General features: G+C 42.7%; 52 protein-coding genes, 4 tRNA genes and 1 riboswitch (1 of these 57 running past the window's edge). Of the genes, 40 read left to right on the top strand and 16 right to left on the bottom strand.

What is annotated here, in order from left to right:
- On the bottom strand, nt 1-84 hold the start of the coding sequence (locus ACW689_RS08700; protein WP_476290380.1) for a DUF4144 family protein. Its footprint begins 219 nt before the window's first position; the window shows 84 of its 303 coding nt (coding positions 1-84); it begins with the start codon at nt 82-84; its stop codon lies off the left edge, out of view.
- Between the two features lie 77 nt (nt 85-161).
- Between ACW689_RS08700 and ACW689_RS08695 the strand changes: the two genes are divergently transcribed.
- The gene (locus tag ACW689_RS08695; protein ID WP_476290378.1) at nt 162-2,678 is read left to right on the top strand and encodes an EAL domain-containing protein; all 2,517 of its coding nucleotides are present in this window, start codon (nt 162-164) and stop codon (nt 2,676-2,678) included.
- Here the strand turns inward: ACW689_RS08695 and ACW689_RS08690 are convergent.
- Together ACW689_RS08690 and ACW689_RS08685 are read right to left on the bottom strand one after the other, a co-directional pair.
- Entirely contained in the window at nt 2,654-3,466 is an 813-nt protein-coding gene (locus tag ACW689_RS08690) for a DUF2797 domain-containing protein (RefSeq protein WP_476290376.1), read from the bottom strand. The genes ACW689_RS08695 and ACW689_RS08690 overlap by 25 nt on opposite strands.
- Before the next feature lie 125 nt (nt 3,467-3,591).
- Nucleotides 3,592-5,100, bottom strand: coding sequence for a S10 family peptidase (locus ACW689_RS08685; protein WP_476290374.1), 1,509 nt, complete (start codon nt 5,098-5,100; stop codon nt 3,592-3,594).
- Nucleotides 5,101-5,401: 301 nt separating this feature from the next.
- On the opposite strand from ACW689_RS08685, the gene ACW689_RS08680 reads away from it, so the two are divergent.
- From ACW689_RS08680 to mrcB, 3 genes are all read left to right on the top strand, one after another.
- The gene (locus ACW689_RS08680) at nt 5,402-5,740 is read left to right on the top strand and encodes a P-II family nitrogen regulator (protein ID WP_476290372.1); all 339 of its coding nucleotides are present in this window, start codon (nt 5,402-5,404) and stop codon (nt 5,738-5,740) included.
- A 10-nt stretch (nt 5,741-5,750) separates the two neighbouring features.
- Entirely contained in the window at nt 5,751-6,980 is a 1,230-nt protein-coding gene (locus ACW689_RS08675; protein ID WP_476290370.1) for an ammonium transporter, read from the top strand.
- 123 nt (nt 6,981-7,103) lie between these two features.
- Nucleotides 7,104-9,461 carry a penicillin-binding protein 1B gene (mrcB, locus tag ACW689_RS08670; protein ID WP_476290368.1) on the top strand — a complete coding sequence of 786 codons (2,358 nt, stop codon included), beginning with the start codon at nt 7,104-7,106 and terminating at the stop codon, nt 9,459-9,461.
- A gap of 143 nt (nt 9,462-9,604) precedes the next feature.
- On the opposite strand, the gene ACW689_RS08665 is transcribed toward mrcB, so the two are convergent.
- From ACW689_RS08665 to ACW689_RS08645, 5 genes are all read right to left on the bottom strand, one after another.
- Complete coding sequence (locus ACW689_RS08665) at nt 9,605-11,440, bottom strand: methyl-accepting chemotaxis protein (RefSeq protein WP_476290366.1); 1,836 nt, start codon at nt 11,438-11,440, stop codon at nt 9,605-9,607.
- Nucleotides 11,441-11,614: 174 nt separating this feature from the next.
- The gene (gene hemL / locus ACW689_RS08660) at nt 11,615-12,895 is read right to left on the bottom strand and encodes a glutamate-1-semialdehyde 2,1-aminomutase (protein ID WP_476290364.1); all 1,281 of its coding nucleotides are present in this window, start codon (nt 12,893-12,895) and stop codon (nt 11,615-11,617) included.
- 15 nt (nt 12,896-12,910) lie between these two features.
- Nucleotides 12,911-13,927, bottom strand: coding sequence for an aspartate carbamoyltransferase (locus tag ACW689_RS08655; RefSeq protein ID WP_476290362.1), 1,017 nt, complete (start codon nt 13,925-13,927; stop codon nt 12,911-12,913).
- Between the two features lie 108 nt (nt 13,928-14,035).
- Nucleotides 14,036-14,470 (bottom strand): CopD family protein, encoded by a 435-nt coding sequence (locus ACW689_RS08650; protein WP_476290360.1) that lies wholly within the window; start codon nt 14,468-14,470, stop codon nt 14,036-14,038.
- 10 nt (nt 14,471-14,480) lie between these two features.
- The gene (locus tag ACW689_RS08645) at nt 14,481-16,163 is read right to left on the bottom strand and encodes a chloride channel protein (RefSeq protein WP_476290687.1); all 1,683 of its coding nucleotides are present in this window, start codon (nt 16,161-16,163) and stop codon (nt 14,481-14,483) included.
- 184 nt (nt 16,164-16,347) lie between these two features.
- Between ACW689_RS08645 and erpA the strand changes: the two genes are divergently transcribed.
- Together erpA and ACW689_RS08635 are read left to right on the top strand one after the other, a co-directional pair.
- Entirely contained in the window at nt 16,348-16,686 is a 339-nt protein-coding gene (gene erpA, locus ACW689_RS08640) for an iron-sulfur cluster insertion protein ErpA (RefSeq protein ID WP_476290358.1), read from the top strand.
- Between the two features lie 696 nt (nt 16,687-17,382).
- Nucleotides 17,383-17,625 (top strand): helix-turn-helix domain-containing protein, encoded by a 243-nt coding sequence (locus ACW689_RS08635; protein WP_070983810.1) that lies wholly within the window; start codon nt 17,383-17,385, stop codon nt 17,623-17,625.
- A 76-nt stretch (nt 17,626-17,701) separates the two neighbouring features.
- Here the strand turns inward: ACW689_RS08635 and ACW689_RS08630 are convergent, their stop codons facing one another.
- The 4 genes from ACW689_RS08630 to ACW689_RS08615 are packed head-to-tail and all read right to left on the bottom strand — an operon-like array spanning nt 17,702 to nt 21,424.
- Nucleotides 17,702-19,087, bottom strand: coding sequence for an AmpG family muropeptide MFS transporter (locus tag ACW689_RS08630; RefSeq protein WP_476290356.1), 1,386 nt, complete (start codon nt 19,085-19,087; stop codon nt 17,702-17,704).
- 12 nt (nt 19,088-19,099) lie between these two features.
- Complete coding sequence (locus ACW689_RS08625; RefSeq protein WP_476290354.1) at nt 19,100-19,723, bottom strand: peptidylprolyl isomerase; 624 nt, start codon at nt 19,721-19,723, stop codon at nt 19,100-19,102.
- Between the two features lie 3 nt (nt 19,724-19,726).
- Nucleotides 19,727-20,275, bottom strand: coding sequence for a YajG family lipoprotein (locus tag ACW689_RS08620; protein ID WP_476290352.1), 549 nt, complete (start codon nt 20,273-20,275; stop codon nt 19,727-19,729).
- A 3-nt stretch (nt 20,276-20,278) separates the two neighbouring features.
- Complete coding sequence (locus ACW689_RS08615; protein ID WP_476290350.1) at nt 20,279-21,424, bottom strand: methyltransferase; 1,146 nt, start codon at nt 21,422-21,424, stop codon at nt 20,279-20,281.
- Between the two features lie 39 nt (nt 21,425-21,463).
- Here ACW689_RS08615 and ACW689_RS08610 point away from each other — a divergent pair, with 39 nt between their 5' ends.
- The 19 genes from ACW689_RS08610 to ung all read left to right on the top strand — a co-directional run bounded on the left by ACW689_RS08610 (nt 21,464) and on the right by ung (nt 39,191).
- On the top strand, nt 21,464-22,081 hold the full coding sequence (locus ACW689_RS08610) for an alpha-ketoglutarate-dependent dioxygenase AlkB family protein (RefSeq protein ID WP_476290348.1): 618 nt from the start codon (nt 21,464-21,466) through the stop codon (nt 22,079-22,081).
- Between the two features lie 23 nt (nt 22,082-22,104).
- Entirely contained in the window at nt 22,105-22,419 is a 315-nt protein-coding gene (locus ACW689_RS08605) for a BolA family protein (protein WP_476290346.1), read from the top strand.
- 70 nt (nt 22,420-22,489) lie between these two features.
- The gene (gene fabV, locus ACW689_RS08600) at nt 22,490-23,680 is read left to right on the top strand and encodes an enoyl-ACP reductase FabV (protein WP_476290344.1); all 1,191 of its coding nucleotides are present in this window, start codon (nt 22,490-22,492) and stop codon (nt 23,678-23,680) included.
- Nucleotides 23,681-23,828: 148 nt separating this feature from the next.
- Nucleotides 23,829-24,764 (top strand): AraC family transcriptional regulator, encoded by a 936-nt coding sequence (locus ACW689_RS08595; protein WP_476290342.1) that lies wholly within the window; start codon nt 23,829-23,831, stop codon nt 24,762-24,764.
- Between the two features lie 133 nt (nt 24,765-24,897).
- Nucleotides 24,898-25,749, top strand: coding sequence for an NAD-dependent epimerase/dehydratase family protein (locus ACW689_RS08590; RefSeq protein ID WP_476290340.1), 852 nt, complete (start codon nt 24,898-24,900; stop codon nt 25,747-25,749).
- 379 nt (nt 25,750-26,128) lie between these two features.
- Nucleotides 26,129-27,472, top strand: a complete 1,344-nt coding sequence (locus ACW689_RS08585; protein ID WP_476290338.1) for a Na(+)-translocating NADH-quinone reductase subunit A — start codon at nt 26,129-26,131, stop codon at nt 27,470-27,472.
- 2 nt (nt 27,473-27,474) lie between these two features.
- Nucleotides 27,475-28,674: an NADH:ubiquinone reductase (Na(+)-transporting) subunit B gene (locus tag ACW689_RS08580; protein WP_476290336.1), complete on the top strand. Its 1,200-nt coding sequence runs from the start codon at nt 27,475-27,477 to the stop codon at nt 28,672-28,674.
- Nucleotides 28,667-29,413, top strand: a complete 747-nt coding sequence (locus ACW689_RS08575) for a Na(+)-translocating NADH-quinone reductase subunit C (protein WP_476290334.1) — start codon at nt 28,667-28,669, stop codon at nt 29,411-29,413. Before ACW689_RS08580 ends, ACW689_RS08575 begins: the two co-directional genes overlap by 8 nt.
- Nucleotides 29,413-30,045: an NADH:ubiquinone reductase (Na(+)-transporting) subunit D gene (locus tag ACW689_RS08570; protein WP_476290332.1), complete on the top strand. Its 633-nt coding sequence runs from the start codon at nt 29,413-29,415 to the stop codon at nt 30,043-30,045. The genes ACW689_RS08575 and ACW689_RS08570 overlap by 1 nt, the downstream gene beginning before the upstream one ends.
- Before the next feature lie 10 nt (nt 30,046-30,055).
- Complete coding sequence (gene nqrE / locus ACW689_RS08565; protein WP_476290330.1) at nt 30,056-30,664, top strand: NADH:ubiquinone reductase (Na(+)-transporting) subunit E; 609 nt, start codon at nt 30,056-30,058, stop codon at nt 30,662-30,664.
- Nucleotides 30,665-30,683: 19 nt separating this feature from the next.
- Complete coding sequence (gene nqrF, locus ACW689_RS08560; RefSeq protein WP_476290328.1) at nt 30,684-31,910, top strand: NADH:ubiquinone reductase (Na(+)-transporting) subunit F; 1,227 nt, start codon at nt 30,684-30,686, stop codon at nt 31,908-31,910.
- A 184-nt stretch (nt 31,911-32,094) separates the two neighbouring features.
- Nucleotides 32,095-33,114: an FAD:protein FMN transferase gene (locus ACW689_RS08555; RefSeq protein WP_476290326.1), complete on the top strand. Its 1,020-nt coding sequence runs from the start codon at nt 32,095-32,097 to the stop codon at nt 33,112-33,114.
- Nucleotides 33,115-33,207: 93 nt separating this feature from the next.
- The gene (gene nqrM / locus ACW689_RS08550) at nt 33,208-33,420 is read left to right on the top strand and encodes a (Na+)-NQR maturation NqrM (protein ID WP_476290324.1); all 213 of its coding nucleotides are present in this window, start codon (nt 33,208-33,210) and stop codon (nt 33,418-33,420) included.
- Between the two features lie 101 nt (nt 33,421-33,521).
- Nucleotides 33,522-33,646: riboswitch (cobalamin riboswitch) on the top strand.
- Nucleotides 33,647-33,759: 113 nt separating this feature from the next.
- Entirely contained in the window at nt 33,760-34,575 is an 816-nt protein-coding gene (locus ACW689_RS08545; protein ID WP_476290322.1) for an ABC transporter ATP-binding protein, read from the top strand.
- The gene (locus ACW689_RS08540; protein WP_476290320.1) at nt 34,572-35,558 is read left to right on the top strand and encodes a FecCD family ABC transporter permease; all 987 of its coding nucleotides are present in this window, start codon (nt 34,572-34,574) and stop codon (nt 35,556-35,558) included. Before ACW689_RS08545 ends, ACW689_RS08540 begins: the two co-directional genes overlap by 4 nt.
- Nucleotides 35,559-35,571: 13 nt before the next feature.
- A complete protein-coding gene (locus ACW689_RS08535; protein ID WP_476290318.1) occupies nt 35,572-37,050 on the top strand; it encodes a cobyric acid synthase in 1,479 nt (492 codons plus the stop codon).
- A gap of 19 nt (nt 37,051-37,069) precedes the next feature.
- The gene (cobO, locus tag ACW689_RS08530) at nt 37,070-37,678 is read left to right on the top strand and encodes a cob(I)yrinic acid a,c-diamide adenosyltransferase (protein WP_476290316.1); all 609 of its coding nucleotides are present in this window, start codon (nt 37,070-37,072) and stop codon (nt 37,676-37,678) included.
- A complete protein-coding gene (locus ACW689_RS08525; protein WP_476290314.1) occupies nt 37,678-38,520 on the top strand; it encodes a cobalamin-binding protein in 843 nt (280 codons plus the stop codon). The genes cobO and ACW689_RS08525 overlap by 1 nt, the downstream gene beginning before the upstream one ends.
- A gap of 11 nt (nt 38,521-38,531) precedes the next feature.
- Nucleotides 38,532-39,191, top strand: a complete 660-nt coding sequence (gene ung, locus ACW689_RS08520) for a uracil-DNA glycosylase (protein ID WP_476290312.1) — start codon at nt 38,532-38,534, stop codon at nt 39,189-39,191.
- Between the two features lie 48 nt (nt 39,192-39,239).
- On the opposite strand, the gene ACW689_RS08515 is transcribed toward ung, so the two are convergent.
- Both ACW689_RS08515 and tal read right to left on the bottom strand, forming a co-directional pair.
- Nucleotides 39,240-39,431: a DUF3545 family protein gene (locus tag ACW689_RS08515; protein WP_476290310.1), complete on the bottom strand. Its 192-nt coding sequence runs from the start codon at nt 39,429-39,431 to the stop codon at nt 39,240-39,242.
- 209 nt (nt 39,432-39,640) lie between these two features.
- Nucleotides 39,641-40,591, bottom strand: a complete 951-nt coding sequence (gene tal, locus ACW689_RS08510; RefSeq protein ID WP_476290308.1) for a transaldolase — start codon at nt 40,589-40,591, stop codon at nt 39,641-39,643.
- A 266-nt stretch (nt 40,592-40,857) separates the two neighbouring features.
- Between tal and yaaA the strand changes: the two genes are divergently transcribed.
- The 4 genes from yaaA to ACW689_RS08490 all read left to right on the top strand — a co-directional run bounded on the left by yaaA (nt 40,858) and on the right by ACW689_RS08490 (nt 46,950).
- Nucleotides 40,858-41,637 carry a peroxide stress protein YaaA gene (gene yaaA / locus ACW689_RS08505; RefSeq protein ID WP_476290306.1) on the top strand — a complete coding sequence of 260 codons (780 nt, stop codon included), beginning with the start codon at nt 40,858-40,860 and terminating at the stop codon, nt 41,635-41,637.
- Nucleotides 41,638-41,681: 44 nt separating this feature from the next.
- On the top strand, nt 41,682-42,851 hold the full coding sequence (locus ACW689_RS08500) for an MFS transporter (RefSeq protein WP_476290304.1): 1,170 nt from the start codon (nt 41,682-41,684) through the stop codon (nt 42,849-42,851).
- Between the two features lie 172 nt (nt 42,852-43,023).
- Nucleotides 43,024-44,283, top strand: a complete 1,260-nt coding sequence (locus ACW689_RS08495; RefSeq protein ID WP_476290685.1) for an ABC transporter substrate-binding protein — start codon at nt 43,024-43,026, stop codon at nt 44,281-44,283.
- Between the two features lie 9 nt (nt 44,284-44,292).
- Nucleotides 44,293-46,950 (top strand): hybrid sensor histidine kinase/response regulator, encoded by a 2,658-nt coding sequence (locus ACW689_RS08490; RefSeq protein ID WP_476290302.1) that lies wholly within the window; start codon nt 44,293-44,295, stop codon nt 46,948-46,950.
- Between the two features lie 59 nt (nt 46,951-47,009).
- Here ACW689_RS08490 and srmB read toward each other — a convergent pair whose 3' ends face one another.
- Complete coding sequence (srmB, locus tag ACW689_RS08485) at nt 47,010-48,242, bottom strand: ATP-dependent RNA helicase SrmB (protein WP_476290300.1); 1,233 nt, start codon at nt 48,240-48,242, stop codon at nt 47,010-47,012.
- Between the two features lie 68 nt (nt 48,243-48,310).
- Between srmB and ACW689_RS08480 the strand changes: the two genes are divergently transcribed.
- Both ACW689_RS08480 and ACW689_RS08475 read left to right on the top strand, forming a co-directional pair.
- Nucleotides 48,311-49,012, top strand: coding sequence for a tRNA1(Val) (adenine(37)-N6)-methyltransferase (locus tag ACW689_RS08480; RefSeq protein WP_476290298.1), 702 nt, complete (start codon nt 48,311-48,313; stop codon nt 49,010-49,012).
- 95 nt (nt 49,013-49,107) lie between these two features.
- On the top strand, nt 49,108-49,617 hold the full coding sequence (locus tag ACW689_RS08475) for a hypothetical protein (RefSeq protein ID WP_476290296.1): 510 nt from the start codon (nt 49,108-49,110) through the stop codon (nt 49,615-49,617).
- Nucleotides 49,618-49,630: 13 nt separating this feature from the next.
- Here the strand turns inward: ACW689_RS08475 and fldB are convergent, their stop codons facing one another.
- Complete coding sequence (fldB, locus tag ACW689_RS08470) at nt 49,631-50,152, bottom strand: flavodoxin FldB (protein WP_476290294.1); 522 nt, start codon at nt 50,150-50,152, stop codon at nt 49,631-49,633.
- A gap of 80 nt (nt 50,153-50,232) precedes the next feature.
- On the opposite strand from fldB, the gene xerD reads away from it, so the two are divergent.
- The 9 genes from xerD (at nt 50,233) to ACW689_RS08425 (ending at nt 57,429) form a co-directional block, all read left to right on the top strand.
- The gene (gene xerD, locus ACW689_RS08465; RefSeq protein ID WP_476290292.1) at nt 50,233-51,165 is read left to right on the top strand and encodes a site-specific tyrosine recombinase XerD; all 933 of its coding nucleotides are present in this window, start codon (nt 50,233-50,235) and stop codon (nt 51,163-51,165) included.
- Between the two features lie 151 nt (nt 51,166-51,316).
- Complete coding sequence (gene dsbC / locus ACW689_RS08460) at nt 51,317-51,979, top strand: bifunctional protein-disulfide isomerase/oxidoreductase DsbC (RefSeq protein WP_476290683.1); 663 nt, start codon at nt 51,317-51,319, stop codon at nt 51,977-51,979.
- 78 nt (nt 51,980-52,057) lie between these two features.
- Nucleotides 52,058-53,788: a single-stranded-DNA-specific exonuclease RecJ gene (gene recJ / locus ACW689_RS08455; RefSeq protein WP_476290290.1), complete on the top strand. Its 1,731-nt coding sequence runs from the start codon at nt 52,058-52,060 to the stop codon at nt 53,786-53,788.
- A 120-nt stretch (nt 53,789-53,908) separates the two neighbouring features.
- Nucleotides 53,909-55,007, top strand: a protein-coding gene (gene prfB / locus ACW689_RS08450; RefSeq protein WP_476290288.1) for a peptide chain release factor 2 whose coding sequence is annotated in 2 segments (ribosomal slippage) — nt 53,909-53,983 and nt 53,985-55,007 — 1,098 coding nt in all. Because the reading frame shifts where the segments join, the coding sequence is not laid out codon by codon here.
- A gap of 27 nt (nt 55,008-55,034) precedes the next feature.
- Entirely contained in the window at nt 55,035-56,576 is a 1,542-nt protein-coding gene (gene lysS / locus ACW689_RS08445; protein ID WP_476290286.1) for a lysine--tRNA ligase, read from the top strand.
- A gap of 208 nt (nt 56,577-56,784) precedes the next feature.
- A tRNA-Ser gene (locus ACW689_RS08440) sits at nt 56,785-56,877 on the top strand.
- 116 nt (nt 56,878-56,993) lie between these two features.
- Nucleotides 56,994-57,070, top strand: a tRNA-Arg gene (locus tag ACW689_RS08435).
- Nucleotides 57,071-57,128: 58 nt separating this feature from the next.
- A tRNA-Arg gene (locus ACW689_RS08430) sits at nt 57,129-57,205 on the top strand.
- 147 nt (nt 57,206-57,352) lie between these two features.
- A tRNA-Arg gene (locus ACW689_RS08425) sits at nt 57,353-57,429 on the top strand.
- Nucleotides 57,430-57,671: the final 242 nt, after the last annotated feature.

The following is a 57,671-nucleotide window of genomic DNA, read 5'->3' as shown; positions in this document are numbered from 1 at the left end:
AGCATGATCCAGTGCAGCGTTATCGCAAATATACTCAATACTTTCTTCCAGAAGTAGCAAGAATGGGTAATATTTTAGTGTCATAGTTTGTTCTCAATCAAAGTATAAATCCTGTGCAATATTATACTGGACAACCAAGTTTAAATGCGAGGTTGTGCTTAATGATATCAGATAGTCGTCAATTACAAATCAAAGATATTTTCTCCAACCAATTGTTGTCATGTGATCACCAAACTCCGTTAGCCGAGGCAGTTCGTTTGATGCGAGAGCGTCGTGTTAGCTCAGTTTTTGTGATGAAAGAGCAGCAAATAGTAGGTATTTGGACGGAATCTGACTGCGTTAAGCTGAACTTTAGTGATCCCGACTTTGCTAAAATGCCAATCGCTTCAACGATGACCTCTCCTGTGCATGATATCTTAATCGATAAAACCTTGAGTGAGGCCACAATTAAGTTTCACCAGCTGGGTATACGTCATTTGTTGGTTAAAGATCAACATAATGAGCCAGTTGGTGTGGTGTCACTGTCTGATATCGTTCGTAATCAAGGGCTTGATCACTATCTGCACTTTCGACCGATTGACGATCATTACAATCGCAATGTGGTGATTTTAAAAGCTGATGACTGCGTCTCTAAAGTGATTGAAGTGATGCGTGTAAAGCGAGTAACCGCGGTACTGGTGTATAACCATCAACTGGCGGAATACGGCATTATAACGCAGCGTGATATTGCCTATATGCTATTGAATCCTGATTGGCGCATGCCGTGCTGGGAGCTTGCTACCTACCCTCTACTGCAAGTTTCGCCAAAAGACAGCTTATTTGATGCTTATCGCTTAATGACCGCAGAATCAATTCGTCACCTCGTGGTGAAAGAGCCTTGCTCGGGGCAAGTAATTGGTCTGCTGCCGCTGAAAAATGTGCTAACTGAAATTGAAACCGCTTACTGTAGCGAACTGGAAAAAGTTTTAGAGCAAAGAGACTTAGCATTAAAAAAATCTGAGAGTAATCTGTATTTAGCTAATCGCATTATTGATGCCTCACTCGATGGTATTATGATCACTCGTGGCAATGGTGAAATCTTGCAAGTAAACCCCGCTTTTAGTGCGTTGACGGGCTATCAAGAATATGAAGTAATCGGTAAGAATCCCAGTATGTTGAGCTCCGGTGTGCATGGTAAAGATTATTATGACCAAATGTGGGCGCAACTGAGAAAGAATGGTGTGTGGCAAGGGGAGATCTGTAATCGTAAAAAAAGTGGTGATGTGTATGTTGAATGGCTCACCATTATTCAGATTAACGAGCCGTATAGTGATGAAATACTCTATGCTGCCATTTTTAGTGATATTACCGAGCGTAAGAATGCGGAAGAAAAAATAGCCCGCCTTGCATATTTTGATGAATTAACTGGATTGCCAAATCGACGTTTGTTCTACGATCGACTGTCGATGGCTCTTGCGTCTGCCCATCGAGACAATCATAAACTGGCGGTAATGTTCATCGATCTTGATCGCTTTAAGGAGGTCAATGATTCTTTAGGTCATAGCGCGGGCGATGAGTTACTGGTACAGGTAAGCGAGCGTATCAAAGGCATGCTCAAAGAAGGCGATACCTTAGCGCGTTTGGGCGGTGACGAATTTGTGGTGCTGTTAACGGAAGTTGCGCATATTTCTGATGTAGTGAGCTTTGCCAATGGCATTTTAGAAAAGTTGAGTGTGGCATTTGAACTCAATGATATCTGTGTGTCTGCTACGGCATCATTAGGTGCAGCGATCTACCCAGAGGATGGTGCTGACAGCGAAACTTTACTTAAGCATGCCGATGTTGCCATGTATCGCTCAAAAGAAGTGGGCCGTAACTCTTTCCAGCTATACAAAGCATCGATGAATGCGCGTTCCCTCGAGCGACTTTCGATGTTAAGTCGTTTTCAACATGCCCTCGATAATGATGAGTTTGAATTATTCTTTCAGCCCCTACAATGTCTTGCAAGTGGCCGAGTTTCAAGTGTGGAATGCTTATTGCGTTGGAACGACCCTAATCTAGGCGTGATCTCACCTGCACAGTTCATTCCTTTAGCTGAAGAACTTGGCTTGATCATTAAACTCGATCAATGGGTGATAAATAAAGCCTGCGAAAAAATGGCACTTTGGCGCCGACAGGGGAGTGATGTTAGGCGTATCGCTATTAATGTTTCGGCGCAGCACCTTTGCCAGGGGGAGTTAGCAATTACCGTAGCAGCAGCACTTAATAAGCATGGTATTAATGGCAAATATATAGAACTAGAACTCACCGAAAGTAGCTTTATTAGTAACTTGCATGAGGCGAAGAGTGAATTACAAAAGCTAAAGAGTTTAGGAGTATCGATTGCTTTGGATGACTTTGGAACCGGTTATTCCGCACTGAGTTATTTAACCAAGTTGCCTATCGATACATTAAAAATAGACGCCAGCTTTGTAGCGAAAGTGCCGGATGAGTATGGTAATAGTGAAATTGTCAGTGCCATCGTCGCGATGGCGAAGGCACTGAATTTACACGTTGTGGCTGAAGGAGTAGAAAAGCAAGAGCAGCAGCAGTTTTTACAACGGCTGGGCTGCAACACCATTCAAGGGTATATGTTTTGTAAGCCACTTAATTGTGATGATTGGTTACGTTTCTATCAGTCGGAAAAAGTCACTTCGTAAGCAGTAAACTTACGGATATTGATCACGCCAGTATCGAAAATAAGGTACTGGCCTTTTATACCTTGCAATACACCACTGACTTGTGGGTTTTTGTCAAAATTAAATGAGGTGATCTTGGTTGGAAACTGCTCGACCGGGAAGCTCAAATCTACCACCTCTTCATCTAATCGTTCTATGGCTGTTGCACCAAATAGCTCAGCAAGCTCGTCTAACTTAGCTTGGATCTGTGGAATAAGCTGTTCGGCTGCTTGCTTTAAATCAACATCATTGGCAACGCCTTTGAGCATATTACGCCAGTTGGTTTTATCAGCAATAAACTCAGCTAAGGCTACTTCTACAAGACCCGATTGCAAACGTGTCTGTACTTTGAAAATAGGCAACGCTTGGGTTGCGCCTTGGTCTATCCAGCGTGTTGGAATTTGTGTATGACGGGTGATCCCCACTTTTAGACCCGAGGTGTTTGCTAAGTAAACATAGTGCGGGATCATGCAGTTTTCTTCCCCCCACTGAGGCTCGCGGCACGTGCCTTGATCAAAATGACAGGTTTCGGGCTTCATGATACACATATCACAGCTTGCGAGCTTTTTCATGCAAACAAAGCAGTGTCCCTGAGAGTAACTTTTTTTGGTTTGCTTCCCGCAGTTACAACAAAAAATATTGCCAGTATGCGTGAGAGTAATGTGTTTACCAAAATAGTCGTTCAGGTTGATAAGCTCATCCCCAATGGGAAGATGGTATTGAATTGGTTGAGTTAGCTGCGCTTTTAATTTACTTAAAGTGCCTTGCATCTTTACGCCCCTAAAGATGTTAAAAGGGCGATACTAGCAAGCCAGTTCATAAGTCACAATATTAAAGGGTTAAAAGCAACAAATGGTGCACCTAGCTAATGCCCCATTTGTTGATAAACATAAGTTTAGTATTTTGCCGAGCGTGTTTGGCTTTTTAGAGATGCCTTAATAAAGGCACGTAAATCGTCATTTGACAATTTAAGGTCTTCATGGCGAAGATACATCATATGACCCGAACGGTAGCCTTTAAAACTTAAGCGGTCACGCATTTTGCCGCTGGGATCTAGCTGCCACATGGTGTACTTAGCGTCAAAATAGTTGGTCGCGCCATCGTAGTAGCCTGCTTGGATCAATACGTTTAAGTAAGGGTTTTCAGCCATGGCTTCGCGTAGTTGCTCTGCGGTATGGTTGTTTGTGCGGTCCCATGGGTGCACATTTGCCAGCATGTTGTACTGAACGTCTGTTTTATAATTTAGCTCTTCACGAATATAGTGATTAATCGCTGGCGTAAAAGCATGTAGCCAAGCACTCAATTCAGGGAAGTAATCAGGGCTATCACCGGCATCACGTTTGTCGATACCTAAATAGCGAGAATCTAAGCGACCAAGAATAACGCCTTTGTCGCGCAGTAACTCTTTCCAAAACGCATCATCGTTAATGTCTAAATTGTTTTGCGATACAAACTGTTTTGATAAGCCACTAAAGTAAGCAACCCGATCGACAATACGTGCTCGTTCGTCTTTGCTGATGAATGAACCTTTAGCGAGTGCAGGTAAATACTCATTGAGTGTAAATGTTTCCACTTCTTTGAGCACTTCTAATAAATCTTTTTGTTGCAATGCACTGGGGAGCACTTTGTGGTGCCAAGCGGTGGCTGCAAAGTAAGGTAAGCGGTTCGCGGCTTTTACCGGACCGTCACGTTTGATGCCGATGTCAGTGGGAGACACCAAAATGACACCGTTTAAAAACCACCAATGGGATGCTTGCAGCTCTTTGGCAAGCCCTGAAACGCGTGTCGTGCCATAGCTTTCACCGATTAAAAACTTAGGTGATAACGCACGGTTATTGCGCGTTATAAAGGTGTTGATCCAGCTTGCGAGATATTCAATGTCAGCATTCACGCCAAAGAACATGTTTTGTTGCTCTTCTTTACTTGGCATTTTGCCTTCTTTGTTTGGTAATACGCGTGAATAGCCTGTATTTACAGGGTTTACAAATACAATGTCAGCCACATCGAGTATTGAATAGGGGTTATCTTTGATGCCATAGGGCTGGACTGGGTAACCTTCATCATCAATTTTTAGGATACGGGGACCTGTGTAGGCGATGTGCATCCACACTGAAGCTGAGCCAGGGCCACCGTTAAATGAGATAAGTAATGGACGTTTACTGATGTCGTCTACTTTGTCTTTTTTGTAGTAGTTGTAATATAAGGTTGCAATTGGTTCGCCATTGTCATTCCAAACTGGCTGGGTGCCTGATGTGACTTGGTAACTGAGTCTTTCACCATTAATGGTTGCTTTGTGGTTGGTTACGACTTGGCTATCAATATCGATTTTGCGTTCATGTTCAGATGCATTACTCACTAGGCTGACTAGCATGGTAAGCACCACGAGCACTCTTGTTAGAAACATGGTTTTCCCCAAAACATAAAAATATTCATATTAAAGTTGCTTTTCGTGCAACTTTCAAAGGTTATGAGTCAAATAGCCTCTTTGACGAGTTAGTTGTCAACAAGGTACGCGAAAATGAAATATGACATGGCGCGCACCATCAGCGAGCAGGCAGGTATATTTTGCACTTGAATGGTGCGTATTTGTACTGTAAATCCAGCTATATAAATTTAAGTGCATGAAAGTTATTGTTTTTGTTTTTTGGCACGATGGTTGGATTAATTGATATCAACAGGATAAGCCTGTCCTAAGGGGACTAACAATGAAAATGATAAGTGCAATAATAAAACCATTTAAATTGGACGAAGTACGAGAAGCGCTAGCTGATTTAGGCGTAGAAGGGATGACAGTGGTTGATGTCAAAGGATTTGGCCGCCAAAGAGGGCATACCGAGTTGTATCGTGGTGCGGAGTATCAGGTCGATTTTATTCCAAAAATAAAAATAGAAATTGCCACACGTGCAGAGAACACGCAGCGGGTGGTCGATACACTCACCAAAGCTGCCAGTACCGGAAAAATTGGTGATGGAAAGATATTTGTTTATGACTTAGACCAAATCGTGCGGATCCGTACCGGCGAATTAGACGAAGAAGCAATTTAAGGGGCCGATGATGGAAAGCGCAATTGTAGAACTCAAATTTTCACTCAATACTTTTTACTTTTTAATTTCTGGTGTTTTGGTCATGTGGATGGCTGCAGGCTTTGCGATGCTAGAAGCTGGATTAGTCCGCTCCAAAAACACGACTGAAATCTTGACTAAGAATATTGCCCTGTATGCTATAGCCTGCACCATGTTCTTGCTGGTGGGTTACAACATCATGTATGTGGGTAATACGGAAGGTGGGATTGTGCCAAGCTTTGGCGCCTTGATTGGTGAGGCAGCCGCTGATGCGGATCATGCACTGGAGTCAGACTTTTTCTTCCAAGTGGTCTTTGTCGCAACCGCCATGTCAATTGTCTCGGGTGCTGTTGCTGAGCGGATGAAGCTTTGGGCATTTTTGGCCTTTACTGTGGTGCTAACAGGCTTTATCTATCCAATTGAAGGTTATTGGACTTGGGGTGGCGGATTTTTGTCACAGCTTGGTTTTGTTGATTTTGCAGGTTCAGCTATCGTGCATGGTGCCGGTGCTGCAGCGGCTTTATCGGGTGTACTTTTGCTAGGCGCTCGTAAAGGCAAATATGGTAAGAATGGTGAAGTTTATCCAATTCCTGGTTCAAATATGCCACTGGCAACCCTTGGCACATTCATTTTATGGATGGGATGGTTTGGCTTCAACGGTGGTTCGCAGTTGTTCTTAGCGGATAAAGCAAATGCGATAGCCGTGAGCCAAATTATGCTGAATACTAATGCGGCGGCAGCAGCAGGCGCGGTCGCTGCGCTGCTGGTGTGTAAGGCGCTTTGGGGAAAGGCGGATTTAACCATGGTACTAAATGGTGCGCTTGCGGGGCTTGTGGTGATCACCGCAGAGCCGGCATCTCCGACCCCGTTGCTTGCTTGTTTGTTAGGAGCTTTAGGTGGTTCGCTGGTTGTTTTTAGCATTGTCTTTTTAGATAAAGCGAGAATTGACGACCCTGTTGGCGCGATTTCAGTGCATGGTACTTGCGGTATGCTAGGGGTTATGTTGGTACCATTGTCAAATTCCGATGCGACGTTTATGAATCAGTTGATTGGTTTAATTTGTATTTTAGGTTTTGTATTTATTATCTCTTACTTAGTTTGGGCGCTGCTCAAAGCAACCATGGGGATCCGAGTTGGTGAAGAGGAAGAGATCAACGGCATGGATCAACACGACTGCGGCATTGACGCTTATCCTGAATTTGTGACCGTGCGAGGGCAGTAAGCTGCTAGATTAAATTTCAAATGTATTTGAGCGGGCTTTAAGCCCGCTTTTGCTTTCAGGCTTGGTTAATCTAAGGTACCCTATGCTACGACCCATTTAATCAGATAAAACAGTCAAAGTGGCATGGTAGATAAAAGCAATAACGACACATCAAAAGCAAAAAAAAAGTCCACTAGAGCGCCCTCAAAATCAGCGACAACAACTCGAAAAAAGCCAACTAAAAAAGCATCTACTGCTGGGCAGTCAAAACTTGCGCGTTTTAAGCAACGGGTATTACAAACGTGCTGGAACTTGTTGTGGAAAGGGACGATTGCCGTCATCGTGATTGTCAGCTTTTATGTGATCTATCTTGATTCAAAAGTAACCCGACAATTTGAAGGCAGCAAGTGGCAGTTACCAGTGCAAGTGTATGCTCGGGCAATGCGCTTTTACCCAGAACAGTTTTTATCTGAACAAGAGGTTATTTGGGAGCTAAAGCGCTTAAACTATACCCAAGTAAATCGCATTAGCCGCACCGGTCAGTATGTTGTACAAGGACGAACGATATCGATACACAGACGCGCATTTGAGTTTTATAACGGTGCGGAAAATGAAGTGGTGTTCACATTAAATTTTGCAGGTAAACGACTTGCCAGTATTGTGGATAGTAACGGCAGGCGCATACAGCAAGCAAGGCTGGAGCCCGTACAAATTGCGCGCATAGGCAACGAATCTAAACAAGACCGTGAATTTGTACCATTGGAAAAATTTCCGAATTTACTTAAAGATGCTTTATTAGTCGTAGAAGACCGAGATTTTTATCAACACCATGGCGTGTCAGTATGGTCTATCTTGCGTGCCCTGTATACAAACATCAAAGCGGGTCGCACTGTTCAAGGCGGTAGCACGCTGACCCAGCAGTTAGCTAAAAACTTTTATCTATCTCGCGAGCGTTCTCTAGTGCGTAAAGTGAATGAGGCTTTTATCGCCCTTATCCTTGATTATCGTTATAGCAAAGATGAAATTTTGGAAGCGTACCTCAACGAAGTATTTATGGGTCAAGCTTATAACCAAGGTGTTCACGGCATGGGCTTGGCATCAGAGTTTTACTTTGCAAAGCCGGTCGATGAATTGGAGTTTGACCAAATCGCCATGCTGGTTGCGATGATAAAGGGACCCTCTTTTTATAACCCAAGACGCTATCCTGAACGCGTGCGTGAACGTCGAGATTTGGTGCTTAGGTTACTCGCCGAGCAGGGCTATATATCGCCGAACGAATTACGCCAATCTTTGGTCAGGCCAATTAAAATTCAACCATTGAAGAAAAGCCACTTACAAACGTATCCCGGTTATCTTGAGTTGGTTGATCGAGAGTTACGTAACTTGCTGACTAATCAAGAGTTAATTAACGCAGGTGTTCGGGTGTTCACTTACTTTGACTTGCAAAAACAAACAGCAATGGAAGATGCGATAAAGAGTGGCTTGCCATACCTAGAGCGTCGCTTTAAAACTGAAAAGCTCGAAACAGCCATGATCTCAGTCAATATTGAAAAAGGTGGAGTATCGGCTCTCGTTGCTGGTCGAGACTTTAGATTTGATGGTTTTAATCGAGTTTTAGATACAAAAAGAAATATCGGTTCTTTGGTCAAGCCCGCTGTTTACTTAACAGCGTTAGAAAAGCCAGAGTATACCCTAGGCACGTTGCTTGAAGACGGACCTTTACAAGTGACCGATGAGTCAGGTGATATTTGGAAACCAGAAAACTTCGACCACAAGTACCGAGGCGTTTTACCTTTATATCAGGCATTTAGTAACAGTATTAATATTCCAGCAGTTAATCTGGGTTTGGATGTGGGTGTTCACAATGTTGCACAAACGCTTAAGAAACTTGGCGTAAATGAATCTATTAATCAATATCCATCACTACTGCTAGGCGCTTTGGAGTTATCTAGCTTTGAAGTCGCACAAATTTATACAACGTTGGCAGGCAATGGTCAATACAGACAACTGACCAGTATTTCTGCAATGACGAATGCAACGGGCAAAGTGCTGTATGAACACGAAGTAGATAGCCGAACAAGGTTTAGTGCTCAGGCAAGTTACATGACTAAGTATGGTTTGAAAAAGGTGACCAAAGAGGGCACGGCTAAAAGGCTAAACGCCCATTTTCCGTCCATTCAATTGGCAGGTAAAACAGGCACCAGTAATGATTTACGGGATAGTTGGTTCACAGGCTTTGATCACAATACCGTGACTGTCACTTGGCTTGGGCGCGATGATAACCAAAGTACAGGATTAACGGGGGCGACGGGCGCATTAGAGCTCTATATACGCTACCTTAAACCACTCAATCCACAAGCAATAGCCGATAACAGGCCGAATAGTATTCGTTGGGCGTTTGTTAATCCTGCCACGGGTAAGCAGGCACCGCCTGGTTGTGGCAAAGTTATCCAATTACCAGTGCGAGCAAGTGAGTTTGAGCCAAGACCCAAGTGTGAGTAAATAACCTCAGCTGCAGATAAGCGAATTTGCCCAATCAAAGCGATTTCGCTCACTCTCTTCGTTATTGGATATTGAAGAGGTTGAAATACCTCTATTGTGAGCTATCAAAACTCTTATCCGCAGCTAGGCCTAAATAGAATTACTTATGTTTTAAACTGGCGCATGGCTTGTTGTAAATTATGTGCCAGTGTTGCAAGCTTAGTGGCATCTTGCTCCGTTGCAATGGCTGAGCTAAGTGTATGTTCAGCCAATTCATTTATTTCACTGGCGTCGCTCAGTGCCTGCTGCGTTGCCTGTGTTTGTTGTTGCACCAGATCCGCAATCTGATGCCCTTGTTTATCAATGTCTTCCATACTTTGCTGAGCAAGCTGTAAAACCTGATTTGTTTGTTTTGCTGCTTCAACTCCTTGTTCCATTTTTTCTACACTGGAGCGCATTTTAGTTTGGGTATCGTTTGAAGCTTTTTGTAGTGCATTGATGATCGTGTGGATCTCTTCGGTTTGTTGTTGTGTACGCTGAGCGAGGGTACGCACTTCATCAGCCACCACGGCAAAACCACGGCCTTGTTCGCCAGCGCGAGCGGCTTCTATGGCTGCGTTTAACGCAAGTAAATTGGTTTGCTCTGCAATTTCACTGATAGCAGCGCTCACTTTGCTGATGTTTTGGCTATCTTGCGCCAGTCTATCGAGTGCTTCACGGCTGTCTTCAAACTCCTGTTGTAACAAAGTCATATGTCGTGCCAGTTCAGTCGTATTCATTGAACCTTGTTTCACATGCTCCGCAGCTGTAGAAGCAAGTTCAGTGGCATGCTGTGCGGAATGCTCGACCGAATCTGCAACGTGGGCCATTTCGCCGAGCGCACCGTGAATAGTGCTAATTTTGTGCTGTTGTTGGTCAACGTCACTACGCGTGTCTTGGCTTATTTGACTTAGTTTGGTTGTGGCACTGTCTAAATCGACGCTACTGTTGTTCACTTCTTGTAAAATTGAAATAAATGCGCTCAAAACTTTATTGTACTGCTCAACAATAATGGACATTTCATCGTTGCCAAATGGAGTTGCTTTAAAGCTGAGATCGCCTTTAGCGGCTTGTGAGGCCGTGTGAGAAAACGAAAAAATGCTGTCTACTACGGCAAAATAAAAACCTAACATTAGATAGATGGCAATAATAAGGCTGAGTACTGCGGCAATGCCAACGATGTTTCGAATGACGGTTTGATCATTTATTTTTTTGGCTAATAGCGTTTTAAGAAGCGGTGTGCTGGTATCAATTAGTTTCTCTATGCTAGCTAAAACTCGATTATGCACTTGTCCAAATTGATTTTTTGAAAGCTGCAAATCGTCAGGGTCAAGCAGTTTTTGCTTAATGGTATTTTGGTAATCACTCAAGCTGCGACCAAGCGCGTTGATGCTAGGTTCTAGTACCTGCTTTGCTTGCTGATTTTCATGCATAGCAACTGTCATTTTGCTTTTCAATTGTTCGTAAAAAGTGGGTAAGGCTTTATTTAGGTTAGATAAAGCAATAAAACTGTCTGGAGTAAACCTACCTTGTTCGATGACTGACTTAGCTTGCTCAGCAAGTTGATTTACTTGCTCTTGCAAGCGCGGAACTGATTCGACCAAAGAGCGGTTGATATAGGATCGAGTTAGGTCATCATCGATGGCAAGTTTTGATTGTATTGAAATCTGTTCAATCACAGACTCATTGGCATTAACAGAGTAATTAGCTTGGCGAGCGAGGGCTTCATTTGCTTCGGCATCCATTAGGGTGATATTACTCAATAGCTTGGGATAGAGACTCAAGCCAGCTTGTTGTTGATGACTAATATTTATCGAGTGCGAGAGAATATTGGTTAAAAAAAACAAACTTAGTCCAAGCGGCACCAGTAAAATACCAAATACCAGAGTGATTTTTGTTTTGTACTTAAGCCCTGCCATAAGGCGGATTGCAGGCGCGCAAAATGATCTTAATCCTTGCATAGGGTTCACTTTTTATAAATATGAGCTAATAAAGACCTGTTAAATGCTAATACTAGTTCAAGTTTTTAAATTAAGTGACAATGCGAATTGATTGAGAGGGAAATTTTAAGAAAAAACATTGATAAGCAGCAGGCTAGTGAAACTCACTTCGCCTGCTGAAAAGCAACACTATGATTACAGTTTGGCAAATGCGCGTTTAGCGGCATCAATGGTATTTTGAATATCTTGATCAGTGTGCATGGTACTAACAAATCCCGCTTCAAATGCTGAAGGAGCTAGATAAACACCTTCATCAAGCATCAGGTGAAAGAACTTTTTAAAACGTTCTAGATCACATTCTGTGGCTTGTTGAAAGCTGTTTACACTTTGTGCGTCGGTAAAGAAGAAACCAAACATACCACCGGCATAGTTTGTGGTTAATGGGATTCCTGCTTCATCAGCTGCTTGCTGGAAGCCATCGCATAGCGCCTTACTTTTGGCTTCTAATTGCGCGTGTAAGCCTTCCTCACTGAGTACTTCTAGCGCTTTTAAGCCTGCAGCCATGGCAATTGGGTTACCAGATAAGGTGCCAGCTTGGTAGACAGGTCCAACGGGTGCAATGTAGTCCATAATTTCTTGCTTACCACCGAATGCACCTACAGGCATGCCGCCGCCTATCACTTTACCCAAGCACGTCAGGTCAGGTTTGATGTTGTAATACTGCTGAGCACCACCTAAAGCAACGCGGAACCCAGTCATCACTTCATCAAAAATAAGCACCGTACCATGCGCATCACACACTTCACGCAAGCCTTCTAAAAAACCTGGAAGTGGTGGAATACAGTTCATATTTCCCGCGACTGGCTCAACGATAATACAAGCAATTTCGTCCTTATATTGTTCAAAAATTGCTTTCACTTCATCTAGGTTGTTAAACGAAACTGTAAGTGTGTGTTTAGCAAAGTCGGCAGGAATACCCGGTGAGTTTGGTACACCCATCGTGAGCGCGCCAGAGCCAGCCTTAACTAAAAGGGAGTCGGCGTGGCCGTGGTAACAGCCTTCAAATTTGAGGATTTTGTCACGGCCGGTATAACCTCGAGCAAGGCGAATCGCACTCATTGTGGCTTCAGTACCAGAGCTCACCATGCGCACTTTTTCGATAGATGGCACAAGTTCTTTGACTTTTTCAGCCATTAGAATCTCGGTTTCAGTCGGTGCGCCATAACTTAGGCCATTTTCTACTGCATCAAGCACTGCTTGTTTAATTTGCGGGTGGTTATGACCCAAAATCATTGGTCCCCATGAGCCGACATAATCAATATATTTGATATTGTCAGCGTCAAAGGTATATGGGCCTTCGGCTTTAGTAATAAATAAAGGTGTGCCACCGACACCATTGAATGCGCGCACAGGAGAATTTACGCCACCAGGAATAGAGGCTTGAGCGCGTGCGAATAAATCTTGGCTAATCGTCATGATTGTTCCTATTTTTTAGCTATTACGTTTGCGACTAAACCAAGGCACGTCTGCTTCGTACTTTTCAACTTGGTTTTCTACCCCTAGGGTGAGGGCAAACAATGCCATGCGGATCAGTACACCATTTTGTACTTGGCGGAAAATAGCAAGGTTGTCGTTGTTGTTTAAATCGTTGTCTAATTCGTTTGCTTCACTGCGGCTATCGCGAGGGAGTGGGTGCATTAATACTGAGCTAGGCTTACAGTGCGCGTTATAAATTGCTTGGCTGATACGATAGCCACCGCGATACTTATTGGCTTCTTCTTGCGACGGGAAGCGCTCTTCTTGAATACGTGTTTGGTACACTATATCGGCCGCTAGGTTGCCTTCCATTTGTGACGCGAGTTCAATTTTATGGCCCGCATTACTTACGCTGTCCAGAATATAATCCGGCATTTGCAGCCCATCAGGTGCGACCATAGTGAAACGGACGTCTTTGTAATGGCAAAGTAACTTGGATAATGAATGCACGGTACGCCCATATTTCAAGTCACCAACTAGCGCAATATGCAATCCATCGATGCCTCGTTCAAAACGGCCAAGCTCACGTTCAATCGTTAACAAGTCAAGTAATGCTTGTGTCGGGTGTTCATTTGGACCATCGCCGCCATTGATTACAGGCACATCTGAGCCAGTTGCAAATTCACTGACGGAGCCTGCATCGGGGTGGCGCATTGCGACCGCATCTGCATATGCAGAGATCACGCGAGCAGTATCATAGAGAGATTCTCCTTTTGCTAAGGCGGAGCTTTGCATGCCAGTAGTTTCTCGAACGAGGCCGCCTAATAGATTGAATGCAGTACCAAAACTAACACGCGTACGGGTACTTGGTTCAAAAAAGAGGTTCGCTAATATCGCCCCTTCAAGCACACGAGTACGCTTAAGCTTTTTCGCATAAGGCTCCATTTTTTTAGCGACGGCAAAGATATGTTCTATGGCTTCTCTGCCTAACTGATTGACAGAAAGAATGTTTTCACCTTGGAAACTTAACATGAGGCGGTTCCTAATCACAAATTAACAACGGGTTGTACGTATGGATACACTCAACCGTGATAACGCGCACATAACATAGCGGTTATTTGGCGCGATATCATAGCATAGTTATAGATTAGGTTTGAGTATTGCGAGCATCACAATGGCTAATAAAAGTAGTACAGGGAATTCATTGAAGATGCGGTAAAAACGATCGCTGCGTTTATTACGATCATGTTTAAAGTCTGCGAGTAACTTAAAGCAGTACCCGTGGTAAATATACAAAATAATAACTAAAACGAATTTGTAGTGCAGCCACATGCTATGGCGGAACCATTCACGGCCATATTCATAGATGGTGAGTACACCAAAGAGTAGTGTAAATAATGCAAATGGTGTAACAAAATAGAGCAGTCGCCTTTCCATTATTTTGAGCATTGCGCTGCATGACTTCTCTTCCGTCAGCGCGTGATAGACAAATAGGCGAGGTAAATAAAAAATCCCTGCAAACCAAGCAATCATGAAAAAGATATGCAGGGCTTTATAAATTAAAAGTGCGCTCATAGCATCCCCATTAAAGTAAGCTGTTGCGAATGGTCAATATGTGGCGGATTTGATCCCACCTCAATATACCCATGATTTGTTGATTATCTTTTTGGTTAAACACGTACACAGCACCGCTGCGTTTATCTTTTAAAACATCAAAGGCGTCTGACAGCGTTGCTTGGCTGCTCAACCCCTCTAGAGGAATATAAGATATGCTGACGCTTTGATCGCTCATCAAACTCAAGTCATATTCAGCAAGACGATACGCGTTGTCCTCATCATATACGATCAGCGGCGTTTGACTGTTCACTGCGCCTAATGTTTCTCTTATTTGCTCTTTGTCACTTGAGTACAAAAGCTTAAAGTTCTCATCCATTTCTTCCATAATTCCGACTTTTTGCAATGCCTCACTAGCAGGAGAAACCTGATAGGGGAGCCCCTGAAAATCAAGCTGTTGCAAGAAAATAGAACGATTTCCAAATACTTGTAGTGCGGTAACATAAGCGGTTGAGATGACAAGCATTGCAGGCACGATAATTTTCGGGTTTGAAGTCAGTTCCATGACTGCCGTCAGAGCTGCTAGCGGTGCGTGCAATGTCGCGGCAAGTAAGCCTGCCATCCCTAATACACCATAAGTGCCACTGACATCAGTGCCCGGAGAAATAAACTGTGCAAAAAATGCCATAAGTGTGCCCATCACGACACCTAAACCAATCACGGGGCCAATAAGGCCGCCAGGGACCCCTAAGCCAATTGCAAATAAAGTGGCCAGTAACTTTGCGATGAGCACCGTAGTGAGCAGTTGCATATTGTCGGGCGAATCCACTGCCAAGCGAATTGCACTCATGCCTGAACCCATAGCTTCAGGTACAAGATAGCCAATAAAGCCTGCTATAAGCCCTGCTAACATTAATCGAGGAAACATATTGACAGATTTAAAGGTTTTAATGACGACCATTAAATTTTGATTAAAGGCAAAGGCTATCGCTCCTAACACCACGCCACATAAAATCAAATAAGGGTAATGCCAAAAACTCAATGTGGCGATACTGATCAAAGCAAGTTCACTATCGTGGCCAAACACAAACTGAGTCGCTAGCGCACCTGTCACCGCAGCAAGCATGATAGGTACAAATATGTGAATTTTATATTCACGCAGTACAACTTCCATTACAAATATAACCGCCGCGAGCGGGGTATTAAATGACGCTGCGATACCCGCTGCAACACCACAGCCGGCTAAGGTTCTTGCCGAATTAAGTGGCAAATGTAATCGCTCGGCTAAAATGCTTGCGCCAGTTGCGCCCATATGTACTGAAGGGCCTTCTCGACCGACAGAAAAGCCGCTGATCAAGGCAACAGCTCCCCCAAAAAATTGGTTCGCGGTATTCCAAATAGGCATTTGTCCATAATGGTGTTTTATACGGTGGATCACAAAAGGTATACCAAGTCGGTAGTGTTTAAAGCCTGTTAAATCAGCGAACACAGCAATCATCAATGCAGCCACAACCGGAAAAATGACACGTTCAATTTGTGATAAGGTTGAAAAGTCGTCTGGAGTATCTAAGAACAAACCTTGAGCGAAGCTAATAGTGAGGCGAAATAGAATAATTAAAACAGCCGCAATTAAGCCCGCCGCAACGCCGAGTAAGCAAAGTTGTGCGGAGGTTTTTGGTTTTGCGAGACGGCGCCTTAATGTATCCAGCGACATGTTTGATTTCCAAGTCATAATAAGGACTTAAGTTTATCAAAAAAATGCCATACCGTCCTTAATAAACGGATGGATAAGTGAAGTTGAACTGATAAATTTGGCCAAGCGGGGACAAGAACTATACTTGATTAAAACACTCAGGTATTAGATAATCGCGACATTAAATGGTCAAGAGTTTGTGAGTATGTCTGAACAGTTACCGATTCAATTTAGTGATGCGGCAGCCAATAGAGTGAAAGAGCTTATAGCCGAGGAAGAAAACCCAGAGCTTAAGCTGCGCGTATATGTCACCGGTGGTGGCTGCTCTGGTTTTCAGTATGGTTTTACCTTTGATGAAAAAGTAAATCCGGGCGATCTGGAAATTGAAAAAAATGGTGTCACTATGGTGGTTGACCCAATGAGTATTCAATACCTTATCGACGGTGTGGTGGATTACACCGAAGGCTTAGAAGGCGCACGCTTTTTTGTTAATAATCCAAATGCCACGACGACTTGTGGATGTGGTGCAAGTTTTAGCGTTTGAGTACACCTTTTCAAAATAAAAGGCCACACCAAGATGTGGCCTTTTTTGTGCCCGCCGTGATACGCATTGCCTAGTCTTTTTGTAAGCCTCCGCTACAACGTCATGTAACTAACATAGAGCACGATGTTGGTCGCGCACTTTTGCTATTGAAAGCCTTTGATTTGCAAAAAAATCATACCTAAAAGATAAACACGCGCTAATGCTGAGTTACAAAAATCATCAATGCAAAAAAGCCTAATATGAAGGTACTAAAAGCTAAGATGTAGATAAATCCACGCTTACCTTGGCGAATTGGGATGTTATTAGTGCGTAAAAAGCAATACCAAGCAAAGCACAGTAAAATTGGTAATAAAAACAGCAATCTAATCATTAGTATTCAGCCTTGGTTATGGTTGATATGTTAATCTTATCGGTAACTATATATTTTTTAAAGAAAAATAATTTATTATTAAAAGTGGTACATTTTATAAAATTTTTGTTAAAGTTAAGGGGTTCTGTCACTTATACGAAAACTTAAAAATAAGTGAAATTTTAATTAGGTGTTAAAAGAATTTTAGGCTATACCTAATTGGGTACATAGGAACAAAGAAAGTAGTTACTTTCAAAAGCTATAGTATACAATCTTAGCAACTTGAACGAGACGGGCATATTTCGTTCAATGTTTTACTAATTATCATCGAGTAGGAGATGTTTAATATGATGGGAAAAACTGTTTCTTCAGAAGAGAACGGTAAGCTAACTAAGTGGCTTAAATCTAAGCGTCATGAAAAAGGCCATACAATGCGTAGCCTTGCTCAAGTATTGGGTACCCCGCATTCTTTTATCGGAAAAATTGAAAATCAAGAGCGTCGTTTAGACGTGATTGAATTCTTACGCTACTGTGAAGCATTAGAAGTAGACCCATACGAAGGCCTTCATTTATTGAAAGATGAGCAGTAAGCTGCTTGTTAGCATCAAGGTGCAAGGATTTGCACCTCCATTCTTTCTGTATAAATTACTAAAGTATAATATTTAATTACTTGCCTGTGTTGCTATGATAAGACGCTTCTATTGCGTAGAGCTTGTGCCTTATCAGGTATAAAAATGTCAATGAGGGCAATACCATCAGCGCTGTGATAGCGAAAAATACAGCCCAGTTCCCATTTAACCAATCATCAATAACCACACCACTGTAGCTTGAAATAACGGTTCTTCCTAAACTGCTGAGCGAGGCGAGTAGTGCGTAATGGGTTGCACTAAATGCTCTATCACATAGCATGGAGATAAAGGCGACCATAGCGACTAAGGACCATGCTTGAGTGAAGCCGTCTACGACTATGGCCATGGCATATAAATGCTCTTTAGGGCCAGCCACTGCTATCCAAGAAAACATTAAATTGGATGCAGCCATTGCTAAGCCACTAACGAATAATCCTTTCACAATGCCATATTTATGATTAAAAATACTGCCAAGGAAAGCGAAAACAATGGTGATCACGCCCGTACCAAGTTTGGAGTATTGGGCAATCTGGCTGTTACTAAACCCCACCTCTTTGTAAAAGACGATGGACATGCGGGCTAGGAACGATTCACCAATTTTAAATAAAAACACAAATGCGAGTAGAGCAAGGGCGGTTTTAACCCCATTTTTTTTAAAAAAGCTTTTAAAAGGTTCGATGAGTGTAACGGCAAGCCAGGCGGTTAGCTGGCTGAGTCTTCCTGGTGCTAAATCAGCGAGTTTGGCCTGATAAGCTTGCTCTAGTTGTGCTTGCACCACGTCTCTGTTCGATTGTGGCTCTTTAGCTAAAAGGGTGACAACAATCAGTAATATCATGATACACGCTAATATCACGTAGATACCAGACCAATTAAAGGTTGGTAGATCAGCTAAAAAGAAGGGTAAAGCGCCAAGCAGTGCATACCCGGTCCACCAACCGGAAGTAGCCATTGCCGCAGCTGCAGTGGCTTTTTCACTTTCACTTTCAGGGAGAGAGTCAATCCGAAAAGCGTCTATGGCGATATCATGGGTGGCAGACGCAATAGCAATGATAAAGCACAATAATGCAGCGGTAAATAGTTGTTCTTTAAGCACTATTGTGGACATTAGTAACGTTGCGCAAGCTGTGATGAACTGACAAAGTGCAATCCAGCTGCGTCGTTGCCCTAGTAACTTCGTGAGCAAAGGAAGCTTGATCCTATCCAGCAAGGGTGACCATAAAAAATTCACCGTGTAAGCAGCAAATACAATACCAAATAAACCTATCATGCTGCGACTTAGGCCTTCATCTTTAAGCCAAGCCGACATCACTGATCCGATTAAGACCCAAGGGAAGCCACTACTGATCCCCAACATAAAGATGGTTACCAATCGTCGATCAGTATAGTAACCCAAATATTCGCGCAAACTGGCTTTGAGGATCATGGCTGGCCTTATTTAAAATTTAGGTGCTTCGAGCACGCTTACATCAAAAATGATAACTGGCGTTTTCGGAATAAAGGTGTAGCCGAGTTTGCTGTTGTAGCCCGTTTCCACTTGCATAATTTCATCCAGTGTTTCAAAGCCTTCAACAACGTTACCAAAAACAGCAAAGCCCCAATCTCGTCCCGGGTTTAGATGGTCATTATCGTTCATATTAAAAAAGAACTGACGTGTGCCAGAGTGAGGTTTGTTGTCTTGGTATGCCATAGCGACCGAGTACATATCATTTTTTAAGCCATTGCCACTTTCGTTAAAGATTGGGGCACGCTCAAACATACCGTCGTACTCTTTATCGTAGCCACCGCCTTGAATGACAAAATCAGTTTCATTGGCGTCATCTCTTTCTACGCGGTGAAATACAGAGCCTTTATAATCACCATTGATCACGTAGGTGAGAAAATTATTAACAGTAATTGGAGCACGAGAACGGTCAAGTTCAATAATGATGTCACCTTTGCTAGTTACCATTTTCACTCGTGGGAACAAGTTATCTTTTTGAACAAAACGACCTTCTTTATTCGCACCTAAAGCATGACAAGAAAGAAGGAGAAGCGATAAGTAAATTACAATATTCTTCATTTTTTATCCTTGTAAAAATTCAATCAGTTCTTTATCTGACACAATGCGAGTGATCAAAAGCTCAGTCAAGTTATTGAGTTGGCCTTCAATTTTAGCTTGTTCATGTTTTAGCGGCCCACTTAATTGTGATTTTGCATTGTAGCTTTTTTCAAAATGACGACTACCTTTGGATACTTCAACACGAAACAGTGCTTTGGCATGACTTTGATGCTTTGTCATTGATTCAGTGACTTTTGCAACAAACTCGTCGATATGTAGAATTACTTTATTGGTCGCCAGCGGCGAGATATTTGCGCCGTTAGCAAGTAAAGCTTGCTGAAAAGCTTTATCTACTAATAGCGGGAGTGCTGCATCAGGTAAGTAAAGTGCTGGTTCTTGATCGACTACCCGAATAGTGAAATTACTGGTTCTATTATCCTCAACTAAAAGCTGTAACGGTGCTTTTATTTGGCTCACACTAGTGCCCGAGTAACTAGGGTTTAGGATCACCGCTTTGGGTGAAGTAGTACACCCGTTAAGTAACAATAATATTAATAAGGAGATAAATCTCATTCTTTAGCCTCTTCTCGTTGCGCTTAGCACAATGAATTTTTTATTATTTCCAATAACTTTACAATTTCCAAATAAGCGGTTTAGCTTGTCTTGATAGTCAAGGTGTCGATTACCAATAATCCTCAACTCTCCGCCTTTTTTCAAAACATGCTTTGCTTGCGCAAACATTTGCCAAGCAATATGGTCGGTAATAGCCTGTGCTTGATGAAATGGAGGATTACATAACACCAGATCAACTGAACCTGAGGTGAAGTCAGTTAAACAATCGTTTTGTATAAATTTACAGCGCTCGCTTGCATCAGGTAGGTTTTGTTCAATATTGAGTTTGGCACTGGCAACCGCCATCGCAGACTCATCAATGAAGGTGACCCGAGCGTTGGCCATTTTGCTCAGTGTTTGCAGGCCAATGACGCCATTGCCGCATCCTAAATCAATTATTTTCATCGGCTTTTTGCCTTGTGGCAGGTAATTCATAAAAAATCGAGCGCCGATATCTAATGAATCTCTAGAAAATACGTTAGCATGGTTGGTGAGTGTAAATTCACTGTTTTCTAAAGCCCAACTTACGGGAAACTTACTCGCTACCGGCTTGTTTGTTGTTTGAGAAAATATCAAACGTGCCTTTTTGACCGCTAGACTCGTGCTTGGCTCGCTCACAAAGTGGCTAAAGCTTTTTAATGTTGAGGTATGGATCTCTTTTGCTTTACCTGCGGCAATAATCGTGATGCCTGCCGGTAAGTGGCTTAGCTGCGCCAATTGGTACTGCAAAAAGCCTGCATTTTTAGGTACCTTGAGTAATATCAAGTCAACATCGCAGGGCAAATTGGCAAGGCTGTCTAAGTAGTTTACCTGTGTACTCGGCAATTGGTTTTCTGCTAGGTTATATTTGCATGCTTGTTGGCTAACAAAAGAATCAGTGACGTGGGTAATACGAATTCTTTCATTGTTTTTAGCTAACAGACTACATGTCAGTGCACCAAAGCCGTCATTAAATACCAATACACGTTGAGCTTGGCTATGATGTTCTTGCACGTAATCAATTAAATACTCATCCGCTGCGTCCCATGCTTGTAGGCTACGATTTTTTTGTTCTAGAGGAAAACGGTGTAAAGTAAGGGCACAGCCACCTAATAACGCATCAGTTGTCATATATATAAAGTAACAAGTAGTGAATAGGTAAATGGTATCATGACATTGGCTCAGCCCAAACAGCTCTTACCCAGTGGGTTTGACTATTACCCTCAAGTAATGAGTTTATCGAAAAGTATTGCATTGTATGACTTTTTAGTTGCGAATTTGCAATGGCAGCAACCGAGTATTCAAGTGTTTGGTAAATCGCACCCAATCCCTCGCAAGCAATGCTTTATTGCTGACAGTAATGTGGCGTACGGTTATTCACAGAAAACATTAGATAACTCACCATGGCTTGACGTGTTGCAAGCTATGCGCAAACGCTTACAAATTGCTTATGGCTACGAATTTAACGCATTACTTGCCAATTGGTATCGCAATGGGCACGACAAAATGGGTTGGCATAGTGACGACGAAGCAGAGCTGGGAGTTGAGCCGTGTATAGCATCTATTTCCCTTGGTGCAGCACGCAAGTTTAAGATTAAGCATAAAATTACCGGACAGCAACACGAGTTACTGCTCGAAAGCGGCAGTTGTTTATTAATGTATGGACAAAGCCAAGCACAATATCAACATGCGCTACCTGCGCAAACCAAAGTCGCCGGTGGTCGAATTAATTTAACCTTTAGAACGGTTGGTCAAGCGCCAACAAAAGCGTATAGTAGCGGCCGTTAATAAATTTAAATGAAGGGGTTAGCATGTCGATGCAAGAGCAAATTCATGACAAGCTGGCAAATGCCATTAGTTGTAAACATCTTAACGTTATAAATGAAAGCCATATGCATAGTCGTGGCGAAGATTCTCACTTTAAAGTGATCGTTGTCAGCGAAGAATTTATTGGTAAAAGACTTTTGCAACGCCATAGAAAGGTCAATGAGGTATTGCAAGAGGAGCTTGCCGAGCATATTCATGCACTATCTATTCATGCATATACCCCTGAAGAATTCAGCGACAGAGAAGGAAGTACGCCTGATTCACCTAAATGTTTCGGCGGCTCTAAGTTAGATAATTAGCTGATCAGATCTGTGTTTGCCTGATCAACCATTAAACTATGTCAGTTTTTGAAAAATTATAGGAATAATTATGGTCGTTAAACCGAAAATTCGTGGTTTTATTTGTACCAATGCACATCCTGTTGGTTGTGCTGCACACGTACAAGAACAAATTGCTTATGTAAAAGCACAAGGCCCATTAACTCATGGTCCAAAGAATGTACTTGTTATTGGCTCATCTACGGGTTATGGCTTAGCATCACGCATTACTGCAGCCTTTGGCGCTGGCGCAAAAACGCTCGGTATTTTCTTTGAAAAAGAAGGAAGCGAGAAAAGAACTGCGTCAGCTGGTTGGTACAATACGGCTGAATTCCAGCGTGCAGCCGAAGAGGCAGGCCTTTGGTCAAAGAATATCAACGGCGATGCTTTCTCTGATGAAATTAAACAAAAAACAATCGATACGATTAAAGCTGAGATGGGCAAAGTTGATCTTGTGATATACAGTTTAGCGTCTCCTCGTCGTACTGACCCAAAAACAGGTGACGTATATTCATCGACGTTAAAGCCAATCGGTAGTGATATCACGACTAAAAACTTAAATACATCGAAGCGTGAAATCGACTCGGTGACTGTAGAAGCTGCAAATGAAGACGAAATTGCCAATACAGTAAAAGTTATGGGTGGTGAAGACTGGGAGCTTTGGATTGAGGCTTTGAAGCAAGCCGATGTACTTGCAGATAACTTTAAAACGACCGCTTATACATACATTGGTAAAGAGTTAACTTGGCCTATTTATGGTCATGCGACCATTGGTAAAGCAAAAGAAGACTTAGATCGCGCAACAGCTGCAATTAAAGAATCAACAGCGCCATTGAATGGCGAAGCGTATGTTTCCTCTTTAAATGCTGTTGTAACACAAGCAAGCTCTGCCATTCCGATTATGCCACTTTATATCTCTGCGCTATTTAAGGTGATGAAAGCAGATGGTACTTATGAAGGTACAATTGAGCAGATCGACGCCTTATTCCGTGAAAACCTATATGGCGAAACGCCACGATTTGATGATGGCGGCCATTTGTTCCAAAACTACAAAGAGCTTGAAGATGATGTTCAGTCTCGTGTTCAACACATTTGGGACACAGTAAAAACGGAAACCATTGATGAATTGACGGATTACGTTGGTTATCACAATGAGTTTTTACGTTTGTTCGGCTTTGGTATTGAAGGCTTAGATTACGAGCAAGACGTTAACCCTGATGTGAAAATCAATAATCTGGTTTAATCGCGTAAGCAAGTTAAGCGCTTTTTTAAATTAAGATTTTAACGGCTAATTGAGCAGGTGTACTGCATATTCAATTAGCCGTTTTTTATGCCAGAAAAAAGAATGTATGATGTAGCTTGTTTGCCGAGTTACAAAAGGAATTAGTACAGTGACGCCACCCGTTGAAGATCCCTTCAGTTCTCTCGTTTCTCTTTTTTCAGCCCGCTGTGAAGTATTTGCTCATTTACAACTTAAAGCCCCTTGGGGGATCGATGAAGCTCAACAAGATTGTTGTTATTTTAGTTATGTAAAAGCGGGTAGGTGCATAGTTGAATTACCCGATGGGCAAACCACTGAACTAAAAAGTGGCCAATTACTATTGCTACCTTATGGTCATGCTCACAAAGTAATGAGTGATTACGGCACGCCTTGTTTGACGAGCGAAACACTGTTTGCTGGCAAATCTCAACAGGAAGTTGAAAGTATGTTAGTTGGTGGGCAAGGAGAGAGTTGCCAAATGATGTGTGGCTACTTTTTGTTTTCACCCATTCAGCACTGGGGAGAGGATCCGCTGTATGGTGTGTTACCCCAACTTATCGTGATTAATGCCGCCGCTCACAGTAAGTTAGCGTTAATACTAAGCTGGTTATATGAAGAGAATAGCAAAAGAACGCATGGCTTTTCACTCGCTCAAAAGGCGTTACTCGAATTGCTGTTGTTGGAAGTGTTACGAACTTTAAAAGATATTGATGTTTCTCCCTCTTGGCTAAATGCACTACAAGATAAGCATTTATCACCTGTGCTGTTCGCACTACAATACCAGTTAAATAAAGATTGGACAGTTGAGCAACTTGCGCAAGTTGCTGCATTATCTTCTTCTTCATTTTCTGCGCGATTTCGAGATGTAACGGGTTTGCCACCTTTGCAATTTGTCCGTCAATGGCGTTGTTTGGCTGCGGCTAAACTAATGCGCTCTACTCAAGAACCTTTGAAAGCGATTTCCGCTCAGTGTGGTTTTCAATCAGTTGATGTTTTTATTCGTAACTTTCGACAATTTCATAAAATGACGCCAAACCAATATCGTAAGGCACACCTTCATCTGTAGCGTATGCAGTAAAATCGACGTTTACTATTTATTTGTCGATGTTACTTCTTTTTCGTCGCTGTAGGGCTATTCATCTGAAACAGGCTTTATTAATTTAAACTCAATATCAGAGAGTTATAAAAGGTGGATGAAAATGATAACTAAATCAGTGTTGGTTACTGGTGGGACGGGCAACATCGGAAGCGCCATTGTTGAAGAGCTACTCAATTATGATTATGACGTTAGTGTGCTGTGTAAGGATAAAAGCAGTGTTCAAAAAGCCAAAAAAATGGGCGCTAACTCAGTGTATGGCTCACTGCAGGAAACGCAAAAGTGGCTGCATGTGATCGATGTATGTGATGCACTCATTCATACCGCATGTACCTTTGATGAAAATATGGGGTTTATTGATTTTAGTTTTATGCAGCAGGTGGTAGCACGAGTAAAAAGACGCTCTAAACCTCTTATTCTTATTTATACATCAGGTTGTTGGACTTATGGAGATCACCAAAAGCTGATTACCGAACAAACACCAAAGTCGCCCACTGACGATTTTCAGTGGATGTTACGTAGCATCAACTTCTTGCGTGAAAAAAGCAATATTGATCTGCGTGTTGTTAGCCCGGTCAACGTTGTCTGTGAGCAAAGTCAATTTTTACCTCCCATTTTGTTGTGGGAAATTGAACGTTGTGGTTATCCAACTTTACCCAAAGATACAGCTCAAACCTGGTCTCTTATAGAGCGCCGGAATTTGGCTGAGCTGTATCGACTGGCTCTTGAAAAAGGGCAAGCGGGTGAAGAATACATAGGAAGTGCTGAACATAGAGCGCCATTGAAGGAATTACTGAGAACATTGTCAAGCAAGCCGCTAAAAAGCAATAAACTAAGCGATTGGGTATTGAACTATGGTACTTGGACTCAAGGCTATGGACTTAATCAGGTTTTTTCTAGTGACAAAGCAATAAGGGAGCTGGGCTGGGCACCGAAAAAGTTCATCATGTATTGAATTGTATTGTCTATCTAAACAAAACAGCGGTTTTAAGAATCGGCTTGATTGGAATTGGTGTACTGATAACGTTAGAGCTATTTCATTATATGACAGATTCGACCAGCTTATGGAGCACCTTTCTATTGTGCTACTTTAGTCTATACTGCTTTCATTAACTGGCAGCAAAGCCAATGAAAGGCATATTAATTTTGTAATTCCACTCGCATAGTCGTGGTGATTAATGTTAAAATCACAGAAATATGTGAGAACACAACTTCAACGCTTGTCTCGATATTCGAGCAGGTGGCTCTTTGATACCTAAAAAAATATGAGGCAGCAAGCGTTGTGGTGACTAAAGATTTTTCAATTTCTTTCCGTTAATGTAATGCAAGTGCGTATGATCAACATAAAAAAAGGTCTGGACTTACCCATAGAGGGCGCGCCTCAGCAAGTGATTCATGATGGTTCTGCTGTCAAACGAGTTGCTGTCTTAGGCGAAGAGTTTATTGGTATGCGTCCTACCATGCATGTTCGTGTGGATGACCAAGTCAAAAAAGGCCAAGTTCTTTTTGAAGACAAGAAGAACCCAGGCGTCAAGTTTACTGCACCAGCCTCTGGTGTGGTTAAAGAAATTAACCGTGGTGCTAAGCGTGTACTGCAATCCGTTGTGATTGAAGTACAAGGCAATGAGCAAATCACTTTTGACAAGTTCTCTGCTGCTGATTTAGGTGGTTTAGAGCGTGACAAAGTGAAAGAAGTGCTTGTTGAGTCAGGTCAATGGCCTGCGCTAAGAGCGCGTCCTTTTAGTAAAGTAGCTACGTTAGATGCAACACCAAGCTCTATCTTCGTGACTGCAATCGATACTAACCCTCTAGCAGCTGATCCTGCTGTGATTATCGCTGAAAATGTGGAAGCATTTGAAGCGGGTCTTGCAGTGGTATCACGTCTGACTGACGGTAAAGTATTTGTTTGTAAGAAAGCAGGTAGCAAAGTGCCAAGTTCATCACTTTCTCAAGTAGAAGTGCATGAGTTTGCGGGTGTTCACCCTGCGGGCCTAGTAGGTACTCACATTCATCACCTAGATCCAGTCTCTGCTGATAAGCAAGTATGGCACTTAGGTTATCAAGATGTGATTGCTTTTGGTCAGCTCTTCCTAACAGGCGAAATTAACGCTGACCGTGTGGTTGCATTAGCAGGGCCTCGCGTTAAAAACCCACGTTTAGTTAGAACTCAATTAGGTGCGTCGCTAACCGATTTAGTTGCAGGCGAGCTTGAAGAAGGTGATAACCGAGTCATTTCTGGCTCTGTGTTAGCTGGTAAAACAGCAACTGGACCTCACGCTTTCCTAGGTCGTTACCATGTTCAAGTGTCTGTTTTACTTGAAGGTCGCGAAAAAGAACTATTTGGCTGGATTGCACCAGGTAGCGATAAATTCTCAGTAACGCGTACATTTATTTCACACTTAGCGCCTAGCCGTTTGTTTAAAATGACAACGTCTACGGGTGGTTCTAAGCGTGCGATGGTACCAATCGGTAACTATGAGCGTGTTATGCCACTCGATATCTTACCAACGCCACTTTTGCGTGACTTAATTTCACGTGATTTAGACAGTGCGATATCGTTAGGCGCATTAGAGTTAGATGAAGAAGATTTAGCGCTATGTACCTTCGTATGTCCTGGTAAGTATGAGTACGGTTCAATCCTACGTGATTGCCTGACTACTATCGAGAAGGAAGGTTAAAAATGGCCTTAAAGAAATTTTTAGAAGACATTGAACCTCACTTTGAACCTGGTGGTAAACATGAGAAGTGGTATGCACTGTACGAAGCAGTAGCAACTATTTTCTATACCCCAGGTTATGTAAACAAAGGTGCAACGCACGTACGTGACAACATCGACCTAAAACGTATTATGATTTTAGTGTGGATGGCAACATTCCCAGCGATGTTCTTTGGTATGTTTAATATCGGTCACCAAGCAGCAATTGCACTTGGTAATGGTTTTGAACTAGCAAACACATGGCAAGTTGGTATTTTCCAAGCACTTGGCGGTGAACTAACTGCACAAGCAGGTTGGGGCGCTAAGATGTTCTATGGCGCATGTTTCTTCCTACCAGTATACGCAACCGTGTTTGCTGTTGGTGGTTTCTGGGAAGTACTGTTTGCATCAATTCGTAAGCACGAAGTAAACGAAGGCTTCTTCGTAACTTCAGTTCTGTTTGCATTGATCCTGCCAGCAACGATTCCTCTTTGGCAAGCTGCCCTAGGTATTACCTTTGGTGTTGTGGTTGCGAAAGAAGTATTTGGTGGTACAGGTCGTAACTTCTTAAACCCTGCACTTGCAGGTCGTGCTTTCCTATTCTTTGCATACCCTGCGAATATTTCAGGTGACACAGTTTGGACTGCAGTAGATTCATTCTCTGGTGCAACTTATTTAGGTCAAGCCGCTCAAGGTGCTTTAGACTTCAACAATATGGCGCTTTGGTGGGATGCATTCTATGGCTTCGTTCAAGGCTCTATGGGTGAAACTTCAACTCTAGCGTTGATGCTTGGTGGCTTCTTCCTAATGTATGTTCGTATTGCTTCATGGCGTATTGTACTAGGTGTATTCCTAGGTATGGTCGCAATGGCAAGCTTATTAAATATGTTAGGTTCAGAGTCAAACGCTGCATTTGCGATGCCTTGGTACTGGCACCTAGTGGTTGGTGGCTTTGCATTTGGTATGTTCTTTATGGCGACAGATCCTGTTTCAGCATCTTTCACTAACAAAGGTAAATTTGCATACGGTGCTTTGATTGGTGTGATGGTAGTACTGGTTCGTGTACTTAACCCAGCGTACCCAGAAGGCATGATGTTAGCAATTCTATTCGCTAACTTATTTGCTCCACTATTCGACCACTTTGTAGTGCAGTCAAATGTTAAGAGGAGATTGGCACGTGTCTAGTAACAATGAAACTATCGGCAAAACGCTAAGCGTTGTTGTTGGTTTGTGTTTGGTATGTGCGATTGTTGTATCTTTCGCGGCGGTACAATTACGTCCGTTACAAAATGCCAATAAAACCAAAGATATTCAGCGTAACATTTTGACAGCTGCTGGCTTTGATAATGTCACTGATGTTAAAGCAACCTTTGATAAGAATATTGAAGCGCGTGTTATTAACATGAAATCTGGTGAGTTTGTTGATGTTGATCCGCTGTCTTTTGATTTTGAAATGACCAAGTATGACGCAGCGCGCAGCTTTGCATTATCAAAAGAAGATGACACAGCTGGTATTCAGCGCATGACAAACAACTCACCGGTGTACCTTGTAAAAGGTGACAACGGTCAAGTGTCAACAGTTGTTTTACCAATTCAAGGTTATGGCCTTTGGGGTGTTATGTTTGGTTTCCTTGCGCTTGATAGCGATGGTGAAACAATCAAAGCAATTCAGTTTTACAAGCATAAAGAAACAGCTGGTCTTGGTGGTGAAATTGAAAACCCTAAGTGGACTTCTACTTGGGCTGGTAAAGAACTACCTATCGACATCGTGAAAGGTTCAGCGGGTAACAACAAGCATAAAGTTGATGGCTTGTCAGGTGCGACGCTGACTTCAAAAGGTGTTGATAACACAATCGACTTTTGGACTAGCAATAAAGGTTTTGGTCCATTCCTTGCGAACGTACGTAAAGGAGCATTGAACTAATGGCTAATACTAAAGAAATGAAAGACGTCTTGTTTGGCCCTGTCTTTGCAAACAACCCAATTGCCTTACAGGTACTGGGTATTTGTTCTGCATTGGCAGTAACATCAAGCCTTAAAAATGCACTTATCATGTCAATCGCTTTGACTTTGGTAACTGCATTCTCAAGCTTATTCATCTCAATGATCCGTAACCACATTCCTTCGAGTGTACGTATCATCGTGCAGATGACCATCATCGCCTCTTTGGTAATTGTTGTAGACCAAGTGTTACAAGCGGTTGTTTACTCAACAGCAAAAGAGCTTTCAACGTTCATTGGTCTTATCATTACTAACTGTATTGTAATGGGTCGTGCTGAAGCCTATGCGATGAAGTCACCGCCTACGATGTCATTTTTAGATGGTATCGGTAACGGTTTAGGTTACTCGGTTGTACTTCTCACTATCGGTTTTGTACGTGAACTATTCGGTTCAGGTACATTATTTGGTGCAGAGATCTTACCTTTAGTATCTGAAGGTGGTTGGTACCGTCCGATGGGTCTTTTAGTTATGCCATTTAGCTCATTCTTCTTAGTTGGTATTTTCATTTGGGTACTTCGTACTTTCAAGAAAGACCAAGTAGAAGCGAAGGCATAAGGGGAGAGAGATGGAACAATATATTAGTTTATTCGTCAAAGCGGTTTTCATTGAAAACTTAGCATTATCTTTCTTCTTAGGTATGTGTACTTTCCTTGCAGTATCTAAGAAAGTAACAACCTCTCTAGGCCTAGGTATTGCTGTAATCTTCGTACTAGGTGTTGCTGTACCAGTAAACAACTTAGTTTACTACGCAATTTTGGCGCCTGGTGCGCTGGAGTGGTTAGGTTTCCCTGAAGCTGATTTAAGCTTCTTACGCTTCTTGACCTTTATCGGTGTTATTGCGGCACTAGTACAAATCTTAGAGATGGCACTAGATAAGTTTTTCCCTGCGCTTTACAACGCACTGGGCATCTTCTTACCACTTATTACCGTAAACTGTGCGATTTTCGGTGCAGTATCATTCATGGTTGAGCGTAACCTTAACTTTGGTGAATCGGTAATTTATGGTATTGGCTCGGGTGTGGGCTGGGCACTGGCGATTGTTTTACTTGCTGGTATCCGTGAGAAAATGAAGTACGCAGATGTGCCAGACGGCTTACGTGGTTTAGGTATTACCTTCATCACTGTAGGTTTAATGGGCTTTGGCTTTATGTCATTCTCTGGTATTTCACTGTAATAGGTAGCGAGGAAAAATCATGCTTGAGGTATATCTAGGCGTAGGGATGTTCATTGCTATCGTTGTAGTTTTAGTTTTAGTGATTATTGCAGCTAAATCTAAGCTAGTATCTAGCGGTGACATCACAATTGGAATTAATGGTGATGCTGACAAAGGCATTACAACATCTGCCGGTAGCAAGTTACTTGGTGCGTTAGCAGATGCGGGTATTTTCGTATCATCAGCATGTGGTGGCGGTGGTTCATGTGGCCAGTGTCGCGTACATATTAAGTCTGGTGGTGGCGATATTTTACCAACGGAACTTGACCACATCTCTAAAGGTGAAGCGCGTGAAGGCTGTCGTCTAGCGTGTCAGGTGAACGTGAAAAATGACATGGAAATTGAACTTGAAGAATCAATTTTCGGTGTTAAAAAGTGGGAATGTACGGTTATCTCTAACGATAACAAAGCAACTTTCATCAAGGAGCTTAAGCTTGCTATTCCTGATGGTGAGTCTGTACCTTTCCGTGCGGGTGGTTATATTCAGATTGAAGCACCAGCGCATCACGTTAAATACGCAGACTACGATATTCCAGAAGAGTATCGTCCAGATTGGGAACGTTTTGGCTTCTTCAATCTTGAGTCTAAAGTGGATGACGAAACAATTCGTGCATACTCAATGGCAAACTACCCTGAAGAGTTTGGCATTATCATGCTTAACGTACGTATCGCGACTCCGCCGCCAAACAACTTGACACTTCCATGTGGTAAAATGTCATCGTACATTTGGTCACTGAAAGAAGGTGATAAAGTAACTATTTCTGGTCCATTTGGTGAGTTCTTCGCTAAAGACACAGATGCAGAAATGGTGTTCGTCGGTGGTGGTGCAGGTATGGCGCCAATGCGTTCACACATTTTCGACCAGCTTAAGCGTCTTAACTCTAAGCGTAAGATGTCTTTTTGGTACGGTGCACGTTCTAAGCGTGAAATGTTCTACGTAGAAGATTTCGACGGCCTAGCAGCTGAGAATGAAAACTTCGTATGGCACACTGCATTGTCAGATCCGCAACCAGAAGATAACTGGGAAGGTTACACAGGTTTCATTCATAACGTACTTTATGAAAACTACTTGAAAGATCATGAAGCACCTGAAGATTGTGAGTTCTACATGTGTGGTCCTCCAATGATGAATGCGGCTGTAATCAACATGCTTAAAGACTTAGGTGTAGAAGACGAAAACATCTTACTAGATGACTTCGGTGGCTAATTAAGTTTTAGCGATGATCCAAAACTTAGTTTTGCGATAATATTCAAACCCCAAGGCTTATAAGTCTTGGGGTTTTTTATTATATATATATCGAACTTTTAATGCTGTACTGCGTCATCTTATGGATTAAATTGGCGGTGGTATTAAAAGTGTATTTTAAAAATGACTCTTTAAGGAAGGGAACATGAAACGCGTATTTGTGCCGTTTTTTATTTTTTTTATTTTGTGCATCGTGGGGTGCGATCGTGTATTAAATGAACAGCCAAAAACATTACTGCTCCATGGTAAAACAATGGGCACAACCTACAATATTAAAGCTTTTCCTGACGATTCAGTGATAACCGCTGAGCAGCTTCAAAAGCGAGTTGACGAAACGCTTGTGGCGGTCAACCAGTCAATGTCCCCATGGGTTAAGGACTCAGAGATAAACCGCTTTAATAGCCTGCCTCATGACCAAATTATGCCTATTAGTGATGATTTTAGAACCGTTGTTGCAGAGTCTATTCGTCTTGGTGAGTCGACAAAAACCTTAGATGTGACCATGGGACCACTGATTGACTTATGGGGATTTGGCCCAGACAAGCGGCCAACTAAGCGTCCTTCTCAAGCACAATTGGATGATATGATCAGCCGTATAGGCGTTGATAAGTTAACCTTGAATGAGCAAGGACTGGCTAAAACAGTCGATGGCCTTGAGGTATCATTTTCAGCAACAGCTAAAGGGTTTGGTATTGATAAAGTAGCGTCTTTACTCGAGGAGTTGGGGATCACGAATTATATGGTTGAAATTGGTGGAGAGCTGCGGGTTTCAGGCTCGAAACCGAACGGTGTACCATGGATTATTGCGATAGAGCAGCCTGATGCGCCAATGGGAACGCGTCAATCTCATAGAGAGCTTAAACTTGGAAGTACAGGAATAGCGACATCTGGTGATTACCGTATTTTTTATGAAATGGATGGCGAAACGTTTACCCATTTGATTGACCCCGCCACGGGCATGCCCGTAAAGCATGAGTTGGTATCAGTTACGGTTCTTCATCCTTCAGCGATGACTGCAGATGGCTTGGCAACGGCCTTAACTATAATGGGTACGGAGCGAGCAAAAACGTACGCACAAGAACATAACCTTGCCGTGTACTTGATCAGTAAGTCTCCAGAAGGCTTAAAAACGTATGCCAGTGATGCTTTCAAACCATATTTGTGAGCGCAGAATAACCGCGCTATAATGCGTGGTGTTTAAAACCGTCATTGGCCCAAAGCATGTTGGGCCAATTATCACCTTAAAAGGGCTTATACAATGTCGCTGTTTCTTCTTACTTTTGGTTTACTGATTTTGATTATTGCTGCGATGGCAGTCGGCGTGATTGTGCAGAAGAAGTCAATGGCGAGCAGCTGTGGTGGTTTAGGCGCAGTAGGTGTTGAAAAAGCCTGTGACTGCGATGACCCGTGCGATAGACGCAAAAAACGCATGGCAAAAGAACAAGCTTGGAAAGAAAACCAAATTCTGTAGCTGTTTTCTAATAGCCTTGAAATGCGAGCTACGGCTCGCATTTTTGGTTGTCTTCAATATTTACTCAAGCCCGTACATCAAAAGTTGTATTTTAGCCATCTAGACAGCATAATGACGCCATATTGTTGTTAGTGATACTTGGGAATGAGTTGCAAATACTCAACTGTCCCCGCAACTGTGAAGGTCGCTTAAAGTGACCAAAGTCAGATACCAAGATTAACAAATTAACTCTTAGCGGGCGTACTATGAGTCACAGTCAATCCTCCACTTTTTAGTGCTTTACTTATGTAACGAGTACTTGTTGTCTGTGTGTCCGTTCGTTTTTATTGAAAGGTCAACATGACACAACCAATGGCGAAAGCCCCAACAATACTGCAAGTTCAACAACTTGAATTGAAGATCAATCAACTCGAGATCCTCAAAAAGATCAGTTTTGATGTTAATCGGGGGGAATTTGTGGGTTTGTTAGGGCCTAATGGTGCTGGTAAGTCATCCTTGTTGCGCTGTCTATATCGTTATGTACCTCCTTCTAGAGGTTCCGTGTCGTTGTATGGAAAGCAGCTAGAGCGCTATACACGACAAGCATATGCCAAGAAAGTCGCGGTTGTACTACAAGAGGTGCCAGAACAATTCAATTTAGAAATGCATGAAGTTGTTGCAATGGGTCTGACACCTCACAAAACATTATTTTCTTGTTTAGGTCAAAAAGAGCGCCAATTGATTGATGCCGCAATTGATAAAGTCGAATTGACCCATAAATCTCATCAAATATTTAGCTCACTTTCTGGTGGAGAAAAGCAACGGGTGATGATCGCTCGCGCGATTGTACAACAACCTGAGTTACTCATTATGGATGAACCAACGAGTCACCTTGATGTGAAGTATCAAATTCAAATTATGGAACTTGCTAAGTCTTTGGGTATCAGCGTCTTGGCTTCTTTTCATGATTTAAATTTAGCGTCAGCGATGAGTGATAAATTGCTCGTGCTCAAAGGAGGGAAATTGGTTGCACAAGGCGACCCTGCTGACGTTATAACACCTCAGTTACTGAGTGATGTGTTTGGTGTGTGTGCCGAGGTGAGCCGCTTGCCGAGTTTTCAAGGTAATACACGACAAGTACCGCATATTCGTTATCATTACGGATATATTCAATGAGCCGTTTGCCTTTCAGTATCTTTTTGAGCGCTGTGGTAGCGATTAGCTTTTTGGGTGCATTAAGTTTAGGTGCAATACCTATCGCTTTATCTGATGTGGTACAAGCGCTTTTTGCTTACTCGGACACCCAGCTGGAGCATAAGGTCATTATTGAATTGCGACTACCACGTGCGATCTTAGCTTTTTTTTCTGGTTGTGGCTTGGCGCTGGCAGGACTTATTTTGCAAACGGTAACTCGTAATCCTTTAGCTGATCCTTACCTATTTGGTGTATCTTCTGGCGCTTCATTCGGTGTGGTGCTGTTATTTGCATTTACTGGTGTGCAAGCTGGACTCTGGTTATCGGGGGCTGCCTTTTTAGGTAGTCTTGCAGCCATGATCTTGCTATTGATTATTGCCAGAAGCCAAGCAAGTAGGCAAGTTGAGTCTATGTTACTTGCCGGTGTCGCTCTATCATTCTTATTTAGTGCTTGTACCAGTTTACTTTTGTATTGGAGCGATCCACAAGCCATCAGTGCCATTATCTTTTGGACTTTAGGCAGCTTTAGCCGCGCACAATGGCAATGGCTTTGGTTACCTTGTTTCGTCGTGGGAGCTTGCCTATTTGTGGTGCTGCTTTACCGCCGTGTTCTAAATACATTACTGCTTGGCGATGAAAGTGCAATTACATTAGGTATAAACGTTAATAGGGTACGCCTTGGTATGTTGATAGTCAGCTCTTTGGTAACGGCGGTACTCGTTGCTTCATGTGGGGGAGTTGGGTTCGTGGGGTTAATGATCCCACATATGGTACGCTTTTTTATTTCCCAAGCTTCTACACTTGGACTGGTTTGTATCACCATCGCTGGTGGAGTGTTTATGCTCTGGGTTGATGTTCTCGCTCGTACCATGCTGAATAACCAAGAGTTACCTGTGGGTGTGATCACTGCTGCCATTGGCAGTGTGTTCTTTTTGTTCTTATTGGTCACGCGAAAAAACAATTAACGGGGTGATGATTTTGAAGACATTAATGATACAAGGCACAACGTCAGATGCAGGTAAGAGCACGCTTGCTGCTGCTCTTTGTCGTGTATTTGCTCGTCGAGGTATCAAAGTGGCACCGTTTAAACCACAAAATATGGCTTTAAACAGTGCGGTAACCCCCTGTGGTGGAGAAGTTGGCCGAGCGCAAGCGCTGCAAGCTATTGCAGCCAAAGTGGAATTGAGTACCGACTTTAATCCTATTTTACTCAAACCAAATAGTGATACAGGCGCGCAAGTGATCATCCATGGTAAAGCGATCAGTAATATGGAAGCTGCAAAATATCATGATTACAAAAAAGTGGCGATGGCGGCCGTATTGGAGTCACACCAACGTTTGCAAAATGAGTTTGAGGTTATTGTTGTTGAGGGGGCTGGAAGTCCTGCCGAGATTAATTTGCGGGAGAATGATATTGCCAATATGGGCTTTGCCTGTGAGGTAGGCTGTCCTGTTATTATTGTCGCAGATATCGATAAAGGCGGTGTGTTTGCCCATTTGGTTGGTACGCTTATGCTGTTGAGTGAATATGAGCAAAGCTTGGTAAAAGGCTTTGTGATCAACCGCTTCCGTGGTGATATTGGGTTGTTGCAGTCGGGGTTGGATTGGCTTGAAGCAAAAACAGGTAAGCCTGTTTTAGGCGTGATGCCTTATTTACATTCACTAAATTTAGATGCCGAGGATGCAGTTGCACTAGAGAACAATATAACCGATGCAAAACTTAAAATTAGCGTGTTGTTGTTACCGCACATGAGTAATCATACCGACTTTGATAGTTTGCGATTGCACCCAAATATTGATCTAAAATATGTAAAACATACCGAGCGGATCGATGCCACCGATCTGATTATTATCCCCGGTAGTAAAAATGTGCTCGGGGATTTGGCTTTCTTGAAAGCTGAATCATGGGTGGATGAGATCCACCGCCATTTGCGCTTTGGCGGTAAGTTATTAGGTATATGTGGTGGTTTACAAATGTTGGGACAGATGATTTACGACCCTCTGTGTATCGAATCTTCGCGTCGAGAAATTTCAGGGCTAGGGTTAGCTGATTTTGTTACGACCTTAACAGCGCATAAAACACTGACCCAAGTGAGCGGAATATGCATGCTTGGTGATGTTGAAACAGCTATAGAAGGCTATGAAATACATTGTGGGATAAGTGAAGGCGAAGCGCTTAAGTTGCCATTTATTCGCTTCAAAGAACACCCTAATGGGGTGACTGCAGACGGATTTATTTCGGATGATAATCAGATAATAGGTACTTATTTACACGGTCTGTTTGATGTGTCTGAAGCGTCACAACATATTTTAAGTTGGGCAAGTAACGGACGATTAGATACCCCTTCTTTTGATTTAGCTTTACATCGAGAGCAGCAGTTAGAGAGATTAGCAGATAGCTGTGAGCAGCACTTGGACATTGACGTTATCTTAGCGTTAGTTGATGAGCAACAATGATTTTTAAGAGTGTATTTTAATGAGTGAAAAGAGCAATAAAAGCCAAGAAAAGCATCAGCAAAGACAGCAAAAAGTAAAAGAGCAAGTTGATTCTAAAATAGCTGCTGCGGATAAAGTGCAGGGCATTTTTCAAGTGATCACTGGCAATGGCAAAGGAAAGTCAACCTCGGGTTTTGGCACCGTAGCGCGTTGTGTTGGTCATGGTAAAAAAGCGGCCGTGGCGCAATTTATTAAAGGCATGTGGGAATGTGGCGAGCGCAATTTACTAGAACAAGTTGGTGTGCCGTTTGAAGTGATGAAAACAGGCTTTACTTGGGAAACACAAAATCGAGAAACAGATACATTGGCTGCTCAGAAAACTTGGCAGCAAGCAAAGCGTTGGTTACAAGATGACAGTATCGATCTGGTCTTGTTAGATGAGCTTACCTACATGGTAAGCTATGACTATATTGATTTGGATGAAGTGTTGAATGTCATTGTTAACCGCCCAAAAATGCAGTCAGTGATAATCACAGGTCGAGGTGCACATCGTAAGTTGACTGAACTTGCGGATACGGTGAGTGAAGTACGTAATGTAAAACATGCATTTGAATCCGGTGTTAAAGCTTTGCAAGGTTTTGACCATTAATGGCTAGGTTTTGGTTTTGTTGTTTATTCATTCTCACATTTTCAAGTGTGACGCAGGCCAAACCTGCCCAGCGCATCATTGCGCTCGCACCACATATTGTCGAGAACTTATTTGCGATTGGGGCAGGTGATCGCATTGTGGGTACTGTCGACTACGCTGACTTCCCAGAACAAGCAAACAGCATAGAGCGTGTCGGTGGACACAATGGTATTGCCTTAGAAAAAATACTTGCACTGCAACCTGATATTGTTATCGCTTGGCATTCGGGTAACAAAAAAGCTGACCTCGACAAGCTTGAACAACTGGGGATTAAGGTTGTTTATAGCGATAGTAAAGACATTAGTAAACTGGGTGATGAATTGCGTGTTTTAGGGCAGCTAACGGGCTTAGAGAAGCGTGCCGAGGTACTGGCAAAGCAGTTTTCAACGCGCTTTGATGAATTGGCAAAGCAATATCAAACGAAGTCTAAAATCAGCGTGTTCTATCAGTTATGGCCGCAGCCAATGATGAGCATTAATCGTAATACAGGTATTCATCAATTGCTGGCGTTATGTGGTGCGACAAATGTGTTTGCTGACAGTAATGCTGATTACCCTCAAGTTAGTATTGAAAACGTGCTTAAAGCTTCTCCACAGGTGATCATTTTGCCATTTGAAAAAAGTACTAAGCCCGCAGTGCAAGCGAACTGGCAAGCTTGGCCAGAAATTCCGGCTGTGAAAAACCAACACATGATTGAGGTCAACGCTGATCTGTTACATAGATACAGCATACGCGTGCTTGATGGCGTGACAGAGATGTGTGATAAACTGCAGTCCGCACGTTTGCACTATCAACAACAATAAAGGAAACCATCATGACCAGTTGGCAAGATGTATTAGGTCAAGAAAAACAACAAGCCTACTTTCAAGATACGCTGAATTACGTAGCACAGCGCAGAGAGTCTGGGGTGACGGTATATCCTGCGCAGGAGCATGTATTTGAGGCGTTTAAGGTCACGCCATTCGAGCAGGTTAAAGTGGTCATTTTAGGGCAAGACCCATATCATGGCCCAAATCAAGCACATGGATTATGTTTTTCCGTACTGCCAGGGGTTAAGCCCCCACCTTCGTTGGCGAATATGTATAAGGAACTCGCGCAAGATATTGCGGGCTTTACCATTCCTGATCATGGCTATTTACTGCCTTGGGCTGAACAAGGTGTTTTATTACTTAATACTGTTTTGACGGTTGAACAAGGTGCTGCGCATTCACACAAAAAACTGGGTTGGGAGCGCTTCACAGACGCTGTGATTGAGCTGCTTAATACACATGGTGAAGGCATTGTGTTTTTGCTTTGGGGTGCGCATGCACAAAAGAAAGGCAAGGCGATTGATAAAAATCGTCACCATGTATTACATGCGCCGCATCCATCACCACTCTCAGCACACAGAGGCTTCTTTGGTTGCCAGCACTTTTCGAAAACTAACCAGCTACTGCAGAGCATGGGAAAGCAGCCCATTAACTGGCAGGTTTAAGTTTATACAAGCAATAAAAAAGGCCCTAACATCGAGAGCCTTTTTTATTTAGATAAAATCAAGTTCATCTAAATCTAGGTTGTCTGAAAAGTAGTCCAATTCCTGTAGTTCTTTGCGAAGACGCTGTTTATCTTTTAGCGCTTCAATTTCGCGCCATTTTCGTTTTTGTTTTTTTTGAGAGGTTCGTTTTTGTGTTTCAGGACCTTCTAATACTGCAATGATATCGTCTAGGCTATCCATGAATTTCTCCTATTGATTATTAACCTCAATAACGCTTTTGCACACAATTTCTTGCTGCTAGCATCTTCGGTATACCACAACTTGGGTAAAAATAAAACACAATTGTGTCTGTTAGGTTAAACCAAAGTGACAGTTTAATTAAAATCAATAATTGAATAATGGATCAAAAAACGCCGCAGAAGGCGGCGTTTTAAAAAACAAAGCTTGAATTAAAGCGCTTTGAATCGAGTTTCAAGTTCTTCTTGTGCTTTGGCGAAAGCGCGAATGCCTTCAGCGAGTTTTTCTGTTGCCATAGCATCGTCGTTGTGTAGCCAACGGAACTGAGATTCAGTTAGCGGTGCAGGTTTTGCCTCAACGGTGTAGTCATTATCAAGCAAGTACTCTTGTGCATCCGTCAGTTTACCAAGCTCTTCAAGCAGTGCAGGGCTGATGGTTAACTTGTCGCAACCTGTGAGAGCGATGATCTCACCAGTGTTACGGAAGCTTGCGCCCATAACAACTGTGTTGTAGCCGTGACGTTTATAAAACTCATAAATGCTACGCACTGATTGCACACCTGGGTCCGCTAGTGGGTCGGTTGGCTTTTCTAAACCGTTTGCAACGTGCCAGTCTAAAATACGGCCAACAAATGGTGAGATTAGAAATACATTAGCGTCAGCACATGCACGAGCCTGCGCTTCACTAAATAGCAGGGTTAGGTTGCACTTAATGCCTTCTTTTTCCAGTTGTTCTGCCGCTTTGATACCTTCCCACGTTGATGCAATCTTAATTAAGATTTTATCTTGGCTTACGCCTTCTTTAGCGTACAAGCTAAGCAGCGTTTTTGCTTTGGCAATGGTTGCTTGAGTATCAAAAGATAAGCGAGCGTCAACCTCAGTAGATATGTAGCCCGGTACGATGTCGGCAATTTCTTTACCTATCAGTACTGCAAAATAGTCGCAAGCTAACTCTAATTGCTTATCCGCATCTGTTTCTGCGCTTTTAGCATAATCCCATGCGCGTTGAAGATAAGGTTGATAGGCGGGCATTTCACTGGCCTTGAGAAGTAGTGACGGGTTAGTCGTCGCGTCTTCCGGTTGGTGTTTACGAATAGCTTCAATATCACCTGTGTCGGCAACAATCGAAGAGTGTTGTTTTAGCCTATCTAATGCTGATGTCATTGGTTTTCCTCATTCCTATTTTGCAGCAAACTGAAAAAAAATCCTAATATACCTATGTTGCAGTACCGTGACTGGCTTTAATAGGTCAATTGTCCTCTTTGCTAGGGGATCACGCTATTAACAGGGCGACTGGCAACAATAACTGATGGTTATTATGGATTAACTAAGACTTACCCCTGATAAATTCAAGGTTATTCAATACTTGAAGTCCATAAGGGATAGTGTTGAAATTGACACTAAACCAATTTCAAGTCAATAGGCCAGCAATGATCACTGTAATATCTCCGGCGAAAAATTTAGATTATGAAACTCCTGCACCCGTGGCGAAATTTACCCAGCCAGAATTACTTTCGCAAAGTGAAGAATTAATTAAAGTGTGTAAAGAGCTCTCCCCACAGCAAGTGGCGAGTTTGATGAAAATAAGCGACAAGTTAGCAGGTTTAAATGTAGCCAGATTCAATGAATGGGCTCAGCCATTTGATTTACGCAATGCAAAACAAGCGCTATTTGCATTTAATGGTGATGTTTACACTGGACTGGAAGCGAGTAGCTTATCAGAGAAAGCGCTAGATTATGCGCAACAACATTTAAGAATTTTGTCTGGGCTATATGGTGTGTTAAAGCCGTTAGATTTAATGCAAGCCTACCGCCTTGAAATGGGCACCAAATTGGAAAACAGTCGTGGTAAAAATTTGTATGAATTCTGGGGAAGCATTATTGCAGAGAAATTAAATCAAGCACTCGCAGAATCAAACAGCAAACACTTGGTTAATTTGGCATCCAATGAGTATTTTAAGGCCGTGGATAAAAAAGCGCTTAACGCTCAAATCATAACGCCCGTCTTCAAAGACTGCAAAAATGGTCAGTATAAAGTGATTAGCTTTTATGCAAAAAAAGCCAGAGGCATGATGGCCAGATATATTGTTGAGAACAATATCGACTCATTACAAGGTTTAACTGCATTTAATAGTGCGGGCTATTACTATAGTGAAGCGGCAACAGCGAAAGAAAACGAGCCAGTTTTCTTAAGAGAAGAGCAAAATTAATGACAACGGCACCCATATTTGTTGTTTAAATTATTGGAAAAAGAATGAATAAAAACGTGTTGCTGTTGGCTATGTGTCAGGGGCTTATTACCACAGGTAATATTTTGCTAGTGACCATTTCAGCTTTGGTTGGTCAGGCGTTAAGCCCAAGTGCAGCATACACCACTTTTCCTGTGGCGACGCAAATGTTAGGGCTATTGCTAACCACAATTCCCGCTTCAATGATCATGGCAAAAATTGGTCGTAAGCGTGGTTTTTCATTGGGAAATTTAATTGGTATTGGTGGTACGTTGGTGGGGTTTTATGCCCTGAGTAATGGTGCATTTTGGCTATTCAGCTTTGCCACGTTTTTAATTGGCATTGGTATTGGCTTTGCGACGCTGTATCGCTTTGCAGCTATTGAAGCAAGCCATAATCCCGCTACAGCTATTTCGACAATTATGGCAAGTGGTGTGGTGGCGGCTATTCTAGGTCCCAACATGGCTGTTTGGGTCAACACACATTTTACTTCAATCAATTACGCGAATGTATTCATAGCCCTCTGTGCATTATACATCTTTGCTTTGTGCTTATTACAAGCCGTCACTTTTAATGAGTTAAAAGCGGAGACTGATAAAGCGCAAAGCCGTACTTTGAAGCAGATAATCAGTCAGCCCAAGTTTTTTACTGCTGTGATAGTCGCAATGACGAGCTATACAATCATGAACCTGCTCATGACAGCGACACCATTGGCAATGCATCGCCATGGTTTTGATTTAAGCGCTTCAGCCCTGGTCATTGAGTGGCATGTGCTAGGTATGTTTGTCCCATCATTTTTTACAGGTAAACTGATCACTCGCTTTGGGCAAAGCAAAGTGATGGTGGCTGGCATCTTGGTCATATTGGCTTGTTGTACAATTAACCTAATGGGCGTGACGCATTGGCATTTCTTATTGGCACTGTGCTTGTTAGGAATTGGCTGGAATTTTATGTTTATCTCTGCCACACAAATGGTGAGTGAAACTTACCAATCTCATGAGCGCGCAAAAGCACAAGCTAGCAACGAGTTTTTGGTGTTTAGTATGGTGGCATTGTCTTCGTTAGCCTCTGGGTGGCTTGAGTCCGTAATAGGCTGGCAATTGCTAAATATCGCTGCAATGCCAGTGATGTTGTTAACACTCGCTGTCATCATGATGTTTACTGTAAGTCAAAAGCGCTCAGTCGCACCCGCTTAAGTTCAAATTTGGATATTTTCATCATTGTGTTTGGGTAACTAATTATTTGCCCAAACGCATACCAATTCAATCGCTCTCTTCTATACTTGGTTAAAAATCACACAAATCATAGACTTTGTGACCTCTCATGGTAAGGAAATATCAAATGACTGAGAAGCTACCTTCAACAAAAATTGATCACAGTAAACGTCGTTTGTTAAAAAATGCCGTGGGTTTGGGCGCTTGCGGACTAATCAGTTTTAAAGCCCCTTATGTATTCGCGAAGAAAACCTTTACAGTCAGGGTGCTTGGTACTCATGTTACTTTACAGGCGGCTTTAAAGGCACAAGCAGAGAAAGATTTGGGTATTCGTTTACAATTTGAGCCCAAAGGCAGTGCCGCAGTGTTGCAAAAGGCTGCTATGTCGCCCGAGTCTTTTGATTTATACGAGCAATGGTCAAATAGTATTAATGTTCTTTGGTACTCTGGGTCAATCCAGCCGATCGAAAAGAAGCGTTTGATATATTGGGATGAAATTAACCCATTGACTAAAACGGGCAAAGTACAACCACAAGCGAATATTGGTGCCGGTGATGCGCCATATAAGCTGCTGCATGTTCAGCCAGATCACAGCTTATCAGATAAAGAATCGGGCTTGATTAGTTTTCTGCCATACGTACATAACGTGGACTCTTTCGGTTATAACACCCGCGTGATTGAACCAGGGATCCCCTACAAAACAGAAAGCTGGGGTTGGCTACTCGATGAAAAATATAAAGGTAAAGTGGGTATCGTAAACGCACCAACCATTGGCTTATTTGACTTGGTATTAGCTGCACAGGCACAGCGCCTGATGACTTTTAACGATATTGGCAATATAACCAATCAAGAGCTCGATCAGTTGTTCAAAATTCTCAGTGAATTTAAGCAGCAGGGCCACTTTAGCGGTTTTTGGACCTCAGTCCCAGAGTCGGTTGACTTTATGAAAACTGATCGGGTCGTGATTGAGAGTATGTTTTCTCCAGCAGTGTCGGCATTAAATGGCCAAAACGTGCCGGTGATCTACGCGGCACCAAAAGAGGGTTATCGTGGCTGGCATGGAGTTATGTGCTTATCTTCCGCAACGCAAGGTGCAGCTAAAGATGCTGCCTATGAATATATGAACTGGTGGTTATCGGGCTGGCCCGGCGCGTTTATTGCGAGACAAGGTTATTATATTTCCAATCCTCAAAGAGCAAAAAACCACTTGTCGCAAACTGAGTGGGATTACTGGTATGAGGGGCTACCGGCGGCAAAAGATCTTACGGGCACTGATGGTAAACTATCAGTGAGAGAAGGAGAAGTAAGAACTGGGGGGAGCTATTTAAAACGTTTTAGTAATGTGGCAGTTTGGAACACGGTGATGCCGAGTTACGACTACAGCTTACAGAAATGGTATGAGTTTATAAATTAAGGGAACAAGATGAAGTTTGTTCGCTCATTAACATTTCAACTGGGCATCGGCCTATTTTTCATTTGTGCGATGGTACTGATATCGGCTTATTTAGCAGACGAAAGTTATCGTTTGTTAGAAGAGCGAGATAATAAAATTGCACGCTCAACGCAACTCGCCGAGACAGCCTACAGATTAGAATTATCGGTTGTTGACTTACAAAGAAATGTGCTGATTTATAAGCAGTCAGCAAGCTCTGTGGCGATTAATCGTAGTTCGGTGTTAATTGATAAAATAGATGAAGCATTGAATGTATTAAAAATCGCGCCAGATCGCTCGGAGCAAGTTGCAGATATGATTGAGCGAATGCAAAGTCATGTGCGAGATTACCGAGACAATTTAAAAGTGGTGATTTCTGGGCGTGAGAAACGCCAATCTCTCTACCAAAACGAATTGCTTGGTCTGATTGATTCTGCGCAACAAATCATTGATTCCCGTTTTAGCTCCACAGAACAAGCGCTTTTAACCTCGCATTTAGTGAGCGCTCACAACGCTGTACTTGCGTATCTTATTACGCAAAATGCACAACAAGTCCGAGAATTTAATGAGCAACTGTCACAAGCGCAAAGTCGTTTGGCGCAACTAAAGCACACTGATTTGTCGACGCGTCTGGGTGAAATTAATTTATCTTTTCGTAAGCTGCACCAAACAATTAGAGGTTACTTATATTTGACCAATGTGGTGCTTCCAGGTACTGCCAATGAAGTGCTTCATTTGTCATCCAAGCTTCGCGAACTTGAAGAACAAGAAATGCAAACTAATGTTGAGCTAGCTCGAAAAATGACGGACTCTTTGCAGCAACGTAGTGAGTTATTTGTGCTTTTAGGGGTCGTTTTAGTGGCGGTGTTTGCGACCTTTTTAATTATCAGAGTGATCCGGCCAATTAGGACTTTGACGGGCTTATTTCAGCGCCTAAGTAACAATGTGCATATTGTGGATATACCGTACTTAAACAGGCGAGATGAAATAGGGCAGTTATCGTTAGCTGCGAGTGTTTTTCATAAAAAAAATATTCAAATAAACGAGTTGTTTGAGCGCACCAAAGAACTCGTTATTGAACAAAAAGAGCTAAATCAAGAGCTCGATACAAAGCGACGAGAAGCTGAACAAGCAACCCTGTCTAAAAGTTTATTTCTTGCCAATATGAGTCATGAGATCAGGACGCCAATGAATGGCATTATTGGCCTCGTTGAATTGCTCAAAGGTTCAAAGCTCGATTCAGAGCAACGAGAATACTTGGGAAAAATAAGCTATTCAACCACGGTATTAATGGCGGTGATCAACGATATCTTGGATTTTTCTAAAATTGAAGCTGGCAAATTAGATATTGAAAACAAGCCATTTAAGCTAGATACCATGTTGGATAATATCCTCACGTCAATGAGCTTACGGGCTGCGGAAAAAAACTTATACTTCAGAAGCTATTGTCCGGTTGAACTAACACACCTTATCGGAGATGAAATTAGGATCACACAAGTCATTTTAAATTTATGCAATAATGCAATTAAGTTCACTTCTGTGGGTGGGGTTACTTTACGCGTCACAGTAACAGAAACGGCCACCGGAGAAGCCATTTTGAGTATTGATGTGCAAGATACAGGCATTGGTATTTCAGAACATCAACAACATCAGATGTTTGAACATTTCTCTCAGGCTGATGTATCAACAAGCCGACAATATGGTGGAACGGGACTTGGATTAGCGATTGTAAAGCAGTTATGTGGGTTAATGCATGGTAGCGTGAACGTGTACTCTAAAGAAGGGGAGGGAGCAGCGTTTTCTGTGTTACTCAGGTTGAAGCCGTGCAAACAGCAGGAAGTACAAAAGCTGCCAATAGGCAATTCCCGTCAGGTACACTTGCTGTGCCATGATGATAACTCTGAACTTTCCCTGTTGCTCACTAAGTACCTTGAATTTAATGGTTGTCAGGTTTATTTCTCAACAATGAACGAATTGGCAGAAATGTCCGCTGACGAAATTGCGCAACTACAGGCTCTATTAATTTTAGATAACGAGATGTCGAAAGTTATCAATTTGCCACAAATTACTATGTTGCAACACTACTGCGCTGGCTTTGGTACGATAATTGATAAACGTGATAGAGTTTTGCTGACTCGCGTGGAGATTGAAAATGATGCTGTGGTACTTGAAATGCCGTTTACGTATACCATGTTTTACCGCTATTTATGCTCGTTGTTGAAAATTGTAAATTATGATGCGGCAAATAATGCTGCCACAGATGATGAGTTTCAGGTCGCATTCAGTGGACGAATTTTACTCGTAGAAGACAATGCTGTGAATCAAATGGTTGCAGATAAGCTACTCACCTCTATGGGGCTACAAACTGATATCGCGGAAGATGGCCAGCAAGCCATCGATAAACTGACTAATACGCCCTACGCGTACGATTTGGTGCTGATGGATATTCAAATGCCCGTCATGGATGGTTTTACTGCCACAGACTACATTCGTAATGAATTAAACTTAACAATGCCTATATGTGGTTTATCTGCAAATGCGATGTCGGAAGACTATAATCGTGCCATTGTGCACGGGATGAATAACTTTATTACTAAGCCTATTGAGATCGATAAGCTTAAAGAGGTACTTGAGGAGTATCTGTCGTAGTATCTGAGCACTCAATTAGAGTGCTCAGTTCAAGCTAAAAATGTCTAAAGATGAACGGTCTACTTTTTCTTTTTCACCTTGCTCTTAAGCTTTTTCTTTGCTTTGATTTTTGCTGGGTCTTTTTTCTTCTTCGGCAGTTTTGCTTCTTTGTGTTGTGGTTCAACCCCTTTAATAACACGGCGTTTTAAGCTTTGTTCGGTATAACGCTCAATTTTTGCCAAAATAGCAACATCATGCGCCTCAACCAAAGAAATTGCAGTACCTTTGCGTCCAGCTCGTCCCGTTCTACCAATGCGGTGTACATACACGTCCGCTGAGCGTGGCATATCAAAGTTGATAACATGAGTAATATCAGGAACGTCAATACCACGAGCGGCAACATCGGTTGCTACCAAAATACGTGTTCTGCCACTATGGAAGCTCGCCATTGCAGCCATACGCTTATCTTGCGGCATTTCCCCACGCAACCATGTCGTTTTGATATCTTGAGCATATAACTCACCGACTAACTGTTCTAAACGTTCTCGCGTTTTTACAAACACAATGGCTTTTTGTACTTCTTCTTCATTTTTAAGAAGGTGTGTTAGCATGGCAAGTTTATGCTTGTAGTCATCCGCTAGGTGAACCCATTGGTGAATCTTAGCCTTCTCTTTACGTGACGACTCGGCTTCTAAAAGTGCAGGATCATTTAAGATACGTTCAGCAAATAGCTCAACACTGTCACCCTCTAACGTGGCTGAGAATAAAAAGCATTGACGACGGTTTTTAGCTTCATCACAGATACGCAGCATTTCTTTTTTGAAGCCTAAGTCCAACATGCGGTCCGCCTCATCAAGGATAAGTAGCTCTACGTTTTCTGCGTGGAAGTTCTCGGTTTCGAGGTATTCCATTAGTCGCCCTGGTGTAGCAATCAGAATATCGTTATTTTTTTCAAATATTTCTTTGTGGCTACCGTAGTTAATCCCACCAGTCACAACGCCAATGCGTAAATGTGTGTTGGCGGCAAGAAGCTGGCATTGCTCATGCACTTGATAGGCTAGCTCACGAGTTGGAGCCATGATAAGTACGCGCGCAAAACCAGGATCTCGACGAGGGAAATCTAGTAAATACTGAATTGCTGGGATCAAGAATGCTGCGGTTTTACCCGTACCCGTCGGAGCCGAGGCCAAAATATCGCGTCCAATTAGCGCTTCAGGAATGGCCAACTGCTGAATGCTGGTGGCTGTTTCAAAGCCCATTTTGCTAATGGCGGTTAAAACTTTAGGATCAAGATCGAATTCAGAAAATTGCATAGTGCATCAAAAATAAAGGACAATGAACGCAATTATACGCGTGATGGCTATTTTGGAAAAGGTGAATCATGTCAGGGTTTGCATTTAAACAATTTAAGGTACAACAACTGAATACCGCGATGAAGGTGTCGACGGATGGTATTTTACTTGGAGCATGGACAAATCTAAGTAATGTCAAACGCTTACTCGACATAGGCTGCGGAACGGGGTTGCTGTCTTTAATGTGTAAACAACGTATGCCTGAGTTGGATGTTGAGGCAATAGAAATTGATGAAGGGGCATATAAAGATGCATTTTCTAATATTTGGCAAAGCCCATGGCCTGATATTCAATTGCATCAAGGAGATATCAGCACTTTTAAAATAGCGAACGCATTTGATATGGTGATTTGTAATCCTCCCTATTTTAACCAAAGCTTAAAAGGGCCAAATAAGGCGAGAAATATTGCTCGGCATACAGACAGTTTATCTTTTTCACAGTTACTAGCGGCATTTTTGAGATTAAGCCACGAAGGCTCAAAATTGTCTGTGATATTACCATGCACTGAAGCGGAACTGTTTATCGAGCTAGCGGCTAAGAGCAGGGTTAATCTGTACAGACACTGTTTTGTGTCGAGCACCCCAGAAAAGGCACCATCGCGCAGTTTGATGGAGTTTGGTTTTAAAAAGGTGCATGACGTGGAATTAGACTCTTTGGTGATCTATGAACACGACAAGCAGTACAGCAAAAAGTTTGTTGCACTTTGCCAAGCTTTTTATCTAAAAATGTGAGCTACTTTGGGCTTACTTACAACTTATTACACATGCTTTTTTATTATAGAAATATAAGGCATGATTACTTGTGGATTAGGTATCAAGGTTTAGTTATGCATAGCTCTTTGCCAAAAGATAATATCACTCGTCAAATTCTCGCATTTTTAAGTGAGATTGGTGTTCCATATAAGCTCAGCCATTTTGGCGAAGAAACGTTTTTGCCGGGCCTTAAGTTGGTGCAAGGTGAGCTTTATATTGATTTGGAACGCTTACTATACCCTGGTGATATTCTGCATGAGGCTGGCCATATAGCAGTATGTGAGCCTTCTGAGCGTCATTTACTCAGTAATAATGTTTATGAGAGTGGTCGTAATAAAGATTGGATGCATGGCGAAGAAATGGCGGCAATAGCGTGGTCTGTTGCGGCAATCCAGTTTATCGGCTTCCCGTTGGAAGTTGTATTACACCCAGATGGATATAAAGGGCAGAATGAGACCTTAATCACTTTATTTGAGAATAATGGCATATTCGGTTATCCCTTACTTGGCGCGTGGGATATGCTAGACCCTGAACGCGGATTTCCACACATGCGCGCTTGGATACGAGAAGTTTCCTGGGCCTAGAAGAAAGGGAAAGCTATAACTGTTCGCTATATTCAGTCATGATTTGTGTGATCCAAGTGGCGATACGTTCGTCGCTTTGTTCGTATTGGCTGTCTTCGTCAAGCGCAAGCCCGACAAAGTGGGTTTTGTCTGGTGTGAGTGCTTTTGAGGCTTCAAACTCATAGTCAGGTGTGTTTGGCCAGTAACCTAAGAACTGCACGCCTTGCGGTTGAATTTTGTTATGGAGCATGCCCAAAGCATCTTGAAACCATTGCCCATACCCTTGTTGATCTCCCATGCCAAATAAAGCGATGGTTTTGCCCGAAAGGTTGACGCTATCAATATCATCCCAACAAGATTCCCAATCTTCTTGTAACTCACCAAAGTCCCAAGTAGAAATACCAAAAATCAAAAAGTCGTATTGCTGTGCACCACTAAGCGGCTCATCTTTAATATTGTGCAATGAGACTATATCGTCACCAATAATGTCTTTTATCTTTTCTGCTGCCATCTCTGTGTAGCAAGTGGTTGAGCCATAAAATAAGCCTATTTGCATAGTGTTTATCACTTTTCGTTTGACTGATATGATAGGCGCGAAGTCTACATTATGATGCACTAAATTGATACAGGAAGCCTGTGAGCAAAGAACATAGTCAGCCCATAAATAAACTCAGTGACGAGAATGCTGAGTTTATCGAACATTTTTTAGATTCATTATTTCTTGAACAAGGGTTAAGTGAAAATACGCTTGCGGCCTATCGTAGTGATTTAGAAAAGTTTGCTTACTTTATACAACGTGAAGGTAATGAGAGTTCCTTGTTGTGCGTACAAAGTGATACCGTTGAGGCATATTTAGCCTATCGAGTAGATTTAGGGTTAAAAGCACGCAGCACCGCGCGTGCAATAAGTGCTTTAAAAAAATTTTATTTATTTTTTTTACGGGAAAAAAGCATTGCTCAAACGCCGCTATTAAATATTGCACAACCTAAAACAACGCAAGCATTGCCTAAAACCTTATCAGAGCAAGAAGTTGAAGCTTTACTTGAAGCGCCTGAACTATCGGACCCCATGGGGCTAAGAGACAAAGCGATGCTAGAATTACTGTATGCTACTGGTTTGCGTGTCACTGAGTTAGTTGGTTTGCGTATGGAACAAATCAACCTTCGACAAGCTGTTGTTCTTGTAAAAGGCAAAGGGGGTAAAGAGCGTTTAGTTCCAATGGGTGAAGAAGCATTGCACTATATTGAAGAATTTTTACGTGTAGGACGCCCAGAAATGGTGAAACATGCTACCGATTTTGTGTTTCCATCCAAGCGTGGAACGGGTATGACGCGGCAAACCTTTTGGCATCGAATTAAACACTATGCTATTTTGGCAAATGTGATGTCGCCATTATCGCCACATACATTACGCCATGCTTTTGCAACACATTTGCTGAATCATGGTGCGGATTTAAGAGTAGTACAGATGATGTTGGGGCATAGTGATTTATCGACCACTCAAATTTACACGCATGTTGCCAGTGAGCGTTTAAAAACATTACATCAGCAACATCATCCCAGAGCGTGATGGAATTTTATTTCAAATCGTCGGTCTACTGGGTTAATAGGATAATAATTTTAAAGAGTATGATATGAAGAAAATAATGGTTGCGGCGGCAATGGCATGCTGCTTTACGGTTGGCGCGAATGAAGCATCTAATGTAGAAGAAAAACCGGTTATGGTTCCAACCTCTATAGAGCCAATCAAGTTAAGCTTTGCTAAATTAGGGGTAACAGTGTCTTCAATCGAAGATAGCCCTGTAGCGGGACTTAAAACGGTATTGACTGACAAAGGTGTTCTATATGCCACTCCTGATGGCAAATACCTTATGCAAGGTAATATCATTGATTTAGAAAATCGAGTAAACGTGACAGATCAAGCGCTGAGTGGAGTTCGTAAAGAAGGTGTTGCGAAATACCAAGATTCAATGATTGTCTACAAAGCTGAAAATGAAAAGCATCAGATCACCGTATTTACGGATATCACGTGTGGTTATTGCCGTAAACTTCACCGTGAATTAGAAGATTATTTGGCACAAGGGATTACGGTTAAATATTTAGCGTATCCACGCGGCGGTATTGGCAGTGGTGGCTATGAAGACTTAATGAATGTTTGGTGTGCAAAAGATGCGGCGCAAGCATTAACCGATGCAAAAGCGGGTCAAGAAGTTGAGAATGTCGAAAGCTGCAGCGCACCTGTTGCTGAACACTATCAGTTAGGTCAAAGCTTCGGCTTGAGCGGTACGCCAGCCATTATATTAGAAGATGGCACACTGATCCCTGGATACCAACCTGCCGATGCTTTAGCAAAAATGCTTCAAGACAAAGGTAACGAGTCATAAATCTAGGTATAATGACTGAATGATTAGAAAGGGCCGAACGGCCCTTTTTGCTGTTTAAAACATAAGGTCGTGTCGTTCATGGATACCCAGATAAAAGTTCGTAAGCGCGTTGACGACAGTCATTTGCCCAACCATTTACATCCAATCATCAAACAAATATATGCCAGCCGTGGTGTACGTGATGCTGACGAACTGGATAATAGAGCAAGTACTTTGCTTGATTTTCGTTTATTCAAAGACATTGAAAAAGCCTGCGATATTTTGCATTTAGCGCTTTTACAAAAAGCTAAGATATTAATTGTTGGTGATTTTGATGCCGATGGTGCGACGAGTACCACGGTGCTCATGGAAGGGCTTACGCAATTTGGATTTGAGGATGTTAATTACCTTGTACCAGATCGTTTTAGTTTAGGTTACGGCTTAAGCCCAGCCTTAGCTGAGCACATAGTACAATTAGCGCCAGATTTGGTTATTACCGTGGACAATGGCATATCATGTATAGCGGGAATTGATATTGTTAAGCAAGCGGGTATTCAAGTTATTGTTACCGACCATCATTTGCAAGGTGAGCAATTACCAAACGCCGATGCCATTGTGAACCCTAACCAATTCGACTGTCAGTTTCCATCAAAATCAATCGCTGGTGTTGGCGTGGCATTTTATGTTTTGATAGCGCTGCGTCATCACCTAAGAGCAAACAACTACTTTACCAATACGAGCCAAGCGGAGCCGAATTTAGCATCATTGTTAGATGTGGTGGCACTCGGTACAGTGGCGGATGTGGTTGCGCTGGACGCTAATAACCGCACACTAGTTTATCAAGGTTTAGCACGGATTCGCTCAGGGCACACGCGCCCTGGTATTCAAGCGCTTATTGAAGTGGCTAATCGCAATACGGCACGCTTGAGTGCCAGTGATTTTGGCTTTGCGCTTGCGCCACGCCTAAATGCTGCTGGGCGCTTAGATGATATGAGTTTGGGTATTGCATGCTTGCTTTCAAAAGATGCACAGCAGGCAAGGCGCATTGCAAGCGAGCTGGATAGTTTAAATCACGAACGCCGTGAAATAGAGCAGGGCATGCAACAAGAAGCACAAGCCGTGTTAGAGCGACTAGTACTGAGTGCGCAAACCGTACCGGATGCACTGTGTTTATATCAAGATGATTGGCATCAAGGCGTTATTGGTATTTTAGCGGGCCGCTTAAAAGAGCAATACCATCGACCAACGGTGATTTTTGCGCAGGGTGATAACGGCGAGATCAAAGGCTCATGTCGTTCAATTGATGGCGTACATATGCGTGACATACTTGAATCACTTAATACACAATACCCTGATTTGATAGTCAAATTTGGTGGTCACGCAATGGCTGCTGGATTGACGATTCATGAAGTGGATTTTGAACGCTTTAAAATCGCGTTTACGGACGCGGTTACTCAAGTGCTGTCAGAGGAGCTGAAGCAAAGTATCTTACTGACCGATGGAGAGCTACCCGCAGAGTGCTTTTCAATGGATTTTGCGCAGTTATTGCAACAAGCAGGACCGTGGGGACAGCACTTTCCAGAGCCCGTATTTAATGGTGAATTTGAACTCGTTCAGCAGCGTATCGTTGGTGAAAAGCACTTAAAACTCGTGCTAAAACATATTTCAGGAAAACTGGTCGATGCCATTGCCTTTAATGTGGATGTCAGAGCTTGGCCAAATACGCAAGCAAACACGGCTTTGGTTGCTTATCAGCTCGATATAAACGAGTTTAGAGGCAAGTTTTCATTACAGTTGATCGTACGAGAAATCAGCGCGATTACCGCATAAAGGCATTTATAGCGACAACAAATTTTGCTACTATGGCGCGTTTAATAATTGGGGTGCTGTTAGGTGAGAACTGAAATAGCAGCAACTCTATAAAATCGAGCAATTTTTGGAGTAATGTGCATGTTTGAAGTGAATCCTGTGATTAATCAAATCAAGGACATTCGCGAACGTACTGAACTGCTTCGGGGGTATCTTTGACTACGCTCACAAACTAGAGCGTTTAGAAGAAGTGAATGCCGAATTAGAAGATTCAGCAGTATGGAATGAACCGGAAAAAGCGCAAGCTTTAGGCCGTGAAAAATCAGCGTTAGAAGCCGTTGTTGAAACCATTGATGAACTGGTTGCAGGTGCCGATGATGTTGAAGGTCTTGTTGAGCTAGCTGTAGAAGCAGAAGATCAAGACACTTTTGATGAAGCGCAGCAAGAATTAGAAACGCTAGTCGCCTCATTAGAAAAACTTGAGTTTCGCAGAATGTTTTCCGGTGCACATGATGACAGCGATGCATATTTAGACTTACAAGCAGGGTCAGGCGGAACGGAAGCGCAAGACTGGTGTAACATGTTGCTACGCATGTACTTGCGTTGGGGTGAAGCGAAAGGCTTTAAAGTTGAGCTAGTTGAAGCCACCGACGGGGATGTTGCGGGTATTAAAGGGGCAACGGTCCGTTTTGTTGGCGAATACGCTTATGGTTGGTTGCGCACGGAAACGGGCGTTCACCGTTTGGTACGTAAGAGCCCATTTGACTCAAGTGGTCGCCGCCATACTTCGTTTGCTTCAGCATTCGTCTATCCAGAAGTTGACGACAATATTGAAATTGATATTAACCCAGCCGATTTACGTATCGACGTATATCGAGCATCGGGTGCGGGTGGTCAGCACGTAAACACCACCGAGTCTGCGGTTCGTATCACGCACGTGCCAACCAATACGGTAGTACAATGTCAGAACGAACGTTCGCAGCACAAGAACAAAGCACAAGCGATGAAGCAATTGAAAGCCAAGTTATTTGAGCTAGAAATGCAAGCGCAAAACGCTGAAAAACAGTCACAAGAAGATGCAAAGTCTGATATCGGTTGGGGTAGTCAAATACGTTCATATGTATTGGATGACTCTCGTATCAAAGATTTACGTACCGGTGTTGAAAACCGTAATACGCAAGCCGTTCTTGATGGCGACTTAGACAAATTTATCGAAGCTAGCCTGAAGTCAGGCCTTTAATCAACAAGCTAAATTAAGAGCTAAAAAATGACAGATCAAATCCAAGACGAAAACAAACTCATTGCTGAGCGTCGTAATAAGTTGGATGCGATTCGCGAGAATTGCAATGCCAATGGCCATCCAAACACCTTCCGCCGTGAAGACTATACGGCTGATCTACAGGCTAAGCTTGGCGATAAATCGAAAGAAGAGCTGGTTGAGCTAGACCAGCAAGCTGCTGTAGCAGGCCGTATCTTAGCGAAGCGTGGTCCTTTTCTTGTGTTACAAGACATGAAAGGTCGTATTCAGGCTTATGCTTCAAAAGATGTACAGAAAGACTTAAAAGAAAAGTATGGTCAGTTAGACATTGGTGACATCATTGGCGTGAAAGGGCCTGTACATAAGTCGGGTAAAGGTGACCTATACGTAGACATGGTTGAGTATGAGCTACTAACTAAGTCTTTACGCCCATTACCAGAGAAGTTCCATGGTTTAACCGACCAAGAAGCGAAGTATCGTCAGCGTTATGTTGATTTGATCACTAATATGGATACGCGTGAAACATTCCGCATCCGCTCTAAAGTGATCGAAGGCATTCGTCGCTTCCTTGCTGAGCGTGACTTTATGGAAGTAGAAACGCCGATGTTACAAGTTATTCCTGGCGGTGCTACAGCACGTCCATTCGTTACACACCACAATGCGCTAGATATCGATATGTACTTGCGTATCGCGCCAGAGCTTTACCTTAAACGTTTAGTGGTGGGTGGTTTTGACCGTGTATTCGAAATTAACCGCAACTTCCGTAACGAAGGTCTTTCAACACGTCACAACCCAGAGTTCACCATGATTGAATTCTACCAAGCGTATGCCGATTATAAAGATCTCATGAACCTTACTGAAGATATGCTTCGCACGGTTGCGCAAGACGTGTTAGGCACAACAACCATTGTGAACACTACAAAGAATGCTGAGGGTGAAGTGGTTGATACGATTGAGTATGACTTTGGTCAGCCTTTTGTTCGCTTATCAATGGCTGACGCAATCATTGAACATTCTGAAGATGCTGCGGCTCAAGCACATATTTTCAAAGACCCTGAAAACCACTTTGAAGAATTAAAAGCGTTTGCTAAGCAAGTTCACGTTAAGATCCCTGAAAACTGTGTTTGGGGCCCTGGTAAGTTTTTATGTGAGATCTTCGAAGAAGTGGCAGAGCATAAGCTTATTCAACCGACTTTCATTACAGAGTACCCGTGGGAAGTGTCTCCTCTTGCGCGTCGTAACGATGAAAACCCGTTTATTACTGACCGTTTTGAATTCTTCGTAGGTGGTCGTGAGCTTGCCAATGGCTTCTCAGAGCTTAACGATGCAGAAGACCAAGCTGCTCGCTTTGCACGTCAGGTTGAAGAGAAAGATGCAGGCGATGATGAAGCAATGCACTTTGATGATGATTATATCCAAGCACTTGAGTATGGCTTACCGCCCACGGCAGGTGAGGGGATTGGTATTGACCGTCTAGTGATGCTATTTACTGATTCGCCAACGATTAAAGATGTTATCTTGTTCCCGCATATGCGCCCTCAAGCTGACTAATTTAATTAAACATAAAAAGCCGCTTTGATAGCGGCTTTTTTGTATCTTTACTTTGTTTTGCTCTATTTTTAGGCGTGAAGCGACGAAAACTTAAACGTCGTCATATAAATGACTTAAAAGCTGCACATTCTATGAGCATACAGTCCATTTTTACCATAAAAGTGTTTGACTTATTTTCGTAAGTCTTTATTATACGCATCCACAAGACGGAGAGGTGGCCGAGTGGCCGAAGGCGCTCCCCTGCTAAGGGAGTATAGGGTTTGTAGCCCTATCGAGGGTTCGAATCCCTCCCTCTCCGCCATGTACTTAACATGGTTTCTTGTAACGGACGCGTAGTTAGCTGGATAGCTTATTTAGCAATGATGGCTACGAACAAGTTCGCATCTGGTAAGTAAAGATGTAAAAGATACTTAAGACGGACGCGTAGCTCAGCTGGATAGAGTACCTGGCTACGAACCAGGCGGTCGGAGGTTCGAATCCTCCCGCGTCCGCCACTTTTCTCAAGTGGTTAAAAATAGAGGTATCTTTAAGAGATATAAAATTTTAAACGACGGACGCGTAGCTCAGCTGGATAGAGTACCTGGCTACGAACCAGGCGGTCGGAGGTTCGAATCCTCCCGCGTCCGCCACTTTTCTTAAGTGGTTAAATATAAAGAATTGCGATGCAGGCAGTCGGAGGTTCACTCTTACAAAAAACGTCCCGCGTCCGCCACTTTTCTCTAAGTGGTAAAATATATGAGCATCTTTAAGTGAAGATGAAAAAGATACTTAACGACGGACGCGTAGCTCAGCTGGATAGAGTACCTGGCTACGAACCAGGCGGTCGGAGGTTCGAATCCTCCCGCGTCCGCCACTTCTTCTAAAGAAGTGAGCAATCAACCGACATGTTCTAAAAAGACAGTCGGTTTTTTTGTGTCTGAAATTTGAGCCTGTGATCGGTCGGAGGCTCACTCTTACAAAGAAACGTCCCGCGTCCGCCACTTCTTCTAAAGAAGTGAGCAATTAACCGACATGTTCTAAAAAGACAGTCGGTTTTTTTGTGTCTGAAATTTGAGCCTGTGATCGGTCGGAGGCTCACTCTTACAAAGAAACGTC

The sequence above is a fragment of the Pseudoalteromonas sp. ABE4_541 genome, from assembly GCF_056312285.1.
This window is presented reverse-complemented; position numbering and strand designations above follow the sequence as displayed.

Coding starts and splice junctions, on each gene's coding strand:
- ACW689_RS08490 (WP_476290302.1), top strand. CDS start 44,293: ATGAAGTTTGTTCGCTCATTAACATTTCAACTGGGCATCGGCCTATTT.
- ACW689_RS08680 (WP_476290372.1), top strand. CDS start 5,402: ATGAAAATGATAAGTGCAATAATAAAACCATTTAAATTGGACGAAGTA.
- ACW689_RS08475 (WP_476290296.1), top strand. CDS start 49,108: ATGCATAGCTCTTTGCCAAAAGATAATATCACTCGTCAAATTCTCGCA.
- ACW689_RS08690 (WP_476290376.1), bottom strand. CDS start 3,466: ATGCAAGGCACTTTAAGTAAATTAAAAGCGCAGCTAACTCAACCAATT.
- yaaA (WP_476290306.1), top strand. CDS start 40,858: ATGATCACTGTAATATCTCCGGCGAAAAATTTAGATTATGAAACTCCT.
- ACW689_RS08515 (WP_476290310.1), bottom strand. CDS start 39,431: ATGGATAGCCTAGACGATATCATTGCAGTATTAGAAGGTCCTGAAACA.
- ACW689_RS08665 (WP_476290366.1), bottom strand. CDS start 11,440: ATGCAAGGATTAAGATCATTTTGCGCGCCTGCAATCCGCCTTATGGCA.
- mrcB (WP_476290368.1), top strand. CDS start 7,104: ATGGTAGATAAAAGCAATAACGACACATCAAAAGCAAAAAAAAAGTCC.
- ACW689_RS08500 (WP_476290304.1), top strand. CDS start 41,682: ATGAATAAAAACGTGTTGCTGTTGGCTATGTGTCAGGGGCTTATTACC.
- tal (WP_476290308.1), bottom strand. CDS start 40,591: ATGACATCAGCATTAGATAGGCTAAAACAACACTCTTCGATTGTTGCC.
- ACW689_RS08580 (WP_476290336.1), top strand. CDS start 27,475: ATGGCCTTAAAGAAATTTTTAGAAGACATTGAACCTCACTTTGAACCT.
- ACW689_RS08585 (WP_476290338.1), top strand. CDS start 26,129: ATGATCAACATAAAAAAAGGTCTGGACTTACCCATAGAGGGCGCGCCT.
- cobO (WP_476290316.1), top strand. CDS start 37,070: ATGAGTGAAAAGAGCAATAAAAGCCAAGAAAAGCATCAGCAAAGACAG.
- ACW689_RS08540 (WP_476290320.1), top strand. CDS start 34,572: ATGAGCCGTTTGCCTTTCAGTATCTTTTTGAGCGCTGTGGTAGCGATT.
- hemL (WP_476290364.1), bottom strand. CDS start 12,895: ATGACGATTAGCCAAGATTTATTCGCACGCGCTCAAGCCTCTATTCCT.
- ACW689_RS08685 (WP_476290374.1), bottom strand. CDS start 5,100: ATGTTTCTAACAAGAGTGCTCGTGGTGCTTACCATGCTAGTCAGCCTA.
- ACW689_RS08675 (WP_476290370.1), top strand. CDS start 5,751: ATGGAAAGCGCAATTGTAGAACTCAAATTTTCACTCAATACTTTTTAC.
- ACW689_RS08615 (WP_476290350.1), bottom strand. CDS start 21,424: ATGACAACTGATGCGTTATTAGGTGGCTGTGCCCTTACTTTACACCGT.
- fldB (WP_476290294.1), bottom strand. CDS start 50,152: ATGCAAATAGGCTTATTTTATGGCTCAACCACTTGCTACACAGAGATG.
- ACW689_RS08555 (WP_476290326.1), top strand. CDS start 32,095: ATGAAACGCGTATTTGTGCCGTTTTTTATTTTTTTTATTTTGTGCATC.
- srmB (WP_476290300.1), bottom strand. CDS start 48,242: ATGCAATTTTCTGAATTCGATCTTGATCCTAAAGTTTTAACCGCCATT.
- ACW689_RS08655 (WP_476290362.1), bottom strand. CDS start 13,927: ATGTTAAGTTTCCAAGGTGAAAACATTCTTTCTGTCAATCAGTTAGGC.
- dsbC (WP_476290683.1), top strand. CDS start 51,317: ATGGTTCCAACCTCTATAGAGCCAATCAAGTTAAGCTTTGCTAAATTA.
- ACW689_RS08590 (WP_476290340.1), top strand. CDS start 24,898: ATGATAACTAAATCAGTGTTGGTTACTGGTGGGACGGGCAACATCGGA.
- ACW689_RS08630 (WP_476290356.1), bottom strand. CDS start 19,087: ATGATCCTCAAAGCCAGTTTGCGCGAATATTTGGGTTACTATACTGAT.
- nqrE (WP_476290330.1), top strand. CDS start 30,056: ATGGAACAATATATTAGTTTATTCGTCAAAGCGGTTTTCATTGAAAAC.
- ACW689_RS08645 (WP_476290687.1), bottom strand. CDS start 16,163: ATGTCGCTGGATACATTAAGGCGCCGTCTCGCAAAACCAAAAACCTCC.
- ung (WP_476290312.1), top strand. CDS start 38,532: ATGACCAGTTGGCAAGATGTATTAGGTCAAGAAAAACAACAAGCCTAC.
- lysS (WP_476290286.1), top strand. CDS start 55,035: ATGACAGATCAAATCCAAGACGAAAACAAACTCATTGCTGAGCGTCGT.
- ACW689_RS08610 (WP_476290348.1), top strand. CDS start 21,464: ATGACATTGGCTCAGCCCAAACAGCTCTTACCCAGTGGGTTTGACTAT.
- ACW689_RS08480 (WP_476290298.1), top strand. CDS start 48,311: ATGTCAGGGTTTGCATTTAAACAATTTAAGGTACAACAACTGAATACC.
- fabV (WP_476290344.1), top strand. CDS start 22,490: ATGGTCGTTAAACCGAAAATTCGTGGTTTTATTTGTACCAATGCACAT.
- erpA (WP_476290358.1), top strand. CDS start 16,348: ATGTCTGAACAGTTACCGATTCAATTTAGTGATGCGGCAGCCAATAGA.
- ACW689_RS08605 (WP_476290346.1), top strand. CDS start 22,105: ATGTCGATGCAAGAGCAAATTCATGACAAGCTGGCAAATGCCATTAGT.
- ACW689_RS08635 (WP_070983810.1), top strand. CDS start 17,383: ATGATGGGAAAAACTGTTTCTTCAGAAGAGAACGGTAAGCTAACTAAG.
- nqrM (WP_476290324.1), top strand. CDS start 33,208: ATGTCGCTGTTTCTTCTTACTTTTGGTTTACTGATTTTGATTATTGCT.
- ACW689_RS08620 (WP_476290352.1), bottom strand. CDS start 20,275: ATGAGATTTATCTCCTTATTAATATTATTGTTACTTAACGGGTGTACT.
- ACW689_RS08650 (WP_476290360.1), bottom strand. CDS start 14,470: ATGAGCGCACTTTTAATTTATAAAGCCCTGCATATCTTTTTCATGATT.
- recJ (WP_476290290.1), top strand. CDS start 52,058: ATGGATACCCAGATAAAAGTTCGTAAGCGCGTTGACGACAGTCATTTG.
- ACW689_RS08625 (WP_476290354.1), bottom strand. CDS start 19,723: ATGAAGAATATTGTAATTTACTTATCGCTTCTCCTTCTTTCTTGTCAT.
- ACW689_RS08570 (WP_476290332.1), top strand. CDS start 29,413: ATGGCTAATACTAAAGAAATGAAAGACGTCTTGTTTGGCCCTGTCTTT.
- ACW689_RS08695 (WP_476290378.1), top strand. CDS start 162: ATGATATCAGATAGTCGTCAATTACAAATCAAAGATATTTTCTCCAAC.
- ACW689_RS08525 (WP_476290314.1), top strand. CDS start 37,678: ATGGCTAGGTTTTGGTTTTGTTGTTTATTCATTCTCACATTTTCAAGT.
- nqrF (WP_476290328.1), top strand. CDS start 30,684: ATGCTTGAGGTATATCTAGGCGTAGGGATGTTCATTGCTATCGTTGTA.
- ACW689_RS08545 (WP_476290322.1), top strand. CDS start 33,760: ATGACACAACCAATGGCGAAAGCCCCAACAATACTGCAAGTTCAACAA.